Below are 57,671 nucleotides of genomic sequence, written 5' to 3'. Positions count from 1 at the left end.
GTCTGGACCAAGGCAATCCAGACCTCTTCTACGAGGGGGGCTCGATGGCGGCCCTTGCCGGTCAACTACTCAAGGTGGTCGAAAGCGAAGGGCCTGTGTCGCAGGCTGCAGTTTTTAAGCGCGTGACGCGCGCGTGGGGGCTGTCGCGAATTGGAAGTCGCATCGAGGCACACCTGAGCGCATTGATGCCGAGCCAGGTAATCCGTACGACAGACAATGGGGTCACCTTCTATTGGCCTGCGCATGCCAATCCGAGCACCTGGGACAGTGTCCGGGTGCCGGGAAGCGACCCGGAAACGCGTCGCAGCATCGACGAGATTGGCCTTGAGGAATTGGGCAACGCAGCCGTGTATATCCTGATGCAGCAAGGTGGCACGTCGCAGGATGGATTGGCGAAGGCGGTCTGCCGGCTGCTGGGTGTTGCCCGGACAACTGCCGAGGCCGGAGCACGGATTTCTCGGGCGCTAACCCATGGACGAATTCAAATGATAGTGGTTGTCGAGGATGGTTCAGTCCGCTTAAGGAGATGAACTATGAAGGAGCGATGCAGGCCGTGCAGGTGTATCCCCCAAAGACGTCAATATACGGCCAGCCAAAAGGTGACGTACCTCGCACCACTCTAGAGCTAAAAAGGCCTCATCCTCTAAGAACGAGCAAGCCACTCCAGTAAATTCACCTTTAACAACTATCTAGAAAAAAACCCATAAGTTTCTCAACTTATGGGTCCGAGACTCTCAGGTTACTCGCCTAACAACAAGGCAACATCAAACGTCGATATTCCGCGCCACCAGCGCATTGCTCTCGATGAAGTTGCGGCGCGGTTCCACCTCGTCGCCCATCAGCGTGGTGAAGATCTGGTCGGCCGCGATGGCGTCTTCGATCTGCACCTTGAGCAGGCGGCGCTGAGTCACGTCCAGCGTGGTTTCGTAGAGCTGCTCGGGGTTCATCTCGCCCAGGCCCTTGTAGCGCTGGCGCGAGACGCCGCGTTCGGCTTCGGACAGCAGCCAGGTCATGGCGGCGTGGAAGTCGCCCACGGTCTGGTCGCGCTGCTTGTCGCCCTCGCCGCGGCGCACCTTGGTGCCGTCGGGGATCAGGCCCTGGAAGGTCTGGGCGGCCTTGGCCAGCGCGGCGTAGTCGGCGCCGTGGACGAAGTCGGCGTCCAGGTGCGACAGGCGCACGTTGCCGTGCTGGCGGCGCGCGATCATCAGGCGGTGCTTGTCGGTCTTCTCGTCGAACTGGGCGTAGACGTCGGCGGTGCCATCGTTGTTGACGGCGGCGCCGCTGAGCGTCTTGGCGTGCATCTCGGCGAGCTTGGCCTTGAGCGCCACGGCGGAGGCCTCGGCGGCGGCGGCGCTGTCGAGGTCGAGCGTGATGCCGTCGGCGATGGCGCGCAGCGCGTCGCTGTCGACGATGCGCGACAGGCGGCCGATCACGCCTTCGGCGAGCTGGTACTGGCGGGCCAGTTCACCCAGCGCTTCGCCGCTGATCTCGCTGCCGTCGGGGCGCGCCAGGGCGGCCTTCTCCAGCGCCAGGCGCAGCATGTAGGCGTTGAGCTCGGTGTCGTCCTTGATGTAGCGCTCTTCCTTGCCGTGCTTGACCTTGTACAGCGGCGGCTGCGCGATGTAGACGTAGCCGCGCTCGATGATGTCGGGCATCTGGCGGTAGAAGAAGGTCAGCAGCAGCGTGCGGATGTGCGAGCCGTCGACGTCCGCATCGGTCATGATGATGATGCGGTGGTAGCGCAGCTTGTCGAGGTTGTAGTCGTCCTTGCCGATGCCGGTGCCGAGCGCGGTGATCAGCGTCAGCACTTCCTGGCTCGACAGCATCTTGTCGAAGCGGGCGCGCTCGACGTTGAGGATCTTGCCCTTGAGCGGCAGGATGGCCTGGAACTTCCGGTCGCGGCCCTGCTTGGCGGAGCCGCCTGCGGAGTCACCCTCGACCAGGAACAGTTCGGACATGGCCGGGTCCTTCTCCTGGCAGTCGGCCAGCTTGCCGGGCAGGCCGATGCCGTCCAGCACGCCCTTGCGGCGCGTCATCTCGCGCGCCTTGCGCGCGGCTTCGCGCGCGCGCGCCGAGTCGACGATCTTGCTGCAGATGATCTTGGCGTCGGCCGGCGTTTCCAGCAGGAAGTCGGTCAGCGCCTTGGAGACCAGCTCTTCCACCGGCAGGCGCACTTCGGACGAGACCAGCTTGTCCTTGGTCTGCGAGCTGAACTTGGGCTCGGGCACCTTGACCGACAGCACGCAGGCCAGGCCTTCGCGCATGTCGTCGCCGGTGGTCTCGACCTTGGCCTTCTTGGCGATCTCGTTCTCTTCGATGTACTTGTTGATGACGCGCGTCATCGCCGCGCGCAGGCCGGTCAGGTGGGTGCCGCCATCGCGCTGCGGAATGTTGTTGGTGAAGCAGAGCACCTGCTCGTTGTAGCCGTCGTTCCACTGCATGGCCACTTCCACCGCGATGCCGTCCTTCTCGGCATTGGCGTAGAAGATGGTCGGGTGCAGCGTGGTCTTGGCGCGGTTGATGTACTCGACGAAGCCCTTGACCCCGCCCGAGAAGGCGAAGTCCTCTTCCTTGCCGGTGCGCTGGTCGGTCAGCCGGATGTGCACACCGTTGTTGAGGAAGGAGAGCTCGCGGATGCGCTTGGACAGCACCTCGTAGTGGAACTCGACGTTGGTGAAGATGGCCTCGTCGGCGAGGAAGTGCACCTCGGTGCCACGCTTGTCGGTGGCGCCGGTCACCTTCATCGGCGAGACTTCGACCGGCTGGCCGTCGGTGCCGGTGGCGCTCTCGACCAGGCGGTTCTGCACCGCGCCCTGGGCGAACTCGAGCAGGTGGACCTTGCCGTCGCGGCGCACGGTCAGGCGCAGCCACTTGGACAGCGCGTTGACGCAGGACACGCCCACGCCGTGCAGGCCGCCGGAGACCTTGTAGCTGTTCTGGTTGAACTTGCCGCCGGCGTGCAGCTCGGTCATGGCGATCTCGGCCGCGCTGCGCTTGGGCTCGTGCTTGTCGTCGAACTTGACGTCGGGCGGGATGCCGCGGCCGTTGTCGACGATCGAGATCGAGTTGTCGGTGTGGATGGTGACCTGGATCTCGGTGCAGTAGCCGGCCAGCGCCTCGTCGATGGAGTTGTCCAGCACCTCGAACACGAGGTGGTGCAGGCCGGTGCCGTCGGAGGTGTCGCCGATGTACATGCCGGGACGCTTGCGCACCGCCTCCAGGCCTTCCAGGATCTGGATCGAGGAGGCTCCGTAGCTGTTTTCCTGTTGCGGTTTCTGCTGTTCGGTCATGTTTTCCTACTCACGGCAATGGCGGGAACCGGGCCGGCGCCGGCGTCGTGGGCCGGGGCGGGCGTCGGTCGGTCCGCGTGCGGGTTACTTAAAAACGGCAAAAGGGGCGGATCCCGCGGATCCGGCCCCTGCTGCGGCGGCATGTCCGGCCCTGCGGGCCGGCTGCCGTGGCGTGCCGTTGGATGCTCCGGTGTGGCGAATCTCGTCGTTCCTTGTGTCGTCCAGGCTCGACTGCTGCCGTCGCATCAGATGCGCATCGGCATGACGACGTACTTGAAGTTGTCGTCATCCGGCACGGTGATCAGCGCGCTCGAATTCGAGTCGCCGAGGGAGACCTGCACCTGCTCGCTCTTGAGGTTGCCGAGCACGTCGAGCAGGTAGGTCACGTTGAAGCCGATATCCAGGGCGTCGCCCGAATAGTCGAGTTCGAGTTCTTCCTGGGCTTCTTCCTGGTCCGCGTTGGTGGAGCTGATCTTCAGCGTGTGGGTGCTGAGGATGCAGCGCACACCCTTGAACTTGTCGGTGGTCAGGATGGCGGTGCGCTGCAGCGCCTGCTGCAGCTGCACGCGGTCGATCGCGAAGGCGTTCTTGTAGCCCTTCGGGATCACGCGCTGGAAATCGGGGAACTTGCCCTCCACCAGCTTGGAGATCAGCTCCACGTTGGCGAAGGTGAACTTGATCTGGTTGGCGGCGAGCTGGACCTGCACGGGATCGTCGGTGTCCTCGAGCAGGCGCTGCAGTTCCAGGATGGTCTTGCGCGGGATGATGACTTCCTGGCGCGCGCCGGCGCCCGCCGCTTCCTGATCCAGCTCCACGCCGCAGTAGGCCAGGCGGTGGCCGTCGGTGGCCACGGCCATGACCTTCTTGCCGTCCACCACCAGCAGCATGCCGTTCAGGTAGTAGCGGATGTCCTGCTGGGCCATGGCGAAGTGGACCATGGCGAGCAGGTGCTTGAAGGTCTTCTGCGGCAGCGTGACGGTGGCGTTGAACTCGCTCGCCTCGGCCACGGTGGGAAATTCCTCGGCGGCCAGCGTCTGCAGCGCGAAGCGGCTCTTGCCGGACTGCACGGTCATGCGCTTGTCGTTGAGCGACAGGGCGACGTCGCCGTCGGGCATGGCGCGCAGGATGTCGAGCAGCTTGCGCGCGGCCACGGTGGTGGCCACGCTGTCACTGCCCACGCCGCACTCGGCATGGGTGGTGATCTGGATCTCGATATCGGTCGAGAGGAAGGAAACGTTGGCCCCCGACTTGCGGATCAGCAGGTTGGCCAGGATCGGGAGGGTGTGGCGGCGCTCCACGATGCCGCTCACGATTTGCAGCGGTCGCAGCAGGTTGTCTCGCGAGGTTTTGACCAATTGCATTGAGTTTATCCTTCGTCGTTTGTCGTCGGCGACCGCAGGGCCATTGGCTCCGTGATTCACATCGATCCAAATTTACTTTGGAATCAAGGAGTTAATGTGCCATTGTACCAAAGGATAAGCCGCTGCGGTGAAGCGGGGCGACGCTCGCCGGGCCGTGCGCCGGGCACATGCCGCAGGCGATATGTGCTCCGTACATCACGATTTTCCACGAACAAAATGCCCCATGAGGCATTTATTGGTGGATTTCCCGGCAGTTCGTCCCGACTCACCGCAAAGCCTTAGCTCTGGCGACCATGGCACCCGTGCCGGCGGTGCTTCTGGTTGATTCCGCGTACTGCTATCCCATTCGGGGCAGCCGGCCCGCAAGGCCGGCGCGCACCCTACAGTATGCCAGCCCCGCATGGCGGTTCAGGCAAATTCGCACCCTCGCTCCCGGGGGGAGCCGGGGGTGCAGATTCTTTGCATCCCATGCACATTCCATGCACATGGTCCGTGCCCGGTGCTCAGCCCTTCAGCGTCTGCTCCAGCACGTGCAGCTCGTGGTTGAGCTGCGCGTCCTTGCTGCGCTCGTCGGCGATCTTGCGCACCGCGTGCAGCACGGTGGTGTGATCGCGCCCGCCGAACAGCTCGCCGATCTCGGGCAGGCTCTTCTGCGTCAGTTCCTTGGCCAGGTACATGGCGATCTGGCGCGGCCGCGCGATATTGGCGGGCCGCTTCTTGCTGTACATGTCCGCGACCTTGATGTTGTAGAAGTCCGCGCAGGTCTTCTGGATGTTCTCCACCGAGATCTGGCGGTTCTGCACCGTCAGCAGGTCCTTGAGCGCCTCGCGCGTGACCTCGATGGTGATGTCCTTGCCATGGAAGTTGGAGAAGGCCAGGATCTTGCGCAGCGCGCCTTCCAGCTCGCGCACGTTGGAGCGCAGGTGCTTGGCGACGAAGAAGGCGACCTCCTCCGGCACGCTGACGTTCTCGGCGGCGGCCTTCTTCATCAGGATCGCCACGCGCATCTCCAGCTCGGGCGGCTCGATGGCCACGGTCAGCCCGGAGTCGAAGCGCGAGATCAGGCGATCGTCGATGCCGGTGATCTCCTTGGGATAGGTATCGCTGGTGATGATCACCTGCGCCCGGTTGGCGATCAGGGCCTCGAAGGCGTAGAAGAACTCTTCCTGCGTGCGGTTCTTGCCCGAGAAGAACTGGATATCGTCGATCAGCAGCAGGTCGAGCGAGTGGTAGTAGCGCTTGAACTCGTCGAAGGCCTTGCGCTGGTAGGCCTTGACCACGTCGGAGACGTACTGCTCGGCGTGGATGTAGCGGATGCGCGCGCGCGGGTTCTCCATCAGCATGAAGTTGCCGATGGCGTGGATCAGGTGGGTCTTGCCCAGGCCCACGCCGCCATAGAGATACAGCGGGTTGTAGGACTTGCCCGGGTTGTTGGCCACCTGGATGGCAGCGGCGCGCGCGAGCTGGTTGGCCTTACCGGTGACGAAGTTGTCGAAGGTCAGGATGGGATTCAGGCGCGAGCGCTCGTGCACGGTGTCCGACGGCTGCTGGGCGCCGCCCATGCCGGCGCCACCGGGCCCCATGCCGCCCATGCCCGCGCCGCCCGGCTGGGCCGGCACGCGGTAGGAACGCGCGGCGGCCTCCGCCGGGTCCATCTGGGCCACGTCGATATCGGCCATGGCCGCACCGCCCATGCCGCCCATGCCGCCCATCGGGTTCATGGCGCCATGGCCGACCGCCCCGCCCATGCCGGCGGGGTAGGCGCCGCCGCCGAAGCCGGCTGCGCCGGCCGGATGGCCACCCTGGCCGCCCTGGCCGAACGGCTGCGCGCCCGGGGCGAAGCCGGGGCCGCCTGCCGGGTACTGGCCGCCCGGCATGCCCGCCTGCATCTGGCCGGGCTGGACCGGCGCCGCGCCCGGATAGCCACCGCCCGGCACGCCCGCCGGCGGTACCAGGTGCGTGCCGGCCAGGCCGTTCGCCTGCGCGTACGCCGCCGCCCGCCCCGAGGCCGTGGGGTCGAGCACGAAGTGCACGCTCACATCCGCCTCCCAGTACTCGCAGGCGAGTGCCGTGATGCGGCTGGCGAACTGGCTCTTGACCCAATCCAGCTTGAAGCGGTTGGGCGCGGCGATGCGCAGCGTGTGCGCCTCCTCGTCGAAGGCGACCGGCGCCAGCGGCTTGATCCAGGTCTTGAATTGTTGCGGCGTCAGTTCGCGCTCGAGTTGCGCGGCTGCCGCCTGCCAGAAATCTTGCATTGTTTTGTTTTGCGATCCCGACGACCGATGCGGCTCACGCCTGCGCTTCCCGTCCGGGACCTTGCATGGTGACCTTCGCCGCCGGCAGATGGGAAATAGGAAATGGCGGGGCGACCGGACCGTAAACCACACGTATACAACTTCGTATACGGGTATACGGGCGATCACCTCGCCACCTCTCCCAATGCTGGCGCGCCATGCGCGGACCCGGGCTGCGCGTGAGCCACGCCACCCCGTCTGATGTTTGGACCCGGATTGTACCCCTCGCTCCAAGTTATCCACAAAGGATAAGTCTGTGGACAAGTTGTGTAGAAGCAGTGGATCGTTGTGCACAACCCTTGATTTGACGCGACCTGGCGGTGCGCGCAAGGTCCCGTAAACAAATGGAAAGACTGCTTTTTCTCCTGTGGACAGGCCTGTGGAGCGCGGCCCGCGACGTGCTCACTTACCCACCGGGCATTGTGGACAATGACACACGCAACGCGTTTACCTGACGCCACGCCAGGCGACGTATACGTCGTATACTCAGCTCCTCGCCTTGACACTTCCGGCAAAAATCGTTTAAATGGCGGGTTCTGCGATGCGGCAGGGGATCACGTATGCGCATCGCCGGGTCTGACCTGATCCGTACCGTCCGCGCCCGCGGGCCGGATGGCCGGGACGGACAGCAGGCCGAAGCAGCCTGACCAGGAAGAGACAGCAAGGCCGGCACGCCGGCTCGATCCCGACAGGTCAGCAGCGTCGCAAGACGCACGGCCGGCAGCAAAAGACAACCGCAGACGTCGGCAAGTCCGCCTACGCGGCAGCCCCAAGCGAACCATATGCGGCGGCCATGGCGCCCCGGCCACCGGCCGGTGCCCGGGCGAGCCCGGATCAACCAGAGAGTGCAACATGAAACGTACCTACCAACCTTCCGTTACCCGCCGCAAGCGTACCCATGGTTTCCGTGTGCGCATGAAGACCCGTGGCGGCCGTGCCGTCATCAACGCGCGTCGCGCCAAGGGCCGCAAGCGCCTGGCAGTCTAAGGGCCGGGCGACCGGCCGGAGCGGCGCAGCCTGCGCCGCGTCCGGCCGCCGCCTCGCCTGCAGGACGGCCGGGAGCACTGCAGCCAAGCGCAGCAATCCGCTAGCTTTGCCCAGCGTGCCCGCCCATGCCTTTCCCAAAGCCGTAAGGCTGACAAAGACGGATGAGTTTTCATCCGTTTTTGCTTTGCGGCCCCGTCGCCGCAGCCAGCACTTCGTGCTCTACGTGCGCCCCAACGGGCTCCCGCAGGCACGACTGGGGCTGGTGACGGGCAAGAAATTCGCCCCGCGCGCGGCCGAGCGCAACCTGGTCAAGCGCATGGCGAGGGAACTGTTCCGCCTGCGGCAGGACCAACTTGCCGGCCGCGACGTACTGCTGCGCCTGCAGGCCAAGTTCCCACGCGCGGACTTTTCCAGCCGCGCCGCCATCCGCCGGGCCTGCCTGGCCGAGATCGGCGCGCTGCTGGATGTGGCCGCGCGGCCGCTGCCGCCACCGGTGCAGCCCGCCCCCGCGGGCGCGCACCCGCCGGCCGCGGCGCCGACCGCCTAGCCGCCGCCCGAACGAGCCGTCATCATGAAGCGACTCCTGCTAGCCCTGCTGCGCGTCTACAAGATCGCCCTGAGCCCGTTTTTCGGCTCGCAGTGCCGCTTCCTGCCGACCTGTTCCGACTACGCCCGCGAGGCGATCGAACGCCACGGCGCCGGCCGCGGCAGCTGGATGGCTGCCCGCCGGCTCTGCCGTTGTCATCCGTTCGCACAGGGCGGGTATGATCCCGTGCCTGGCGTCATGCCCGAAGCGAGCGCCTCCGAGCCGGCGGCGCGCATCACCGTCCGGCTGCCCCGACCCTGAATCCCCCTGACCACTGCGAGACATGGATATCAAACGCACCATACTGTGGGTCATCTTCGCGATGTCCCTCGTGCTGCTCTACGACAACTGGCAGCGCGCCACGGGTCATCCGTCGATGTTCTTCCCGAGCGCCAACCAGCAGCAGGCAGCCGCTTCGGGCCAGGCCGCCAACGCGGCCACCCAGGGCGACGTGCCCAAGGCCGCCGGCGCCTCCGCGGCGGCCGCGCCCGCTGCCGCGCCGCAGGCCGCGGCCCAGCCCGCCGGCGAGCAGATCGTGGTGACCACCGATGAGGTGCGTGCCACCATCGACACCGCGGGCGGCATCCTGTCGCGCCTGGAACTGCTGAACCAGTATGAGAAGGACGGCAAGCCGGTGGTGCTGTTCGAACGCGACAGCGCGCGCACCTACGTGGCCCGCTCGGGCCTGATCGGCGGCGACCTGCCGAACCACACCACGGTGTTCACGGCCGCTCCCGGCCCGCGCACCCTCGGCAGCGCGGACACGCTGGAAGTGGCGCTGACGGCCGACAAGGGCGGCATCAAGCTGGTCAAGACGTACATCTTCCGCAAGGGCAGCTACGTCGTCGACACGCGCTTCGCGGTGACCAACGACGGCACCCAGGCGATCTCGCCGACGCTGTACCTGGAACTGGTGCGCGACGGCAGCAAGATCGAGCAGTCGCAGTTCTACAGCACCTTCACCGGTCCGGCGGTCTACAGCGACGCGAACAAGTACCACAAGATCAAGTTCGAGGACATCGCCAAGGGCAAGGCCGACGTGCCGGCCGCGGCCGACAACGGCTGGGTGGCGATGGTGCAGCACTACTTCGCCTCGGCCTGGATCCCGCAGACCGGCAAGCAGCACAGCTTCTACGTGGAAGCGATCGACGCCAACCTGTTCCGCGTGGGCATCCAGCAGCCGCTGGGCCAGATCGCGCCGGGCGCCACGGTGACCACCGATGCGCGCCTGTTCGCCGGCCCGCAGGAAGAGCGCATGCTGGAGAAGATCACCCCGGGCCTGGAGCTGGTGAAGGACTACGGCTGGCTGACCGTGCTGGCCAAGCCGATCTTCTGGCTGCTGGAGAAGCTGCATGGCTTCCTCGGCAACTGGGGCTGGTCGATCATCCTGCTGACGGTGCTGATCAAGCTGGTGTTCTTCCCGCTGTCGGCCGCGAGCTACCGCTCGATGGGCAAGATGAAGGACCTGCAGCCGCGCATGACGGCCATCCGCGAGCGCCACAAGGGCGATCCGCAGAAGATGAACCAGGAGATGATGGCGCTGTACCGCACCGAGAAGGTCAACCCGCTCGGCGGCTGCCTGCCCATCGTGATCCAGATCCCGGTGTTCATCGCGCTGTACTGGGTGCTGCTGTCGTCGGTGGAAATGCGCGGCGCGCCGTGGCTGGGCTGGATCCATGACCTGTCGGTGCCGGATCCGTTCTACATCCTGCCGATCGTGATGGCCGTGTCGATGTTCGTGCAGACCAAGCTGAACCCGACCCCGCCGGACCCCGTGCAGGCCAAGGTCATGATGGTCATGCCGCTGGTGTTCTCCTTCATGTTCTTCTTCTTCCCGGCCGGCCTGGTGCTGTACTGGGTGGTGAACAACGTGCTGTCGATCGCCCAGCAGTGGCAGATCAACCGCATGCTCGGCAAGGGCAGGGCCGCGGCGGCAGCCAAGAGCTGAGCGCGCCTCCCCTGACGTGCAAAAAAGCCCGGCTCGTGCCGGGCTTTTTCTTTGCGCGCCGGGCGGCGGGCGTTGCGTGCCGCGCCGGGCGGCACCGCCATCACGCCATCACGCCATCACGCCATCACGCCATCACGCCGATCGCGTCGGTCGCCTCAGGCCAGGGTCAGCGTCACGTCGATATTGCCGCGCGTGGCGTTGGAGTAGGGGCACACGGTGTGCGCCTTGTCGACCAGGCCCTGGGCCACCGCGCGGTCGATGCCCGGCAGCGAGATCTGTAGTTCCACCTCGATGCCGAAGCCGCTGGAGATGGCACCGATGCCGACCTTGCCGGTGATCGACGTCTCGGCCGGCAAGGCGATCTTCTGCTGCGCGGCCACGTACTTCAGCGCGCCGATGAAGCAGGCCGAGTAACCCGCGGCGAACAGCTGCTCGGGATTGGTGCCGTCGCCGCCGGCGCCGCCGAGTTCGCGCGGGGTGGTCAGCTTGACGTCAAGCACGCCGTCGGACGAGACGGCGCGGCCGTCGCGGCCGCCGGTTGCCTGGGCCTGGGCGCGGTAGAGGACTTTTTCGATCGACATGGTGGACTCCTTGGTTGGCTAGAGTGGGTCTGGGTTTTTGTTGCTGATTGCTGATTGCTGATTGCTGATTGCTGCTGATTGCTGCCGAGGTCACGGGAGTCGCCGCCATCGCCGGGGAGGCACCGCACCCGCTTTGAATTGCTAGCGATTGAATCGCGCACTACATATGATCTGCCAGCCAACGGCAGCCTGGGCCGCCGCCGGCCTTGCCGCGCCTAAGGTTGCATCGCCTCCTTGGCGAAGCGTTCACGCAGCGTGTCCAGCTCCCGCTTCAGCGTGACCAGCTCATCGATGCTGCAGGCCGAGGCGCACAGCAGCGATTCCGGTACCTGCCGCGCCGGCGCCTTCATCGCCCGGCCCGCTTCGGTCAGGCTGACGATCACCTGCCGTTCGTCGGCCGCGGCGCGTGCCCGTTTCAGCAAGCCCTGCGCTTCGAGCCGCTTGAGCAGGGGCGTCAGGGTGGCCGAATCGAGGTTCAGGCGGGCGCCGATATCGGAGACCGTCACCTCGTCCTGCTCCCACAACACCAGCATCACAAGGTATTGCGGGTAAGTCAGTCCTAACGGACGCAGCAGCTTGCGATACAGCTTGTTCAAGGCGAGCGAGGTGGCGTACACCGAGAAGCAGAACTGGTGGTCCAGCAGTTGCGCCGTCGCCGGCAGCTTGAGCGGGGTGTCTTGCGTATCCATGGGCAAAATATAGGTCGCGCGCGATCTACTTGCAAGCAATGTGTTGACCGGCCCGCCACGCGGGGGGCGACACGACTCAGCGGGGCGTCTGGACCGTGCCCGCTTGCGCCGCCGCCAACTCCCGCACCAGCTCCCGCAGCCGCGCCAGCGCAGGCGACGGATTGCCCCGCCGCAGCGCCAGGTGCAGCGGGGCGGACAGCGCGGGGCAGTCCAGGTCGCGGTAGACGATGTCCTCCCCGCCCAGCCGGCGCATCGAAGCGGGCACTACCGACACCCCGAGCCCGGCGGCCACCAGGCTGAGCGTGGCCGGCAGGCGCGGCGCTTCCTGCGCCACCAGCGGGCTGAAGCCGGCCGCGCGGCAGGCGGCGAGGATGCTGTCGTAGAGGCCGGGGCCGGTCGGGCGCCGGTACAGGATGAAGGGCTCGCGCTCCAACGCGGTCAGCGGCAGCGGCGCGGCCGCACTGCCGGCATCGGCCGCCAGCGGGTGATGGGCGGGCAAGGCGGCCAGCATGGGCTCGTCGAGCACCGGATCGAGCAGCAGGTCGGGCAGGCCGCCCGCCGGGGAGCGCACGAAGGCGGCATCGAGCCGCTCGTGCAGCACCGCGTCGGCCAGCTCGACGGTGCCGGCCTCCTCCAGCGCCACCGCCACGCCCGGCATGCGCGCGCGGAAGGCGCGCAGCACCGCCGGCACGAAGGGGTGGAAGCTGGCCGAGCTGGTGAAGCCCAGCGCCAGCCGCCCCAGTTCGCCGCGCGGCGCGCTGCACCACGCCGGGCAGGGCCTCGGCGCGCGCCAGCAGCACGCGCGCCTCCTCCAGCAGCGCCTGGCCGGCCTCGGTCGGCCGCACGCCGCGCGGCAAGCGCTGCATCAGGCGCGTGCCCAGCTCGGCCTCCAGTCCGCGCAGCAGCCGCGTCAGCGGCGGCTGCTGCATGTCCAGCCGCTCGGCGGCACGCGTGATATTGCCTTCTTCGGCGAGCGCCACGAAGGCGCGCAGGCGGCGCAGATCGATCATCCAGCCATCTCCCGCAGGACCTGGTTCACCATCCTGCTTTATCCATACCATCAGGGTATGGATATTGTGCTCGGGATGAGCTGGAAATCATAGATGAGCGCGCCTATGCTTGCGCCATCCCTTGCCGGGGCCTGACACGGCCGGCAAGGCCCGCAGCGCCCGCAACGCCCCAGAAGCCATTGCCGGGCGGCAGCCTCCGCAGGAAATCCGCTAGAAGAGGAAGCAAGATGAGCTGGTCTGCCAGACAATACGTGGCGTTCGAGGATGAACGCACCCGCCCGGTACGGGATCTGCTGGCGGCAGTGCCGACGCAGGACGTGCGGCGCGCCGTCGACCTGGGCTGCGGCCCCGGCAATTCCACCGAGGTGCTGATGCAGCGCTTTCCCGGCGCGGAGGTCGCCGGTGTGGATAACTCCGACGACATGATCGCGGCGGCGCGCCAGCGCCTGCCCCAGGTACCGTTCACCCTGGCCGGCATCGAGGACTGGCAGCCGGCTGCGCCGGTCGACGTGATCCTGGCCAACGCCGTGCTGCAGTGGGTGCCGGACCATCGCAAGGTGCTGCCGGAACTGATCGGCAAGCTCGCCCCAGGCGGCAGCCTGGCGGTGCAGATGCCCGACTCGCTCGACGAACCCGCCCACCGGCTGATGCGCGAGGTGGCCGCCGCCGGCCCCTGGGCGGCCAAGCTGGCGGATGCCGCCAATGCCCGCACCGGCCTGTTCACGCCGACCGAGTACTACGCCATGCTGCGTCCGCATGCGGCGCGCGTGGACGTGTGGCTGACGGTCTACCACCACCCGCTGGCGGCGGGGCCTGCGGCCATCGTGGAATGGTTCAAGGGCAGCGGCCTGCGCCCCTTCGTGCAGGCCCTCGACGAGGCCGAGCGCGCCGACTACCTGGCGCGCTACCAGGACGCCGTGGCGCAGGCCTACCCGACGCTGCCCGACGGCTCGGTGCTGCTGCCCTTCCCGCGCCTGTTCATCGTCGCGACCCGCTGAGCGTCGCCCGGCCTCGCCCAGGCCGCCTCGGCTGCCCCGGCCGCCGTACCCGTTGATGCGCGCGCGATGGCCGGCGCCACAGGCCCGCGCCTCAGGCCGGCAGGTGGCAGACCGCCTCGATATTGTGGCCGTCCGGGTCCAGCACGAAGGCGCCGTAGTAGTCTGGGTGGTAGTGCGCGCGGATGCCCGGCGCGCCGTTGTCGCGGCCACCGGCGGCCAGCGCCGCGCGATAGAAGGCATCGACCGCCGCCCGGCTGTCGACGCGGAAGGCCACATGCACCGGCGGCCGGTTGGGCGTGCCGGCGCTGATCCAGAACTCGGGCTTGTCCGGCGGCCCGAAACCCGCCATGTCGGTATGGCCGGTGACGCTGGCCGGCAACTCCATGTTCTTGAGGAAGCCGATGGCGCCCAGCGCCTCGGTGTAGAACGCGCGGCTGCGGGCGAAATCGCCGACGAGCACGCCGGTATGGTCGATCATCTTCGCTGTCTCCTTGCCTTCCGGGGCGATGGCGGCCATTGCAACCGCGCGCGGGCGCGCTGTCAATCGCCGTCAATCGCCGTCAACCGGCGCGCCACCGCCGCCTGGCAGCGCCGCCGCCGTCCAGGGTGCCGCACCCCACACTGCCGGCTGTGCCCCATCGTCTACACTGGATAACGTTGGTACCCATTGGTGCCTTCCAGCGCCGCACTCCGCCGCCGCAATCAGCCGCCGTATCTCCGCCACCCATGCGCACCCGCTCCGATCCGCTCCGGCTTGACCGCAAGATGCGCCCGCACGCCGCCTTCGCCGACCTGGCCGAGGCGGACCTCGCCGCCATCGGCGAGTGCCTGGAGGTGCTTGCCAGCCGCAACGCGGTGGAAGACGTGCACGCGCTGCGCGTGGCCACCCGCCACCTGCGCGCGCTGGCCTGGACCTTCGCGCCCGCGCTGCCGGCCGGCATGGCGCGGCGCTGGCGCCAGCTGGTCGGCGAGCTGGCCGATGCCGCCGGCCCGGTACGCGACTGGGACGTGTTCGCGCTGGAAACGCTCAAACCCGCGCTCGACCGCCAGCCCGGCGACCCGGTGCTGCTGGCGGTACTGGACACCGCCGCCGCGCGCCGCGCCGAGGCGCACGGGGAGATGCGGGCACGGCTGGCCCAATGCCGCCACTGGCCGCTGCCGGCACTGCAGCGCGACCTGGTCCACCTGCGCGGCGGCGTGGGACCGCACCTGCCGGCGGCGCCCGCGCTGGGCCCCTTCGCCCGCCGGCGCGTGGCGAGCACGCGCAAGCGGCTGCGCCAGCTGAAGCGCGCCGCACATGAGAACGACACCGCCAGGCTGCACAAGCTGCGCATCCGCGGCAAGCTGCTGCGCTACACCCTGGAAGCGCTGGCCGAGGTGCTGCCGGCGCGCCGCACCGCAGCCCTCCACGCGAAGCTGGTCAAGCGCCAGACCCGGCTCGGCCGCGTCATCGACGCAGCCGTGGCGCGCCGCCTGCTGTGCGAATGCCTGGGCCAGGCGCCCGCGCCGGGCCAGCCGGCCTGACAGCACCAGGCCCACGCCCTGCCCCGCCCTGCCCGCCGCCACCGGCGCACCGGCGGCCAGGCGCCGCCCGCCACACCTTCTGCGACAATACGCCCATGACTGCCTCCCAGCCTCCCATCGCCGCCATCGCCACCGCGCCCGGACGCGGCGGCATCGGCGTGGTGCGCGTCTCGGGCCCCGACGTGGCCCCCATCGCGCGCGCCCTCTGCGGCCAGACGCTCAAGCCGCGCCACGCCACCTACCTGCCCTTCCTCGACGCCACCGGCGACGTCATCGACCACGGCATCGCGCTGTACTTCCCCGCGCCGAACTCCTACACCGGCGAAGACGTGCTCGAACTGCAGGGCCACGGCGGCCCGGTGGTGATGCAGATGCTGCTGGCGCGCTGCCTGGAAGCCGGCCGCGGCATCGGCCTGCGGCTGGCCGAGCCCGGCGAGTTCACGCGCCGCGCCTTCCTCAACGACAAGCTCGACCTGGCCCAGGCCGAAGCCGTGGCCGACCTGATCGAAGCCAGCACCGAAGCCGCCGCGCGCTCGGCCGCGCGCTCGATGGAAGGCGTCTTCTCCAAGGCCATCCACGAACTGGTCGACAAGGTCATCCACCTGCGCATGCTGGTGGAAGCCACGCTCGACTTCCCCGAGGAAGAACTCGACTTCCTCGAAGCCTCCGACGCGCGCGGCCAGCTCGCCGTGATCCGCGCCAACCTCGCCGGCGTGCTGGCACAGGCGCGCCAGGGCGCGCTGCTGCGCGAAGGCCTGTCGGTGGTGCTGGCCGGCCAGCCCAACGTCGGCAAGTCCTCGCTGCTCAACGCGCTGGCCGGCGCCGAGCTGGCCATCGTCACGCCCATCCCCGGCACCACGCGCGACCGCGTGCGCGAGACCATCCAGATCGAAGGCATCCCGCTGCATATCATCGACACCGCCGGCCTGCGCGACGACACCGACGACGAAGTCGAGCGCATCGGCATCCAACGCACCTGGGACGCCGTCGGCCGCGCCGACATCGTGCTGCACCTGGTCGACGCCACCGACTACGTGCGCAACGGCCTGTCCCCCATCGACGACCAGATCGACGACCGCCTCAGCGGCGTGCTGCCGCCGGGCTCGCCCATCCTGCGCGTGGTCAACAAGATCGACCTCGCCCCCGCCGCCGGCGACGCGCACTTCAGCAGCAACCGCCCGCACGTGGTCGCCGCCAACGGCCCCAATCCCAGCGAAGTCTGGATCTCCGCGCGCAGCGGCGCCGGCATCGAACTGCTGCGCGCCCACCTGCTGCGCCTGGTCGGCTGGCAATCGTCCGGCAACGAAGGCACCTTCCTCGCCCGCGAACGCCACCTGACGGCGCTGCGCAACGCCCAGTCCCACCTCGACATGGCCGCCGAACAGGCCGACCAGCAGGCCCAGGCACTCGACCTCTTCGCCGAGGAACTGCGGCTGGCGCAGGACCACCTGAACAGCATTACCGGGGAATTCACCAGCGATGACCTGCTGGGGACGATTTTTACGCGGTTTTGTATCGGCAAGTGAGGGGTGGCGGGCCGGGTGTGCGGCCCGCGCACCACAGGCACGGGAGCGGCGCATCGCATTTGACGATGCACCGGACCATCGCTCTCGAGCGATGAAACACTTTGCGTTCCGTGCGCCTGGCGCCGTTGCCGGCGCGGCGCAGCGTGCTATTCTCCATTCGCCCCTGAAACAACAGGGGCCAGGTTTGGCGACCTGAACAACGTTGGCGGACAGCCGCATCGGTGCGGCATCTTCCGTCTTCCTGTGCCAACGTTGGAGGCCGCCATGCGCAAGACCCACGCACATCCTGAGCACCCAGACACCGGATTGTCTTCGCGCAGGCGAAGCCTCTTCGAGCATCGCGACAATGCGTTCGCCGAACACATTGAGCGTGCCGCCTATCTGGGCCAACTGTCGAACACCGGCCCACTCGTCGAATGCCTGAACCGCGCCGTGCGGGTCGCCAGAGGCTTGGACATGCTCTTCACGCTTGCGCGCAACAACGCCGTCGAACAGCATGAGGATGAACAAGCCGACGATGGCAATAGGGCGCTCTGCCCGCTCAGTCCGGCCACCATGGATGTGCTGTTCGATTTGGGGCAGACGGCTGCGGAATTGCTGGCGCGGGACATCGGGGTTGTCGCCGCCTGGACGGAGGAGAATGGATTGGTTGAGGACGGCCGCTAGGGCGTGGTCCGCTTCGTCCTCCAGAATTGGAGGGGGGCCCAACCGCTCAGGCCAAGTTCGGTGATGACCGCTCCATCCCATCATTGAGCAGACCACTTGTCACCCAGAGGATTTGGGCCAGCCTCAATCCAGTCTTCGGTGCTGCTGGTGAACCGGTGGCTCTTGCCCGACAGCCAGCCCTGGTTGTCGTAGGCCAGTTCAGTACGCGTACTGTTCCCCAGTTTCGCCCGCGTTCGGCGGTTGAGCCGGTCATAGCTGTACTTCGCCAGGCTCGCGGTGCCGTTTTCCAGCAACTGCAACGGGCGGCCAGCCTTGTCGTATATGGTCGACACATGGAAACCCGTCCGGCAGGCGATGTCGGTCACGTTGCCAGCGGCGTCATAGCTGTAACGCAGCGTCCGGCCGCCGGCACTGGTCTGCGGCAGTTGCCCCAGCGCGTCGTAGACGTTGGTGATCGTGCGGCTGCCGTTCGAGACGTATGCGTAAAGACTACCTGCGAGAAGGCCTTCCTCGCCAGATCAAGGAGCTTTCGATCGCTCCCTCTCGATAAATTCAAAATGCTCCTCCATGGTATCGATCGCCTTATCAACGTCTGCCCCGATAAGTCCGATCACCTCCAAGAACCACGAGAGTTGATCACCAAGGTTCCAAGGCCCTTGTTGAGCCGAAGACAAAAGGCATATCGCCAGGCGGGCAATAAGCGCCTCCTTATCTTCGAAATTTCGAACACCATGTTCTTCAGCAATGGCCCACCAACTAGCCAATGCGGCACGCCTATTTTCATCAGAAAGCCTTCCAGAAATCAATCCCTTGACAATAGATGCTGGCTTACAAGGATGATTACCGAATGAGATGCCAAGCTGCCCAACGACCTTAACCATATAGGTCGACAACAGCCGCCTGGATTCATCAGCATTATCCGGCCATGCGATCGAACCAATTGACTTGCTCAATATTTCACCCCAAAAACAGGTCACCCTTGTACCCGATCGGATCCGTCTGCAGGAAGCGGCCCAACGTCGGCGAATACATCCGCACCCACTTGGCTGCTGGTAGTCGCTCCGATGCTGTTTGCCAGCGCTACGATGCTGCCTTGCTGGTTCGCATACAGCCAGCTCTTGGACGCCGTGCCCGGGCCTTCGTACTGCACCAGCGGCTCGTCGATGCCCGGGCCAAACACATAGCGGCGGGCTAGCGCGCTGGCGGCGTTGTACTCCGCGGCCAGTTCCTGCCCGTTTTACTGCAGCGTCGTCGCCGTGCCGTTGATCGTGGTGCGGATCATCCGACCTTCCGGGTCGTAGTCCAGTGTGGCACTCAGCTCTGCTGCAGACCCGGGCACATGGCTTTGCGGGCAGCAAGAGGAAATGATATGCAGGTTGACCAGCTATGCTTCGACGAAAAGCGCTCGCGCGGGGGCGAGCGTCTCTCCTTACTGAGCTAATGTGGAAGGCGGCCGGAAACCGAATCCCATATCCCCCTCCATCGTGAAGCATAGGCACCACGAGGAATCTGGGCCAACCAGATAGTGATGCTGCGGAATTGCAAGAAGCTCGGGGAACATCTCCCTTAGGCACTCCAGCGAACCGGACAGTGCAAAATCAGTCGCGCTATCACCCAGATAAACAGCATCTCCGCACAGGCCGAATGTCCGAACGACCTCATCGAAGAACTTGACAAACTGCTCCGCTTGCAGAGATTCATCCTCCTCAACGCGCTCAATTGAGTTAGGCACTAACGCCCAGTCAACTCTCGAGCCAAGGGCTGGATAGGCCTTTGCAAGCTGCGCAAAGAAGGGCGACGAATCCCCAAGCTCGGTGATGCGATGGGATTCAATTTCCTTGCGCAGAATCTGGCGCAGCTCCGCATCGTGGAAACTCTCTTTCATTTCTTCAGGTCTCAAACTGCGTCAGTCTGCGTCGGGCATCCCTGCCTGTCGTAGGCGCTGATGATCGTATGGCTTCCGTTGCTGGGAGCGAATGTCGCCGTGCTTGATGGTTTGGCACGCGCACTCGTCGCCCCCCTCCAGCACGCTCGACGGCCGGCACGTCTGCGGCTGCAGGGTTGCGCATAGGAGCCACAATGCCCGCGCAAGGCGGAGGCTATCGTCATCGAGTGATTCTCTGCTCTGGTTTTCGGTGATCCTCCAACGCCATCGCGTCTGCGTGTATTCGAATCTGGACTTCCGTGTGATCGCCCACGGCATCGACCGCATCCACGCTCATCAGAATAAGATACTTTGCCGGATCGCCCACGAGTGGCTCGGCTCGGATACCGTTGATGCTGTCGTTCGGAACCACCCCACTAGGTTCGAAGGCCACGCTCTTCACGCCCAGGAAAACGATGAAGCCGTCAGGTAGATCTTCGGCCGTGTAGTGATCCCATGCAGCGGATCGAACGCGAGAGATACACGTTGCCTGAACTTTGACTTCAGAGTTCCAGCCGTCGATCAACACCGACTTGCAGCCACGATCGCCAACGTAGATGGTCTTCAAGAATTCGATAACGTCCATAGCGGTCGGTTGATATGGCAAGCGGCGGGGTTGTCGGGGGTTGTTCCACGGAACGGCTTTCCCGCTAACGTCATGTGCCGGCCTTTGATCCTTCGTCCTGGGACCCGTGCCCGGCGCATGCCCACACTCGTATGCTGTCGGGTCGCACGCGTGGCGCTGCGGATTCAGGCGTTGGTAGTTTGAGGCATTGGGTTACGGCGTGTGGGTACCCAATCAGATCAGCCTGCAGGAAACGGCCCAACGTCGGCGAATACATCTGCGCCTTGTAATAGTACGACCCGAGCGGCGCCAGATACTGCTGCCCGGTATAGCCAAAGCGGGACACCGGTGCACCGTCCGTCTCCCCGAACGGCCCATACGCCTGGCTAATCGTCAGCGCAACGATACTGCCCTGTTGTCATGGCGTATCTAACTACTTGGACAGAGCCTCAATGATGGCACTGGCATGAGATTCATCCAGTGGAACCGTTAAAGCTGGATTAGCAAGCTCATACAAAACCTCATCAAGCTTCTCCTCCGATCTCTTTTCAAGGGCAATATCTTCTCGCCCCTCAATTAAATTAGCCCATCGCTCCACATCACTCACCGACAACTCTCGACTTAGGTACCGCCTGAGCACATCAATCAAATGTGCACGACTCAATTCGATTGCCTCCCCTTCAAAATCCCAATCAAATTCTCGAAGGCGGGATTCAATCTCATCCAATGGAAATGAAAGCTCAACCAATGCTCTGACCGTATCCAAACGATTCTTGTTCATGGGTACACGCCTCCTGTGATTTTATCCTTCACATGGACAATTTTCCCTGCTGGGTCGTAAGTAGTTTTGGTGTACTGTGTAGTCACGCCAGCAGCATCGATCTGCTTCTCATATACCGCTGAAGATCCCGGCACTCGCCCCGGTGACATCGCTTGAGCAGCTACGCCGTCATTTGGGAGCGCCTTCAATGAAACGCTATCCTTAGCATTAGAAGGCAGCTTACTTGTAAAGCGGTCAACGTTCTTAGCCTGCGCAGCGTTGAGCTTGAGTACGTTTGCCGTAGCCCCAATCCCCTTGCCGATCCCCCCGCCAATCATCGGCACGTCGCTTGTCGCTATATCAGTCGCGATCAACCCCGCAGCGAGAAGCGGCACCAGTGGCAGAGCAGCAACCAGCGTACGAGGACCGTCAGCGACCGGCTTGAACGACAACCCCTGCGAGAAATCCCCCGAGGCTGCCGCCAGCCCCATCGGATCGGCAAAGTTGATCGGGTTGTTCCCCACATACGCATACCAATTCAGGTCATCCTTGTACCCGATCGGATCCGTCTGCAGGAAGCGCCCCAGCACCGGCGAATACATCCGCGCCTTGTAATAGTACAACCCGAGCGGCGCCAGGTACTGCTGCCCCGTATAGCCAAAGCGGGACGCCGGCATGCCCTCGGTCTCCCCGAACGGCCCGTACGCCTGGCTGCTCGTCGTCGCGCCGCTGCGGTTCGTCTGCGCGACGATGCTGCCCTGGTGGTCGGCGTACAGCCAGCATTTGGACGCCGTGCCCGGGCCTTCGTACTGCACCAGCGGCTCGTCGATGCCCGGGCCGAACACATAGCGGCGGGCCACCGCGCCGGCGGCGTCGTATTCCGCGGCCAGTTCCCGCCCGTTGTATAGCAGCGTCGTCGCCGTGCCGTTGATCGTGGTCCGGAGCATCCGGCCTTCCGGGTCGTAGTCCAGCGTGGCGCTCGTGCCCGCGCGCGTGGCCGTCCGTATGCGGTTGCCCAGGTCGTACTTTCGTGAGCTGGCCCAGGCCGTCTAGCTTCCAGCCGCCGCTCCAACACGGAGCGGCGGCTTGGCCTTCTCAGCTATGCGAATTCGCTGAATAGCGGCAGCAAGAAAACTCCGATATCAAGAGAACGCCTTAATGATCTCCCGGCAGGCTTCCAGAATATCCACTTGTGCCTCGGACAAGTAGCGTTGCATCTCATTGTCCATGCGACTCAGGTACTCGGGACTGCAGTTCGCACGCATTGCCCCTAATGGAAACGTATCGGTTTCCGAATCAATGCCACGAATCACCAAGAACACCTCGTTCTCTGGATCTTCAACTGCAAATCGCAGAGCACATATCTGGCGGACCCCTTCAATCAAATTCAATTCGCCCGCGAGCATTGAATTCGCAAGCACAATCAGCTCATGCCGTTTAGCTGATACCTGCTCGTTTTTCTCGTCCATTCGCCTCCCGGAAATTTCGCCTTGAACTCGACGCGTTGACCGGTCTTGGCGCTCGCCACCCAATGGGTCTCGAATATCACTCCACCTCTACGACATCGATCACGTTGCCAGCGGCGTCATAGCTGTAACGCGGAGTCCGGCCGCCAGCACTGGTCTGTGTCAGTTGCCCCTGCGCGAAGTGGAGGCAGAGCCCGGTAGTAACCGAGGATGATGTCGGTGACGATGATGGGAGCGCACAAGGCCGCATTGCCACTTGTCGGAGAACTGCCACGCACAGCCCCCAATCCCTTTGCCACGCTAGGCCAGTCTTAGAACTTTGCCTGAACCCACATCTTTGCCCTCCCAAAGAGTTACCGTCTTACCTACACTCAATCTCGGTAAAACGAGATCTCGATTCATAAATTTCACGGGCACTTCATACGCCGCCCCCAGCTCCAGTGTTTTCCCACCGATAAGCAATCTGCATTCGAATCCCTCTCCATCCACAAACAGCGGACATGCGTAATACGTTCCAGTTATTGAACTCGCCCTACCCCCTTCTTCTTTTGTTTTAAATCTGACCTCCAAAAATGCATCTGGCTTCATACTCTTACCCAGAGGTACCTTTCAACCATTGTTGTATCCACGGATGCTTAACCAGCCCCGGGGCTGTATCAGCAAAGAAACGCATAAAAACCTCCCTCACTGCCAGCAGCATTTCCTTGAGCTCTTCCCGGTCAACCTCTTCAGAAATTGAATTAGTCTGCCAGCATGTCGACATCGAGCTCTTGCATGCAGCCACATAAACGCCCCCCTCAAGCATCAGGGTAATCGACCTTTCTATACCTTGCTCGTAGAATTCTATTTCTGTCGGCATACCTTCACTAACAGCCATGATTGCCGAGGGAAGCTGTTCTAAGAAGACAGGAAGATCTGTCTGCACATCTACGGGCCAATGATCTTGCCCAAACCCGGAAACTAAGAATTCACCACGCTGCCCAATCGCCTGACAAACGTCCCACAAGATAGATCGAACATCGTCATCATTGGGATCGTAGGGACGAACAGAAAAATCTGATGATGAAGATTCCTTGATCCTTAATTCGATCCACATTATGTTCCTTCCTATGGCTTGATGATTGGATACGCGGTACGAAGCCCGTCGCTTCTAGGAACGACGGTAGCCCATTCGGTTCTCACGACCGTACCGTCTCGACGCGGCTTTCACGCCACCCAGGTCCGATCTGTACGTCGTCGATGCGGCTAAGGCACTCAGTCGCCTGCTCAATCAACGAGAACATACGGTGGTTAGCATCAACGCCGGTGCTGCCAAAGTCCCCTGCAATCCGATCACCGAGAGCGGCAAATAGTGTCGTCGCAGGTGGCTCTTCCGGGAGCCATTCGTCAAGAACTGCCTCGTCTGCAGCTTGTACACCACCAGAAATCGCAGCCAACAAGCCAATAAAGTCCTCACAGCTCTCTGTCACCCTCCGCCCAGAGCATTGCTCATATCTCTGATTACGTTTCCCGCTGCTGCTCGATCACCTGGCCGAGCAGCCGGATTCCACGCTCAAGTGACCAAATGCTGTCCGTGGCCTTTTGAGAGTGGAAGGCGCCGACCAGCGGCTGACCAGTCGCCAGCTCTTGCCAATGTCAGGTTGCCAATGCGACGCCGGCGGCTGATTTGGTGGCGATCTACCGACGCGGCCCATCGCCGCTCCTGCATAGGCAGAAAAAAGCCGGTCCGGATTTCTCGGCACCGGCTTGATGAGAGAAGACAAGAAGCGAAGCTTCCTCCTTGAATATGTCAATGCTTACAACACCCTAACGATGGCCGTACGCTTGAAGCCCTCATACAGTTCAAAAACACATCCTGGCTTCAACCGCTCAAACGGAGCTGTTGGCATGAGAAATCGGGCTGTAGCATTGAACGACACAGCATGCGCAATTTCCGGGGAATCGAACTCCAATACGACGCTCCACGCCTCGTTTGGCCATGTCGCTGCATCTTCAGGAAATTTCGCCACGGTCGAATAAGTATTGGATGAAGGCAGATTTACCATCTTTTCCGGCAACCACTGCACATGCACCTTAACAGACTCACGCATTGCACAAGCTCCTCGGCAACGATCAATAGCTACCATTTGATAGTCACTCCTTTCAACTGATCTAGCTCGCCGTAGCGCGCTGCGCCAATGCCGTCTAGCCGTTCTACCCGCATGAGCTGGTTAGCTTGGGTCGTTGGCATTTGTGCACGCACCACTGTCGAGTTACCGGGGCCGTTCATCACATTGCCCCATTGCTCCGCATGCTCTGAACTTTCAGCAAACCACTTACCACCCAGGGAATTCGGACCAGCCTCAAACTTGCCGGTCGCCTGAATTTGCTTCAATTCACCTTGCGTTACTGCTCGATAGAGAGTCGTAGTCTCTTTCCCGGCTGCCTTTGCCGCTGCCCCAATCCCCTTAACAACCCCCGCCCCAATCCCCGGCCCGACCACCCCCTGAGACAAGGCGTCGGACAAGTTGGCTGACTGCTGATGCGACCAGCTGTTCGTTATCGCAGCCGGCGTCGGGATCGGCTGGACCTTCGACTCCACACCCATCAGGTTGTTCGTCGAGCACAGCGCCGCTAACCCGCTCGGATCGGTGGCGTTGATGGGGTTGTTCCCCACATACGCATACCAATTCAGGTCATCCTTGTACCCGATCGGATCCGTCTGCAGGAAACGCCCCAGCACCGGCGAATACATCCGCGCCTTGTAATAGTACAACCCGAGCGGCGCCAGGTACTGCTGCCCCGTATAGCCAAACCGCGATGCCGGCGTGCCCTCCGTCTCCCCGAACGGCCCGTACGCCTGGCTGCTCGTCGTCGCGCCGCTGCTGTTTGCCAGCGCCACGATGCTGCCCTGCTGGTTTGCGTACAGCCAGCTCTTGGAGGCTGTGCCCGGGCCTTCGTACTGCACCAGCGGCTCGTCGATGCCCGGGCCGAACACATAGCGGCGGACCACCGCGCCGGCGGCGTTGTACTCCGCAGCCAGATCCTGCCCGTTGTACAGCAGCGTCGTCGCCGTGCCGTTGATCGTGGTGCGGATCATCCGGCCTTCCGGGTCGTAGTCCAGCGTGGCGCTCGTGCCCGCGCGCGTGGCCGTCCGCAGGCGGTTGTCCAGGTCGTACGCGTACGTCCAGGTGCCGTCGCCGGTCAGGTTGCCGTTGCGGTCATACGTCACCGCCTTGCCGCCGGCCGTGCGGTACTGGTTCAGTCCGTTGGCCGTGTAGGTGCTGGTTCCTGCCGATGGCTTCCAGCCGTACCGGTCGTTCGTTACGCTCAAGCGCGTGATGTCTCCCAGCTGGTTGCGCGTGAAGTTCGCGATCCAGTCTTCGGTGCGGCTGGTGAACCGGTGGTTCTTGGCTGACAGCCAGCCCTGGTTGTCGTAGGTCAGCTCAGTGCGCGTGCCGTTGCCCAGCTCTACTTGCGTTCGGCGGTTGAGCTGGTCGTAGCTGTACTTCGCCAGGCTCACCGTGCCGTTCTCCAGCAGCTGCGCCGGGCGGCCAATGTTGTCGTACGTGGTCGACACATGGAAGCCGTCCGGCCAGGCAACGTCGATCATGTTGCCGGTGGCGTCATAGCTGTAACGCAGCGTCCGCCCGCCGGCACTGGTCTGCGTCAGTTGCCCCAGCGCGTTGTAGGCGTTGGTGATCGTGTGGCTGCCGTTGCTGAACTGCGATGCGGTTTTCAGGCCACGCAGGTCGTAGCTGTATTGCACGTTGCCCGCGCCCCCCGGAAAGGCGCGCGAGCTCAGGCGGTTCAAGGCGTCGAAGGTCTGCGTTACGGTCTGGCCATCACGTTTGCGCAGTGCGATCAGGTTGCTGTTGGCATCCCAGGCGTACTGCTCGTAGTTGTTCACATCGCCAAAGCCCGGCGAGCCATCCAGCGGATAGTGCGTGCGATAGAGGCGGTCGTGTCCGTCGTACAGGTTGACGGTCGTATTGCCCTTCGCATCGGTCGTCAGCGCGACCGTGCCGTTCGGGTTGTAGACGTAGCTCACATAGTTCTGCTGCAGACCCGTGCCCACGGCCTTGCGCACGCTCTTGACGCTGTCGTCGGCGTTGTAGACGGTCTCCGTGACCCGATTGCCGCCATCGGCTGCGGGCAGGAACTGCGTGACGCGAACCGGCCGGTGGTGGTCGTCGTACGCCGTATCGGTGATCGGTGTCGGTGCGGCCTCGGCGGGACAATACAGCGTACCGGCAGGTGGCGGCGCCGGCCCCCAGGAGCGCACCACATCGCCCATCGCGTTGTAGCGCTTGCACGTCACCAGCGCACCGCCGTTGCCGTATGTAATGCGACGAACTTCTCGATTGCTCTCGTCGTAGATCATGGATTCCGTTGAACCAAGCAGATTGGCATTCGTGTTGATGACGTTGTCGCCACTGTCGTAGCGGTACGTGATCAGCGGCATGCCATCGCGTTGACTCGAAATCAGCCGGCCCTCGTTGTCAAAGGTGGTAACGGTCTTGATCTTCTGTCCATCCGCGTCCTGAGTCGTGACCGCAGGCGTTCCATCCGCTGCGTAGCTGATGGTGGTCGACACGCTGCGCGTGCCATCGATCTTCTCCGTCACGCGAATCGGGCGCAGATAGCTTCCTTTCCCTGCAGGGGTGACTTCTTCGTAGACCGTTTCCGTCACGGGAGCCATGCCGCCTACGGAAGGACGGGTGATCTTCGCCAACTGAATGCCGTAGCTCGGCACCCGGTATTCATACGATGTCGTCAGGCCTCGCGCATCGGTCGACGACAATGGCAGGCCAAAGCTCGGCTCATATGTGAATTTCTGCGTCAGCACCGGATCGCCAGAGCCGGCACGCGGGATGCGCGAGACCGTTGCCACGTTGTGCGTGCAGCTACCATTGGCGAGCGCGCAGCTTCGGTCGTCGTACGCGTACTCGGTGCGGTTTCCTTCCGGCCTGGTTTCGCGTACCACGCGGCTTTGCCCATCGTAGTCCTTCAGCGTCCAGTTGCCGACCGGATCTCCGATCTGCAGTTGATTCCCTTCGCCGTCGATATAGAAGGTGCGCGCCGTACCGCCGGGGCCGACTTCCTCCGTACGGGATCCGGCAAAGTAGTACTGGAACAGATTGCCTGCGGCACTGGTCTGGGTACGCACCCGCCCGAGGGTGTCGTAGACATTGGTCACGACCGGTACCGTCGGAAAACTCGGTTCGAAGAACTTTGTCATCCGGCCGGGCTTGTCATATTCGAAACGCGTGGAACCACCTGGGAGGGCCGCACTGATCAGGTTGTCGTTGCCATCGTACGCGTACTGCGTCATCTTCATGAAGCCGAAAACGTTCCCGAGGCGCCCGTTCGAGTTGTAATAGAACGTCAATTTCCGGCCGGCGCTGTTCTCGACACGGAAAAGCCGGTCTCCATTCCAGGTGAACGTGATGGTCTCGCCGCTGATATCGACGAATTGCCTGATCCTCCCGCTGCCCTTATCGAATACATGCGTCCCCGCCCCTTCCTTGGCGTAGGTCTTGAGGACCCATCCGTTGCTGTTCTCGAGCAGGTAGGCCGCCTTCCCGGGCGGAGAGCTATAGGCGCCGCCACCGGTCTGACCCGGCAGGCGCACGAACACGTCACTATTCAGGCCGCGCTTGACGATCTTCGTGTTGTCGACCAGCTGATCACCAAACCAGCGTTGCGCGATCACAGCAGCAAGGAACTTGTCCGCCGGTGACGCCGCATCGTTCAGCAGATCCAGCGACGCCCTGTGCTCCACGATCGTGCCGACCGCATCGAGCGCGAGCCGGTCGCCCATGCCGAGGAAGCCATCGGACGCTGTCCGGATGCTCATGTCGTAGTTGTGCGTCCACCCTCTGCCGAGCGGCCCTGTCTGCCCGCCCATCCCACTGCTGTAGAAGCGCTGGAATGTCAGCGTGCCGGTTCCGTCGCCATAGCCGGTCTTGAGATCCTGATGCTCGTACAGGAAACTCCCGTGCACCATATCGATGGGATCGCCGAGCGAACTCCCGGGTCCGAAATATTCGATCTGGTTGAGCGGCGCCTTCGAAGTGCTGATCGTGTTGAAGTTGTAGGTCGGCGCCGGCACTGGCTTGGTGAAGTACCCGCCCGAGTACCCGCCGGCGATCGTCGACCCCAGCAGCCGCGCTTTCCCCAAGCCGCGCACGAAGTAGCCCGCCCCTTTCCAGCGGTTCTCGGCCAACTGGCAGTTGGCGGGTATCAGCAGCTGAAAGCCCTGGTTCAGGTAACCCTGGAAATTGCCCAGATGCGCCTGGCAGTTCGCGAGCGAACGCTGAACGCTGGCGAAGTTCCCGCTGGTGGCCTTGTAGATCGTCTGTCCCTGGCTCATGGCCTGGTCCAGCAGCTTCACGGTCGAGACGGCCGGGACGCCCGAGGTCTGGTTGACCGCGGTCGATTCGAGGATCGACAAGTGCATCCCGTTGCTGTCGAACGCCGCTCGCTCGAGATTGGCATCACCGGTCATCTGCACCGGTGAGCTCATATTGCTCGGCAGGTCGACATAGGGGCCCTCGGTATAGCCCGCGATACCCACCTGGTGCTGTTGCACCGTGTAGGCATTGGCAAGGCGGTCCGTGATCGAGGCGCTGTTCGTCGTCTGCGAGATCCACTGTGAGCCCATCACGCCCAGGCTCGCACCGAGCATGGCCTCGCTCGTATCGGCATGGCCCGCCGCCCTGAGTTCTTCCAGGTTCTTCAGGTAGTACTGCGACAGTCCCCGTCCGGTCGGCCCCCAGCCGTTCACGATCAGATAGGTGCCGCCACCCTTGATGCGCTGTTCGAACGCATGGTCCGCGCGTTCGTTGGGATAGGCGTTGTGCCAGACGACGAAGGTCACGGTGCTGTCCGTGCCCGGCGCCACCGGGCTCCCGGGGGCGCCGATGGCCTGGCCATCGAGCCTGAGCACCGGTTGGTTCGAGGCGTTGTAAGTGATCGTCAGCCGCTTGCCGTAGATCGCATCGGAGGTGAAGGTCTGGTCGATGCCCTGGTACAGCACGCGCACCGTCGGCTTGAACGCCGCCGGGATCTCGGTCCATTCGTCCTGACTCCGGCTCGTATCGGCCAGCGGGTTCCGGGTCTGCCGCAGCGCGCCCGCATAGAACGGAACGATGGACTTGCCGCCGATGATGTCGCTCAGCGTCGCGGTCGGCTTGTTCTTGCGGATCCAGTCGGCCAGGTTCATCGACACGCGCGAGAGATCCGCGCGGATGTTGTCGCGATTCAGGCCGCGGACCAGGTCCGGCGTGATCGTTGCGCCGGACTTGGCGTTCTGCAGGAAGGCCGCCGCGTTGTAGCCCGCTGCCGCGTTCAGATCGATACCTTGCTTGACAACGTGCGGCTTGTAGCTTGGATCGAACGTGTACCACGTGCCGCCGATATTGGCCTTGACCCAGACGTGCTCGATCGAAATGCTGGTCAGCGGCGCATTCATTCCGGGGCAAGAACCTGTTTGCGTGGCGCTGATGTCGTAGATCGGAATCTGCGTCTGCGCCATCAGGCTCACGACCGCGCAGACATTGCCGGTCGGCACCCCGAACCAGTCCGCGAACTGCTGGGCGTTGAGCTTGATCGCACCGCGCACGATGCGCGTGTCGTAGCCGGAGATGCGCAGCAGCGACGCCATCAGCTGCGCCTGGTCGGCCGGGCTGCCGTAGTTGTCGAGCACCGCGCCCAGTGCACCCTTGTGGATGCCGCGCACCGGATCGAGCTCGATATTGTTGCGGACGTACTGGTAGATCAGATCCGGATGATTGCGGAGCGCGCGCGCGAGCTCATCGAGCGATGCCGGTCCGGCCGGCGCGATGTGGGCCACGACGTTGTCGTCGCTGGCCGCGCGGGTAACGACCGACCGCGTGCTGCGCCCTGTCTCCTTCGGCTCGGCGAAGTTCTGCAGGTTGACGTTGTCGCTGCCGCTTGCGGCGGCCCTGCTGCGTTTCAGGTTGAGCCTCGGCAACGTTTCGATTGCACCGCCCGCATTGAGGTTCGCCGGCAACGTCGCCGCGACCTTGGCATCGTGAGCGCTGGCCACCTCGGCGCTCACCGGCGGCAGCAGCGCCCTGAGCGTATTCGGCTGGGGCGCGAACTCCTGGCCCAGTATCAGCCGGCGCATCCCGCCTTGCGGGGACGCCTCGCGGCCACGGCGAATCGGTGCTTCCTGAGCGGCGCTCGCAGCGGTCGCAGGCGCCGGCTCCGCCACCGCGGGGAGCGTGGTGGAAAATTGGACGTTGCCGGCTTCGGCAGCGCCGAGATACAGCGTCAGCGCGCCGGCCAGCGCCGTCAGCACCTTTGCACAGCCGGATCGGGATGCGCGATCGGCACCGCCTTGCGGCACGGCCCGCTTGCCTCGGAGTACATCGTCAATCATCGAAGGTTCCTCGGAGATAGGGATGGGTCTTAAGCGATGTGAAAATCCGGCGCGCACGCTACCCCGCCCCTGTCGCGAAACGACAAGGGCGTTGGTCGACAAGGACCGCTCGATCAGACTGGGTGCGCGAGCCCGCCCGTCAATACGGATGGGCCGTCACGCGTGCTGCGAAGCGTTTCCGTGCGCGGCGAGTGCGGAAAAAATCGGTTACGGGCTGGTGCTGACGACGCTGGTCCGGTTGCCCGTCGCGTCGTAGCTATAGGTGACGGTCGTCTTCCTGGCCCCGTCGCTGTAGACGATCCTGGTCACGCGCCCCAGCGAGTCATACGTGTATTCGACCGTGCTGGCCGAATGGGCCAATGGCGAGAGAGCGAAGAGGGCAGCGCCGGCGGCGGCGCTCAATGCGAAGCGCAGACGGAAGCGTCTGGCTTGCGGCATGCCGACCTGAAATGCACCGGACTGCTTGATCGATTGGCCCCTCGATGATTCGACAAATCCCTGCATGGCAATACGTCCTTTTTCTTTTACTTCTTGCGTTGGATTGCTGCTCAGCCTGCAATTACCTTCGATTGCCTGCAGTCACCTACGATGACTGCTGTGATCCATACATTGCGACGCTGCGCGGAGGCTATCAAACGATCACCTGTCTTTCAATCCAGAAATCGGCGGCAGTTCAATGGTTTGTCTTTAATCTTATTTTTCCGCGCCACCCTTGGGAATTTGCTGATTCTAGTTACCGCACAATTCGTGGAACCATGCTTGCCGACATGTCGAGTGTGCCGACATTTTTTCTGGCGAGACATCATGCATGCGTCTCGAACACCATAGAAATCGCCAAAAGGGCTTTACATGATGCGCCGTGCGATACATGAACAAGCCTGTCGAACCTTGGCGACGACTGTCGGCCCCCTGACTGTCGGCCCCCTGTCAGCCATCCAACGCTTCCCGAAAGACAAAGCCGTGCCGATCGGGCGCCATGCCGGCTTTACCTTGCTCGAGCTTCTGGTGGTACTGGTCATCATCGGCCTGCTCGCGGGCATCGTCGGTCCGCGGCTCTTTGCCAATGTCGATAAATCCAAGGAAACAACGGCGAAGGCGCAGATCGATGTGCTGAGCAAGGCCGTGGACCAGCTCAGGCTCGACATCGGCCGTTACCCGACCACCCAGGAAGGGCTCGCCTTGCTGACCACGCCGCCGGCCGACGGCACGCCCGGCTGGAGCGGTCCCTACCTGAAGAAGGCCGTCCCGGATGATCCCTGGGGCAAGCCGTACCGCTACACCTTCCCTGGGGCACACGGTGGTGATTACGACATCGTGTCGGACGGTCCGGGCCGGAACGCACCGGCCTCGCCGCGGATCCGCAACTGAGTCCGCCGTTTTCTCCAGACGCTTGTCTCGACGGGGCGCCCTGCACTGTGCCGAAATTCGTATTGCTTGGTTTGAACGCACGTGGCCAATTGCAGCAGTTCGATCTGCAGGCTGCCAATCGACACGACGCGCAACAGGAGGCCGTGCGCCGCGCCGGTCAGGCCGGCGTGCAGATTGTCGACGTCAGCGCCGCGCGGTCCGGTGAAGCGGGCGCCGCGCTCTCGCGCACCTCCCTGCGTGACCTCTTGCGCGGCAAGCGCTTCGACCTGTCTCTGTTCGTCCATGAACTGCTGGCGCTGCTGCGCGCGGGGCTGTCCCTGACCGAAGCGCTGGAGACGCTGGATGAACGCTGGCGCCACCAGCACGCCTCGGCCGCGGAAGAACAGGGCCACTATGTGCTGCCCGACCTCGTGCGCCTGATGCAGGAGGGCAAGTCTTTTTCGACCGCCCTGGCCATGCATCCGGCGTGCTTTTCCCCGCTGTTCATTGCCATGATTGCCGCCAGCGAGCAGACGGGCAGCATGGCGGAGGCGCTGGAGCGCTACCTGCAGTACCACGCGCAGGTCAGCGTCGTCCGGCAGAAGCTGATTTCCGCCTCGCTCTATCCCGCGCTGCTGATGCTGACAGGCACCATCGTCGCCTTCTTCCTGGTCTGGTTTCTCGCGCCGCGCTTCGCCCATGTCTACGAAGGGATGACGCCGACCGATCTGCCTGTGCTCTCCGCGTGGCTGCTGAAGATCGGGCTCTTTGTCAGCGACCATACGCTCGCCTCCCTCGGCTGCCTGCTCGGCCTGCTCGTGGCGGCGGCGTCCTTGCTGGTACGCCCCGCCGTGCAACAACGATGCCTGGCGCTGTTCGCGCGGATCGGCTGGATCGGCGCGACGCTGACGCTCATGCAGCTTGCCCGCTTCTATCGTTCGCTCGGCATGCTGCAGCAGGGCGGTGTCGCCCTGCTGCCGTCGCTCGACATGACGCGGGAACTGCTGCCGCTGCCGCTTCAGGATGGATTGACGCGCGCGATGGCCCGCATCGCGCAGGGCAGGAAGGTGAGTGAAAGCCTGGCGCAGGAACAGCTGATGACCACTGTTGCGCTGCGCCTGCTGCGCGCAGGTGAGCGCAACGGCCAGATCGCCGGCATGCTCGAACAGGCCGCGATGTTCCATGAACGGGAGATCACGCAGTGGATCGAGCGATTCGCCCGGCTGGTGGAGCCGCTCCTGATGCTGGTGATGGGGTTGGGAATCGGCACGATTGTTGTGCTGCTCTATCTGCCGGTGTTCGACCTGGCGGGGAACCTGCAATGAGCCGCGCGCGAAGGCCAGCGACGCCAATGACGCCAATGACGCCAACGCCCCCGACACCAACCGCCGCCCTGCTCGCCCAGGCCCGGTCGCTGGCCCGCACGGAGGGCGAGCCTTTGCTGTGCGCGCTCGAGAAGGTCGGCGGCCTGCCGGCCGACGACATGCTGGCGCTGGTCGCCGGCGAAAGCCGCATGGCCGTGCTGCGGCTCGCGCAGATGGAAGCCATGACGCCGGACTTTTCCGGCTTCAGCTACGCCGAGTGCCTTCAGCAGAATTGCGCGGTGCTGCACGATGGCGATCGTGCTGCTGATGATGATGATGGTAATGGCGAAAGCCATCGCATCCTGGTCTGCGACGATCCGTGGAATACCGCCCTGGTCTCGCTGGCAAGCTACCGGCTGTCCGGCTATTTCGATCTGGCCTTTGCGCATCCGCTCGAGCTGAAGGCATTGCTGGCCCGTTTCGGCAGCGACCAGGAGACGCTCTCCCAGTTGATCCGGCTGGACCATGCCGCCGACGGTGCGAACGGCGCGCAGGAGATCTCCCTTGCCTCGATCGCCAGCGACGACAGCCAGGTCGTGCGCCTGGTGAACTCGACGCTGTACGACGCGCACCGCAACCGGGTGTCCGATATTCATTTCGAGAACTCGCTGCGCGGGCTGTCGATCCGCTATCGCATCGATGGCGTCATTTCGACCGCTCGCGTGCTGAGCGATGCCGACGTGGCCGAACAGGTCATCTCGCGCCTGAAGGTCATGGCCGAACTGGACATCGGCGAGCAGCGCATTCCGCAGGACGGCCGGTTTTCCGTGTCGATCCACTCGCGCGAGGTCGATTTCCGCGTCTCGATCATGCCGGGCCTGTTCGGCGAAGACGCGGTCTTGCGCATTCTCGACCGCCAATCGCTGACGACGGATATGGCGCAGTTGAATCTGGACCTGCTCGGGATCGACACGCCCACGCGCGAGGTGATGCGCCGCCTCGCCAATCATCCATACGGGATGTTGCTCGTCACCGGCCCCACCGGCTCCGGCAAGACGACCACGCTGTATGCCACGCTCTCCGAGATCAAGCGTGGCGACGACAAGATCATCACGATCGAGGATCCCGTCGAGTACCAGCTCGACGACATCCTGCAGATTCCGGTCAACGAAAAGAAGGGCCTGACGTTCGCGCGCGGACTGCGCTCTATCCTGCGGCACGACCCGGACCGGATCCTGGTCGGCGAGATCCGTGACCGCGAAACGGCGGAGATCGCCATTCAGGCGGCGCTGACCGGGCACGTGGTCTACACCACCGTCCATGCCAACAACGTGTTCGACGTGCTGAGCCGCTTCCGGCATATGCAGATCGATCCGTACAGCTTCGTGACGGCCCTGAACGGAATCGTGGCCCAGCGCCTGGTCCGCTTGATCTGCACGCACTGCGCGGCGCCCTTCGTGCCGGACGAGGCATCGTTGCACGATTCGCGCGTCACGCGCGAACAACTGGCGGACGGCCGGCTGCTGAAGGGGTCCGGCTGTGCGAATTGCCGCGGCAGCGGCTATCGTGGCCGCCGCGCGCTGGCCGAAGTGCTGGTGCTCGATGACGATCTGCGCGAAGCCATCCTGCAGCAGGCGCCGACCGGCCAGCTGAAGGAGATGGCGCGCCGGCGCGGCCTGCGCGCGATGCGCGAGCAGGCCATCGAAGCCGTGAAGCAGGGGCAGACCACCTTGGAAGAGATCAATCGTGTCACGTTTGCCGATTAAGCCGGCGGCACGGCGGATCGCCCGGCTCGGTCATTCGATCGGCTATTCGATCGGCCACGCGATTGGCAACCAGGCGGCCAGCGCGGCGCGGCCGCAGCGCTTGCGCGTCTATCTCGGACACGGCGCGCTGGCCGTGTGCCGGAGCGCGGGCCGCTTCCATTCGTCGGTGCAGGACAAGGCGATCCTGAGCGGGGGCACCGGCGTGTCCGATCTGCCGAACCAGCTGGCAGCGCTGGAAAGCTGGCTGGAAGCGCATCCGGCACGCGCGGACATCGAGTGGATCATCGGCATCGAGCACGTGCGCTACCTGCTCCTGCCCTGGGACCCGCGGCTGGCGAGCGATGCGTTCTGCCGATCGCTGGCCGGCGCGCTCTTTGCCCAGCAGGGTGCCGGCGGCACGCCGTTTGCCGGCTACCAGCTCCGCTATTCGCCCCTCGCGTTCGGGCAGCCTTGCCTGGCCGCGCTGCTGACCAACGACGTCATCCGCGAGCTGACTGCCTTTGCCCGGCGCCGGGGTTGCCGGACCACGCGGATCGAGCCCGCCCTGAGTGTCGTGTGGAACCGCTTCCGTGCGCGCTGGAAACACGACACAGGCGTACTCGCGCTCGTCGAGGGACCGCGCCTGCTGCGCATCGGCTTCGCGCACGGCCACATCACAAGCTTCTCGCTTCAGCCCTGTTCCGACACGCGGCCACCGGCAACGCCGGAGGAGACGACCTGGGTATTCCCGGCGCGCCACCCGGCCGCCCCCGGCGGCGACGTGCTGGTGCTCGACGGCTTCGCGCCGGACGACGATCCGCGCCTGGCCTACGCGCTCTGCGGAGTGTGAATGGGGCGTCTGCACTGGAATTTCGCCGATCGATCGCGCTGGAGCGGGCCATGGCTTGCCGTGGGCGTCATCGCGCTCGCTGGCTGCCTCCACGCGCTATGGTGGCGCGACGCCTTGCTCACGCAGCGCCAAGACATGGTCGAACGCGCCGCCCGCCTGGCACGCCGCGCCGCAATGCAGCAGCGCCCGGCGGCACCCGCCGTCCCGGCGGCGCTCGAAACCGTCTTTGCCGAGATGCACTACCCGTGGATGGACATGCTGGACAGCCTGCGTGCCGCCACGCCGGCGGGCGTCGATCTGCTCACGCTGGAGCCAGATAGCGGTGCGATCCGCCGTGTGCATATCCGCGGCGTCGCCGATCAGACGCAAAGCGTGTTCGAGCTGGTCACGGCCTTGCATCAGGATCCCGCCTGGTCTTCGGTGCAGTTGGTCAGCCAGGCCCGGAACGGCGATGCGAGCCCGCCTCCCGGCCAGCATTCCATTGCGCCCCTGCCGGGCGGGCCGGGATCGTCCGGTGCGCTGCCGCCGACCCTGTCTTTTTCGCTGCTTGCGGAATGGAGGGGGCTGTGAACCGTCGACACGTGCTGCACGTGGTGTCCTGGCGCGGTAACTGGGTGTGGGGCCGGATCGGGCCGCACCATCTGGTCATCGCGGGCCTGCTGACGCTTTGGGTGTCATTGATCCTCGCGATCGACTATCCCTTGCTCCGTGAAACAAGACAGTTGGCAAAGCAACTGGCTTCGGTGCCAGAACCCGGACGGGAACGGCCGAGCACCGCGAAGGCCGCGCAGGCCGGACCGCGCCAGATCGCCAAGGAATATGCAGCCACCTTGCCGGCATTCGACGCGTACCCGGGCCAGTTGCGCGCATTGAACCTCCTCGCGGACCAGCACGGCGTGGTCGTCGCCCGTGTCGATTACCGCTATGAGCCGTTGACGGGCTTGCCGATCCAGCGCCTCGTCCTGCGCATGGACGCCCAAGGGCAAGACCTGCCACTGCGCAGCTTCCTGCAGGCCATGCTCAACGCGTTTCCGAATCTGTCGATCGCCCGCCTCGCCTATGCAAAAGCCACGGATGGATCGCTGAAGGTCGATCAAGCGCTGGAGATCCACCTGTACTACCGCTGGCAGGCGGAGTGAGGGTGGCCGCATGAAGCTGACCATCTCCAGACCCGTGCAGCTTGCGCTGGCCATCACACTGGTCGGCACGGCCGTCGCCCTGCTGCGGCCGCCCCCGGTCGAACTCCCGATCCTGACAGCATGGACCGGCAGCCCGGCCGGCGGCATCCGCCTGCCCACGCCGGTACAGCCAGCCCAATCCGACCCGCCCTGGCTTCGACCCCAACTGCCCGAGCCCGTCGCGCCCCCGGCGCCGCCAGCCGAATCCGGGCCATCCGCACCGCCGCCGTTGGCTCCGGCCGGTCCGGACGATGCGCCGCCGCTGCCAGCGGCTCCGCTTGCATCCGAACCCGCTGCGCCGGACATCGTGTATCTCGGCCGCATCATCCGGGACGGCAAGACACAGGTCTTTCTTGCGTCCGGCGGCGGCGAACCGCTCGTGCTGAAGGCCGGTGACCTGCTGCATGGCAGTTGGGCGATCCAGGCGATTTCGTCCGCGCACATCACGCTCAAGCATGTGCATTCCGGCGAAACCCAGGTGATCGCGATGGGAGGCAACGCAAGCGGCGCTCCATCCGGCAGCCCGCACGGCGGCGCATCTGGTCAAGTCGGCCAACGCTTTCTTGGCAGCAGTCCGGCAGACATCCACATTCAACCCGTCCATTGACAGGCACAAGCATGATCCTGCTGCGTTTTGAGTTCCGAGCGGCTCCCGTCCGCGGCGCGCTTCGACGATCGCCGCGGCGGTGGGGTCTCGCCATGCTGGTGGCCTGTCTCGGCGGCTGTGCCGGCTATACCGACTGGCGCCAGGGCAACAAGCTGCTCGACGATGGCCAGATCGGCCAGGGGCTGGAGCAGATGCAGCAGGCCTCCAAGGAGAATCCGCAGCGCTACCGGATGAAATTCATCGCCGAGCGCGACCGCCAGGTGCGTCAGCTGATTCAGAAGGCCACCACGGCGCGCGCGAACGACCGCATCGACGAGGCGCTCGCCGCGTATCAGCAGGTGCTTCGCTACGATCCCCAGCATAGCGAGGCACTGCGCGGCATCCGCCTGATCGCGCGCGAACAGCGCGAACGCATCGAGCTGGACGAAGCCCGTACCGCACTCGGCAAAGGCGATGCTGCCACCGCCCGGCAGTTGCTGGGCACCATCCTGGCGGAAAACCCTGGGCATCGGCAGGCCGGCGCGATGCTGCAGCAGATCGAGGCGCAATCCGTGCGCGCCGCGATGGTGCTGCCCGCGCTCAATCAATCGCTGCAGAAGCCGGTCACGCTAGAACTGAAGGATGTCGACATCCGCTCGGTGCTGGCGATCCTGACCCATACCTCCGGCATCGGCTTCGTGCTGGACAAGGACGTCAGTCCAGAGCTGCGCACCACGATCTATGCGCGCGACACATCGGTGATCGATGCGCTGAACCTGGTCCTGCAGACCTCGCAGCTCGACAAGAAGGTGTTGAACGACACCACGCTGTTGATCTATCCGGCGACCGACGAGAAACGGAAGCGCTACGACGATCTGGTGGTCCGCTCCTATTACCTGAACAGCGCCGACCCGCAGAAGGTCCAGGAAATGCTGCGCACCATCGTGGCGCCGAAGTCGATGTACGTGGACGGCCGCCTGAAGATGCTGGTGGTGCGCGACAGCGAGACCGTGCAGGACACCGTCGCCCGCTTGCTGAACCTGTACGACATCGCCAGTCCGGAGGTCATTCTCGATGTCGAGGTGCTGGAGATCAACGCCAACGATCTGCTCAATCTCGGCATCCAGTTTCCGGACCGCGTCAGCGCAAGCATGGTCGGGCCGGCAGGCGTGCCCGGCAGCATGACCATCGGCGACCTGAGGCATCTGAACCGGGATAGTTTCCCGTTGACGTTCCCGGATCCGCTGGCGGTGCTGAACCTGCGCCAGACCAGCGGCAGCACGCGGACGCTGGCCAATCCGCGCATCCGCGTCATCAGTCGCGAGAAGGCCAGCGTGATGATCGGCGACAAGGTGCCGGTCATCACCTCGACCGTCAACCAGACCTCCAGCGCCATCACCGAGTCGGTCAACTACCTGGATGTCGGCCTGAAGCTCGATGTCGAGCCGGAAATCCACGTCGACAACGACGTGACGATCAAGGTGGCACTGGAAGTCAGCAGTATCGTCAAGGAGGTCCGCTCGTCGGCCACGGGCCTGCTGGCTTACCAGATCGGCACGCGCAATGCGAACACCGTGCTGCGGCTGCACGAAGGGGAAACCCAGGTGCTGGCCGGCCTGATCCAGAACAGCACGCAGGAATCCGGCACGCACATTCCCGGGCTGGGGAAGATCCCGCTGCTGGGGCGGCTGTTCTCGAACAGCAACGACACCACCACGCGCACGGAGATCGTGCTGCTCATCACGCCGCATATCGCCCGCTCGCTGGCAATGCCGAACGCCTATGCGCAGGCGTTCCCGAGCGGCACGGCCGAGCAGGTGTCGACCCGGCCGCTACGCTTGACGCCGGCGGCGCGGTACAGCGATTCGGACAGCCTGCCCGCGCCCGGCCCAGTCGAAGCTGCCGTCGACTCCGCGCCCTCGCCTTCCGCATCGGGGGCTGGGACCGGGGCGGGGACGGGCGCGGGGACGGGCGCGGCCGTCGCCTCGTCCCCGGCTGCACTGGCGCTCGGTGCGCGGCAGGCGGGCGGCCCATCCCGCGCCGGGCAGCCCGACGGCGTCCGCTTCGATCTGGCCATGCCGTCGCAAGTCGCGCCGGACACCCCCTTCACGATCAACCTGCTCGCCATGGGACCGGGTTTCGACACCGCACAGGTCGACCTCGTGCCGGACCAGCCGGGCATCCAGCTGCTGAAGGTCGAACCGCGCGCCGGGGTGACGCTGGATGCGCGCCAGGAGCACGGCGTCATCCACATTACGGTCGGCGCGGCCACGCCCGACGGCTCGCTCGGCATGCTGACGTTCCAGGCCAGGCAGGCCTCGAAGGACCCGGTCAACCTGTCGCTGCAGAACCTGAAGGTCCAGCGCGACAACGCGCAACTGGCCGGGACCGTCGCCCTGCCCAAACCGCTGACGATATCCGACTGAGAGATGAAGCGATCCCACCATTCCGGCTTCACGCTGATCGAGATGATCGTGACGGTCGCCCTGGTCGCCATCATTGCATCGGTCGCGACTCCGCTCTTCAAGATGCAGCAGCAGCGCGAGAAGGAACGCGAGCTCAAGACGGCGTTGCGTGACATCCGTGCCGCGATCGACGCCTACAAACGGGCGGGCGACGAGGGACGGATCGCACGCTCGCTCGATTCGACCGGCTATCCGGCCTCGCTCGACCAGCTGGTCAGCGGAGCCGTCGACCAGCGCGATCCGAAGGGCCGCAAGATCTATTTCCTGCGGCGCGTTCCGCGCGATCCGATGACCCGGTCCCCCGCCGTGACCGCCGCGGACAGCTGGGGCACGCGCAGTTACGCCAGCGAAGCCGACGATCCGCAACCCGGCGCCGACGTGTACGACGTGTTCTCCTTGAGCGGCAGGACCGGGAGCAATGGCATTCCGTACCGGGAGTGGTAATGGTGCGCGCGAAGATGAGCGGGAAGAGGAGCGGAAAATTGCCTGCGAAGCGCCTGCGCGGATTCACACTGATCGAGCTGCTGGTCGTGCTGGCCATCATCGCGACCTTGCTGTCGATCGTCGCACCACGCTATGTCCATCAGAGTGACCGCGCAAAAGAAGCCGCATTGAAGCAGAACCTGTCCGTGATGCGGCGGGCGCTGGACGAGTACTACAGCGACACCGGCAGGTACCCGGAGACATTGGGCGCGCTGACCGAACACCGCTACCTGCGCGCCCTGCCGCTCGACCCGGTCACCAATCGCCCCGACAGCTGGATACCGGTGATGGGTGACGGCGAGGACGACAAGTGCATCGTCGACGTGAAGAGCGGCGCGGCCGGTACCGCGCTGGATGGCAGCGCTTACCGCGCATGGTAGGCCGCCTCTCGCGCCCTCGTCGTCAACGCGGCGTGGCCTATTTCTGGGCGCTGCTGATGGTGCTGTGCATCACGCTCGGGCTCGGCAAACTGCTGGACAATGCCGCGATATCGGATCAGCGCGCGCGCGAAGGCGAGCTGTTGTACGTGGGCAATCTCTATCGTGACGCCATCCGGCAGTACTCGGAGAGTACGCCCGCCGGCGCCCGGCCCTACCCCGATAGACTTGACGATCTGCTGCGCGACCCGCGTTACCCGGTCGTGCGCCGGTACCTGCGCCGGCCTTATCCGGATCCGTTCACGGGCCGCGCGTTCGAGCCCGTTTCCGCTCCCGGGGGCGGCATCATGGGTGTTCGCAGCACGTCATCGAAACGGCCGCTCAAACTGGCGGGCTTCCGGGACGATCAGGCAGCCTTCGCCACCGCGTCGACCTATCGGCAATGGGAATTCAGCTATGTGCCGAAGGAAGCAAGATTGCCGGTCAAGTAGAAGAACAGCCCGACAGCGCGCTCCGCTCCAGGCGGGATTCCCCGTCCCCCACAGCGCAACGGCGCTGGCGGCGGACACCACGGCAGCGTGCCTCCCGGCCAACCTTTACACTATGCGCCATCCGCCATCCCAACCACCCTCGTGAGCCGATCCCCGTTCCAGCCGTTCCAGCCGTTCCAGCCATCCCTGCCCGACACCTCACCGCACAGCCGCCTCCCCTGGCCGCTGCGCACGCTGCTGGCCGCAGCCGTCGCTGCCGCCACCGCCTGGGGCGGGCTGGCGTTGTGGTTCCAGCTTCCCGCTGCCGGCGCGTTGCGCGTGCCGCCCGTGGCCGCGTGGACGCTGCTGGGCCTGGCCTGCCTGGGCACGCTCTGCCTGGGCCGCAGTGCGCGCGCCCGGCACTTGTGGCTGGCCGCCTTCGGCGCCGCGCTGCTGGCATTGCTGGGCTGGTGGCACACCATCAAGCCTTCGCACGAGCGCGTCTGGGCCGACGACGTGGCGCGCCTGCTGGAGGCGCGGGTCGAGGGCGACCGCGTGGTGCTGCGCAATGTGCGCAACTTCGACTGGCGCAGCGAGACCGACTACACGCCGCGCTGGGAGACCCGCGAGTATGACCTGTCGCAACTGCGCTCGGCCGACCTGATCCTGTCGTACTGGATGGGGCCGGCGATCGCGCACACGCTGGTTTCCTTCGACTTCGGCGCGGGCGGGCGCGTGGTGCTGTCGCTGGAGATCCGCAAGGAGCGGCACGAGAGTTTCTCGGCCATCGGCGGTTTCTTCCGCCGCTTCGAGTCGGTGATCATCGCCGCCGACGAGCGCGACATCGTGCGCACGCGCAGCAATGCGCGCGGCGAGGACGTCTACCTGTACCGGCTGGCGGCCTCGCCGCAGGCGCTGCGCCAGCTTTTCCTCGGCTATATGGCGCGCGCCGAGGCCTTGCGCCGCGCGCCGGCCTTCTACAACACCCTCACCAGTAACTGCACCACCATCGTGTTCGATCTCGCCCGCCAGATCGTGCCGGGGCTGCCGCTCGACTACCGCTTGCTGCTGTCCGGCTATTTCGCCGAGTATGCCTACGACCAGGGCGGCCTCGCACCCGGCTTCGATTACGCCACCCTGCACGCGCTGGGCCATATCAATGCGCGCGCGCTGCAGGCCGATGCGCATCCCGCGCTGCCGTTCTCGCAGGCGATCCGGCGCGGCGTGCCGGGCATCGCGCCGGCGGAGGCCGGGCTGTGAGGGGCGCCGCCATGACGTTCCCGGCCCGGGGCCGGCTGCGCCGTCCCGGCTGGCGCGGTGTCCTGCTGGTGTTGCTGGTGGCCGCCGCCGCGCTGCTCGACGGCTGCGCGATGGTCGAGGTGAAGTCGGTCAGCGCCAGCCAGTTCATCGCGCAGAAGCGCGGCGACATCCTCACGCGCGGGCGGCTCAGCGACGCCAGCGAGGAGACGCTGCGGGTGGCGGGGCTCGAGCAGGGGCCGTGCAGCAAGCCGTCGACCGCTTGCATCGACGCACTGGCGCGCACCACCGTCCTCGGCGACGAACGCCGCCTGGCGACCTTGTCGGAGCTGTGGCTGCAGCAGGCCATGACGCTGGCGAAGGCCGCGCCGGACGCCGCCGGCACCACGCAGGCGGCTGCCATCGACGCCTGGCTGGAGACCGCGCGCTTCGCCTACGCCTACCTGTTCTTCACCGCGCGCGGACCGGGCGAGCGTGCCTTCGAGGAACGCCAGACCCAGGTGCGCGACTACTACAACTATGCGGCACAGGAGGCCGCCATCGCGCTGTTCCGCGCCAGCACGACGCAGGGCACGGCCGAATCCACGGCGCCGATGCGCCACGGCGCCTGGACCATCCACAAGGACATCACCGGCCTGCGCCTGCCCGAGGGGGTGACCGTGCCGCGCGAGCTGATCCCGGCTGCCTCGCTGTCCTTTGCCGGCCTGCGCAGCACCTACCGGCGCGACGGCTTCGGCGCGGAGCTGGTGGCGGTGCTGGAGGACGACCCGGTGGCCTCGTCGGCCAGCCGCGGCGAGGCGCCCGACACCGCGAGCGAGGACGGCACGGCGGCGCGCGGCGCGCGCTGGCACCGCGACCGCACGCGCGATTTCAGCGAGATGCCGTCGCCGTCGCTGACGCTGCTGCTGCGCTTTCCCGGCGACGACCTCGAGGACGTGCTCACCACGCGCGACGTACTCATCAGCGCGCATGACCCCTACAAGGACGCCTTCTTCGCCCTGCACGGCCAGCAGGTGCCGCTGGCGGCCAACTACACCGCGGGCTACGGCCTGTGGCTGGCGCGTTCGGACTTCGCCGGGCAATCGCTGCGCACGCTGCTGGGCCTGCGGCGCGGCATCGACCGCCCGCACCTGTACATGATGCAGCCCTACGATCCGGACCGCCGTGTCATCGTGATGCTGCACGGCCTGGCCAGCAGCCCCGAGGCCTGGGTCAACGTGGCCAACGAAGTGCTGGGCGACGAGACGCTGCGCCAGCGCTTCCAGGTCTGGCAGGTCTACTACCCGACCAACCTGCCGCTGGCCATCAACCAGGCCACCATCCGCCACGCCATCACCGAAACGCTGGCGCACTTCGACCCGCAGGGCCGCGCCGCGGCCTCGCACGACATCGTGCTGATCGGCCACAGCATGGGCGGCGTGCTGTCGCGGCTGCTGGTGTCGTCGTCGGGCGGGCAGCTGTGGGACTGGTTCTCGACCCAGTACGAGATCGACGCCGACAGCGACAAGATGGCGGCGATCCGCGACCGCATCGAGCCGGCGTTGAGCTTCACGCCGCTGCCGGGCGTGGAGCGCGCCATCTTCATCGCCGCCCCGCACCGCGGCACCGACATCGCCGGCAACCGCATCGCGCGCTGGTTCTCCAGCCTGATCCGGCTGCCGCTGACCGTGCTGGAAGGCTTCGACGACGTGGCCCGCGCGCTGGCCGGCGCGCGCCCCGGCCGGCCCGACGGCGAGATGCCGCGCATCCCCAGCAGCATCGACAACCTCAACGCCGGCGATCCCTTCGTCAAGACCGCCGCCACGCTGCCGATCTCGCCGCGCGTCTGCTACCACTCCATCATCGCCCGGCGCGACCCCAAGGTGCCCCTGGCCGATTCCGACGACGGGGTGGTGCCCTACCGCAGCGCCCACCTGGACGGTGCGGCGTCGGAAAAGATCATCCCCTCGGGGCACAGCGTGCAGGAGACCGCCGCGGCCATCCTGGAGATCCGGCGCATCCTGCACGAGGACCTGGACTGGGGCTGCGCGGCGGGTGAGGCTGCGGGAAAGACCGCGGCGCGGAGCGCGCCCGCCGCGCGCTGAGCGCGGCCCGCGCGTCGCCGTGCGGGGGGCGAGTGGCGGCGCCGTCTTCTTCCCCGCCCCCGTGCGGCGTCAGCGCGCCGCGCTGCCGACGCGCGCCGGCCAGCTGCCGTCGGCGATCTGCGCGGCCACGATCTCGCCCAGCAGGTCCAGCACCGCCGAGGCCGCGATCGACAGCGGCATGGTGGCCGAGCGGCACAGGTAGACCGGCCGCGACACGGCCGGGTGGCTGATGCGGGCGGCCGACAGCCAGCCGTTGCGCACCTCGGCGTGGACCGAGGCATAGGACAGGATGGTGCAGCCGACGCCCGCCGCCGCCAGCGCGATCAGTTCGGGGATGGCATTCACTTCCGCCAGCACGTCCAGTTCCACCTCGTGGGTGCGCAGGTAGCCGTCGATCAGCGCGCGCAGGCCATGCTCGCCGGCCGGCAGGATCATCGGGTAACGCCGCAGGTCGCGCAGGCGCACGGTGCCCGCCAGGGGTTCGCCGGATGCACCGTGCGCACCATGCGCACCGGGTGCTGCACGCCCGCGGCCGGCGCCGAGGCGGCCCGGCGCCGCCACCAGCACCAGGTCCTCGTCGACCACGTGGTCGAACAGCAGGCCGGAGCCGCTGCCGGCCTGGAAGGTCAGGCCGATGTCGATATGCCCGCTCAGCAGGTGGCTGGGGATATAGCCGGTGCTCAGTTCGATCACCTGCAGCCGTACCTTGGGCCAGCGCCGGATGGTCTCGCGCACCAGCGGCACGGTCAGGATCTTGGCCATCGACTGCGGCAGGCCGATGGCGACGCGGCCCTCGGGGTCGGTGACCAGATCGCGCACGTCCTCGCAGGCCAGGTCGAGCCGCTTCAGGATCTCCCTGGCATGGCTCTCGAAGCGCTGGCCGGCGGCGGTCGGCACCACGCCCTTGTGGCTGCGCGTGAACAGCGCCACGCCCAGGGCCTCCTCCAGGTGCTTGATCTGCAGGCTCAGCGCCGGCTGCGCCAGGTGCAGCACCTCGGCCGCGCGCGAGATCGAGCCGGACGCGGCCACGGCAAGAAAGCAGCGCAGGCCGCGCACGTCCACGGGCATTCCCATCGTCGTCTCCTTGTGTCTCCGTGATCCCGTCCGCGCACCTTCGCCGCGCGCACCGTGCGGGCCGCTGCGGCCGGATGTGGGTATATCAATCCACGATACCCTGCATCAATAACCTATCTTGGACATATATGCCAGCGCACGCGATAGTGGCGGCAGCCCCGCGCCATGCACGCGGAGCCGGGCACAGACCCTCGCAGGAGACAAGATGGGACTCAACCGCCGTACCTTCCTGGCTGGCGCAGGCGCCGCCTTGCTCACGCCACCGCTGCTGGCCGATCAGTGGCCCGCGCGGCCGATCCGGCTGGTGGTGCCGTTCGCCGCGGGCGGGCCGGGCGATTTCGTCGCGCGCCTGATCGCGATCCCGCTGGCGCAGCGCCTCGGGCAGGCGGTGGTGGTGGAGAACAAGCCGGGCGCCGGCGGCAACCTGGGCACGCAGAGCGTGCTCGATGCCAATGCCGACGGCTATACCCTCCTGCTGAACACGGTCGGCATGCATGCGGTCAACCCGCTGATGTTCCCCGACCTGCGCTTCCAGCCGCAGCGCGACCTCACCGCCATCGGCGTGGTGGCGGCCGTGCCGAACGTGCTGGTGGTGCATCCGAGCAAGCTCGGCGTGCACAGCCTGGCCGAGCTGGTGCGGCTCGGCCGCCAGCGCCCGAACTACCTCAGCTACGCCACCTACGGCGCGGGCAGCTCGCCGCATATCTACGGCGCGCTGCTGCAGAAGGCCGCGGGCTTCACCGCGGTGGCGGTGCCGTACAAGGGCAGCGCGCCGGCCAGCAGCGATGTGATGGCGGGCAATGTGGATTTCCTCTTCGACAGCATGACCACCTGCATCGGCCAGATCCGCGGCGGCAAGCTCAAGGGGCTGGCCATCACCTCGGCCGCGCGCTCGCCGCTGCTGCCCGAGGTGCCGACGCTGAAGGAGGCCGGCTATCCCGCGCTCGACCTGAAGTTCTGGCTGTCGCTGCAGGTGTCGGCCAAGACCCCGCCGGCCATCGTCGAGGCCCTGCGGCAGGCGGTGGCGGCGTGCACGCGCGACGCCGGCTACGGCCAGTCGCTGGTGGCGCGCGGCGCCGAGCCCTTCCACCTCGCCCCGGCCGAGGTGCAGGCCTATGTGAACCGCGACGCCGCGCGCTGGACCGCGCTGGCGCGCTCGATCGACATCAAGCCCGAGTAGGCCTTCCGGCCCCGTCTCCGCCCCCTCCCTCTTTTCCCTCGACAGACATGATTGCATTGCAAGGAATCCGCGTGCTCGACCTGAGCAAGGTGCTGGCCGGCCCGCTGTGCGGCCAGTACCTCGGCGAACTGGGCGCCGAGGTCATCAAGGTCGAACCGGTCGGCCGCGGCGACGACACACGCGCCTGGCTGCCGCAGGACCGTGGCCAGTCCGCCACCTTCCTGGCCGTCAACCACAACAAGCGCAGCCTCGCCGTCGACCTCAAGACCGCCGAGGGCCGGCAGGTCGTGCAGGCGCTGGCGGCCAAGGCCGACGTGGTGCTGCAGGGCTTCGGCAGTGGCGCCGCCAGGCGGCTGGGGGTGGACTACGAGACGCTCTCTGCCACCAACCCTGGCCTGATCTACTGCGAGATCTCCGGCTATGGACGCAGCGGCCCGCTCGGCCAGGAGCCCGGCTACGACGTCATGCTGCAAGCCTTCAGCGGCATGATCAGCAGCATGGGCGAGCCGGGCGGCAGGCTGGCGCGCGCCAGCTTCTCGCCGGTCGATCTCGGCACCGGCATGCATGCCTTCAGCGGCATCCTGGCCGCGCTGCTGGAACGCCAGCGGAGCGGGCGCGGCATGCACCTGGAGGTCTCGCTGCTCGACACGGCGATGGGCTTCATGGGCTATCTCGCGCAGAACTACTGGTGCAGCGGCAAGCCGCCGCGCCCGATGGGCACCGCGCATCCCGCCATGGCGCCGTACCAGGTCTTCGAGGCGGCCGACGGCCCGGTCATGATCGGCGTCGGCAACGATGCCCAGTGGCAGCGCTTCTGCCCGGTGGCCGGCCTGCAGGAGGTGGCCGACTCGCCGCGCTTCGCCACCAATGCGGCGCGCGTCGCGCATTTCGACGAGACCGTGGCACTGGTGCAGGCCCGCATCGCCACGCAGCCGGTCGCCTACTGGCTGGAAGCGCTGCGGCGCGCCGGCGTGGCCTGCGCGCCCATCCACACGCTGGACCAGGCGCTGGCCCACCCGCAACTCGCCGCGCGCGGGCTGGTGGTGGAGTGCGAGCATCCGCTGCTGGGCAAGGTCCGCAACATCGGCCTGCCGGTGCGCTTCCGCGGCGAGGCGCGCCAGGCGCACCGCGCGCCGCCGCTGCTCGGCGAGCACACCGACGAGATCTTGCGCCAGGCCGGCTACGGCGCCGCGGCGATCGCCAGGCTGAAGGCCGGCGGCGTGGTGGCCTCGGCCGGCTGCTGCGGCGACGGCGACGGCGACGATGCCGGCCGCTCCGTTCCCGACCCTGCCGATCCCGACATCGATCCCAGCATCGATACCCCTATCGATACCGCCATGGCGCCGGCTGCACGGCCTGCCGCCGCCTGACACGAGGAAGCCTCCATGTCCACCGTCACCTACGAAGTCCGCGACCGGGTCGCCGAGATCCTGCTCGACAGCCCGCCCGTCAACGCACTCAATGAAGGCATGATCGATGCCCTGCTGCAGGCCCTGCGCCGCGCCGCGCAGGACGACGACGTGCGCGCGGTCATCCTCGGCAGCGCGGTGCCGCGCCGCTTCTGCGCCGGGCTGCAGCTCGACGCGCTGCACGGCGCGCCGCCGGCGCGCGCCTATGCGCTGGTCGACAAGCTGTACAACGGGCTGTGCGAGGCGCAGTTCCACCTGGGCAAGCCGTCCATCGCCGCGGTCGGCGGCACCGCGCGCGGCGGCGGCATGACGCTGGCTATCCACTGCGACCTGATCGTTGCCGCCGAGAGCGCCACCTTCGGCTATTCGGAGATCGACGTGGGGCTGACGCCCGCCATCCACTACACGCACCTGCCGCGCATCGTCGGCCGCCACCGTGCCTTCGACCTGCTCTTCACCGGACGCACCTTCGGCGCCGCCGAAGCGATGTCGCTCGGCCTGGTCAGCCGGGTGGTGCCCGACGCCGACGTCATGGAGCAGGCGCGCGCGCTGGCGCGCACGCTGTGCGCCAAGTCGCCGGTGGTGATGCGCATGGGACGCATGGCCTTCCACCGGGCCAACGACGCCGACTACCGGCGCGGCGTGGCAGGCGCCGTCGAGAGCTTCGGCAACGTTGCGGCCACCGATGACGCGCGCGAAGGCATCGCTGCTTTCGTCGAGAAGCGCAAGCCTTACTGGCAAGACTGAGGGCAAGACTGAGGGCCGGACTGAGGACAGGACCGAGCCCCGCGCGCAGGGCCGGCCGGAAGACGCCCGCCGCGCGCGGCGCCGCGTCGCAGCCTGCATCACGACACGCCCGCCAACTTGCGCTGAGGGGCCACGATGGCCCCGCCGAAACCAACGCATCGATGAGGAGACAAGTCATGCCGATTGCCGTGGACCATGACTCCGTCGGCTGCGCCGACAACGTGTTCCGCCAGGAAGTCCGTCGTTTTCTGCAGGAGGCGGTGCCGCCCGACATCCGTGCCGCCAAGCGCGCGCATTGCCTGATCACCCGCGAGCAGGCCGCGCGCTGGCACCGCATCCTGCATGCGCGCGGCTGGGCCGCGCCCGGCTGGCCCCGCGAGCATGGCGGCCCGGGCTGGTCGCTGGTGCAGCAGGCCATCTTCCGCGAGGAGCTGGCCGCCAGCGATGCGCCCAACGTCGAGAACCTCGGCATCGACACCATCGGGCCGACGCTGATCCGCCATGGCACGCCGGACCAGTGCCGTCGCTTCCTGCCCGGCATGCTGTCCTTCGACGACTTCTGGGCGCAGGGATACTCCGAGCCGGATGCCGGCTCCGACCTGGCCTCGATGCGCACCACGGCCCGCCGTGACGGCGATGCCTGGATCCTCAATGGCAGCAAGATCTGGCAAAGCCTGGGCCACTGGGCGAACCGGGCCCTGGTGCTGGCCCGCACCGATCCCGGCGCGCGGCGCAAGCAGGACGGCATCTCGGTGCTGCTGGTCGACCTGGGCCTGCCCGGCGTGACGGTACGGCCGATCCGCTACATGAACGGGGCGCACTTTCACGTGCAGATGTTCTTCGACGATGTGCGCGTGCCGGCCGGCGACGTGGTCGGCGAGGTCGACCAGGGCTGGGCCGTCGCCAAGGGCCTGCTGGTGATCGAGCGCCTCTTCGTCGCGCGGGTCGCCGAATGCAAGGCGGAGCTTGCCCACACCGCCGAGCTGGTCCACCTGCGGCGCCGGGAAGCGGATCCGGACAGCCGCGCCGAGGCCGGCGTGCTGGCGCGCCGGCACGGCGAACTGGACATCCGCATGCGCGCGCTCGAAGCCGCCTGGTGGCCGGCCGTGCGGCAGGCCGCCGAGGGCGGCAGCCCGGAACTGGAAGCCTCCCTGCTGAAGATCGAGGGCATCCAGCTGTTGCAGGACCTGCACCTGTTCCGCATGGACGCGCACGGGGCCGCCGCCCTGCCCTTCGATGCCGCCGCGGTGGAGGGCCGGCTCGACGGACCGTCCGGCGCCGACGGCGCGGCCGGCAACCATGCCCTCCATCTGTGGCGCTATCGCGGCAGCTCGCTGGCCGGCGGCTCGACGGAGATCCAGCGCGAGATCATCGCCAAGGCCATCTTCGGCGGCAGGACGGAACTGGAGGTTGCGCGCCACGGCCACCTCGGCGCGCAGCAGGCTATGATGGTCGATGCCATGCGCCGCTGGCTGGACAAGCACTACCGCTTCGAGCGCCGGCAGGAAATCCTCGGCGCGCGCGGCGGCTTCGACCCCTCGGTCTGGGCCGGCTTCGCGGCGCTCGGCCTGACCGGCCTGCTGGTGCCGGAGGCGGCAGGCGGCCTGGGCCACGCGGTGGCAGACCTGCTGCCGCTGCTCGAAACGGCGGGCGAAGCGCTGGTCCTGGAACCCCTGGTCTGGAGCGCGGCGCTGGCGACCCACGCCCTCCTTGCGGTACCGCAGGGAGCCGCGCGCGACGCGCTGCTGGCCGCGCTGGCGAGCGGCGAAGCACGCTGCGCGCTTGCCTGCGACGCCGGCACCGACTTCGCGCGTTCGCCTCGCCCGGCCTACACCGCGCGGCGTGCCGGCGAGGCGTGGCGGCTCGACGGCGCGTGCCCGCTGGTGATGGGCGGCGCCCAGGCCGACCACCTGCTGGTCGCGGCCGGGCTCGAACACGGCGGCCTCGGCCTGTTCGCCGTGCCGGCCGCTTGCGCGGGTGTCGTCACGCGCGCCTATCCGCTCCACGATGGACGCAGCGCCGCCGAGATCCGCCTCGATGACGTCCGCCTGCCCGCCTCCGCCCTGCTGTGCGGCCCGGAACACGCCACCGCCATCCTCGAGGAGGCCCTGGCCATCGCCACCCTGGCCCTGTGCGCGGACAGCATCGGCGCCGCCCGCCGCGCGCTCGGCATCACGGTCGACTACCTGCGCACACGCCGGCAGTTCGATCGCGCCCTGGCCGAGCAGCAGGTCCTGCGGCACCGCGTGGTCGACCACTATCGCGCATGGAACGGCGCGCGCCATCTGCTGGGGCACGTGCTGTCCGGCTGGCACACCGCCTGCGGCGCCGAACGCGCGCGCGGCGTCAGTGCCGCCAAGCATCTGTGCGGCACGGCCGGCCGCGCGATCGCGCTCGATGTCCTGCAATTGCACGGCGCCATCGGGCTGCAGGACGAAACGCCGATCAGCCACTACAGCAAGCGGCTGGTCGGCAACGACCTGCTGCTGGGCAACGCGTCGACCCACCTGGGCCGCTTCGTGGCGGCCACGGACACCGTCCACGGCAAGACGGACCGAGCCGACACGCGTTGAACGAGCCCCCTGGAGGAGACGACAGTCCATCGCGCGAAGCGCGCCACCCTGGCGCTGTGGTGCGCCCTCGCCCCGCTGGCCCCGCTGGCCGCCACCGGTGCCGCCGAACCCGCCTGGCCGGCGCGGCCGGTCACCATCATCGTTCCCGGTGCGGCTGGCGGCACCATCGATATCCCCATCCGCATGCTGGCGCAGAAGCTCGGCGCGCGCATCGGCCAACCCGTCGTCATCGACAACCGTCCCGGCAGCGGCGGCATCATCGGCACGCAGGTCTTCCTGCACGCTCCGGCCGACGGCTATACGCTGCTGGCCGGCAATGTCGGTCCGCAGGCCATCAACTACAGCGCCTACCAACGCCTCGCCTACCGTCCGTCCGACCTGCTGCCGATCACCGACGTGATCGCCTTTCCCAATGTGCTGGTGGTCAATGCGCAATCGCCCGTGCGCAGCGTCGCCGAGCTGGTCGCGCAGCTGAAGCAGCAGCCCGGGCGGCTCTCCTTCGGCTCGGCCGGCATCGGCCAGACCAGCCACCTGGCGGGCGAGCTGCTCAAGATGCGCACGGGCACCGATCCCATCCACGTGCCCTACAAGGGTTCGACGCCGGCCACCACGGCCTTGCTGGCAGGAGAGACCACCTTCCAGTTCGACAACCTGACGCAGGCGCTGCCGCATATCCGCGCCGGCAAGCTGCGCGCGCTGGCCGTCACGGCCGCGCAGCGCGTGCCCGCCTTGCCTGAGGTACCCACCATGGCGCAGGCCGGCTTCGACGATTTCCTGTCGACTGCCTGGGTCGGGATCTTCGTCGCCGCCAATACGCCGCCGGCCATCGTCTCGCAATGGAAGACGCTGCTGACCGGGACGATGCAGGATCCCGATCTGCAGGCACAGATCCGCAAGCTGGGGGGACTTCCCGGCGGCCAGTCGCCCGAGAACTTCGCCGCCTTCGTTGCCGCCGAGCGCGAACGCTGGGCCGCGGTCATCCGCAATGCGCACCTGAGCCTGGATTGACGGCGGGAGCGGCGGTCGCGCCCGGCCCTCGCCGCGGGTGGGCGCGCGTACTACGATGAAGGGTGCGGCCGGTGCTTCAGGTGCTTCAGGTGCTTCAGGTGCTTCAGGTGCTTCAGGTGCTTCAGGTGCCTCAGGCCGATGCGCGCGGCCGGCGGCGCCGCAGCGCCTGGATCCTGCCGGTTTCGCGCTGACGACCATGCATCTCGCCCTGCACACCACCCCCAGGCTCGCCCTGTTCAACGCGGCCGGCACGCTGGCCTATCTCGGCCTGGCCGTGCTGGGCGCCGGCGGACTCGCGGCCTTCCTGTCGCATCCCGCGGTGGTGGGCGCGGCGGCCTTCCTGCTGGCGCTCGCCGTCACCGCGCTGTTCAGCGAGGGCAATGTCAGCGCGGGCGAGCGCGAGGACCGCGCCAACCGCTGGGTGCTGCCGGTGTTCGGCGTGCTCGGCCTGCTGTCCGCCTGGCTGCCTGCCTGGTGCGACCACCACGAGCGCTGGGTCTTCGGCGGCGACGGCGTGCGCTGGCTCGGCCTGGCGCTGTTCGTCGCCGGCGGTGTGCTGCGCTTGTGGCCGGTGTTCGTGCTGGGCCGGCGCTTCAGCGGGCTGGTGGCGATCCAGCCCGGCCACACGCTGGTGACCGAGGGCCTCTACGGCACCATCCGCAATCCCAGCTATCTCGGCCTGCTGGTCAATGCGCTGGGCTGGGCGCTGGTGTTCCGCTCGCTGGCCGGCGTGGCGCTGGCGCTGCTGATGGTGCCGCCGCTGGTGGCGCGCATGCATGCGGAGGAAGCCCTGCTGGGCACGCACTTCGGCGACGAATACGCCGTCTACCGGGCGCGCACCTGGCGCCTGATTCCCTGGGTGTACTGACGGGCGCGGCAGGGCGGCACGGGCGCCCGCGCGCTGGCCGCGCTCATAGCGGGCCGCCCGCCGGCGTCGGCGTCAGTGGCGGCGCCGCCACGCGCAGCGGCCCCTCGCGGCACACCTGCCGCAGCGACTCGGCGAACAGCAGGTCGACCGGGCGCCCGGGCCGGTCGGCGCGCACGAACATGGCCACCGGCGGCAGGGTCCAGCCGAAGGAGTAGGGCACGATGGCGACGCCGGCGATGCGCACCAGTTCCTCGGCGATATCGGCCGGCACGATGGTCACCGCCGTCTCGCTGGCGGCGATCATCTCGGCGATCAGCTTGGACGAGTAGCTCTCGACGATGGGCGTGGGCGGCGCCACGCCGGCGCCGAGGAACAGGTCGGCGACCTGCTCGCGCATGGGGGTATTGGGCGCGCCCAGGATCCAGTCCAGCTCGGCCAGCCTGCCCCAGTCCAGCGCCGTGCGCGCCAGCCGCGCCGCCAGCCGCCGGTTGGCGATCAGGCGCGGCTGCTGGTGGTACAGCACTTCGAAACTGGCCTCGTCGCGCGGCACCGCCGAGGACGCGCGCGCCACCACGATGTCGAGCACGTGGTCGCGCAGCATGGGCAGCAGCTGGTCGCTGGTGCCTTCGTGCAGGGTCACGGTGAGGCGGCGCCCGCCCTCGGGGCGGGTGCGGCGGATGGCGGCCGACAGCATCTGCCCGGAGACGAAGGGAATCACGCCGATGTGCAGGTGGGCGGCATGGCCGGCCACCACCGCCTGCATGTCGCGCACCAGGTGGTCCAGGTCCTGCGTCATGGCGCGGGCCCGGTCCAGCACCACGCGGCCCAGCTCGGTGGGCGACATGCCGCGCGCGCCACGCGCGAACAGCGGCGCGCCGAACATGGACTCCAGCTCGGCCAGGGCATTGGTCACCGCCGGCTGGCTGCTGGCCATGGCCTCGGCCGCGCGCGTCAGCGAGCCGTGCCGCTCGATGGCCAGCAGCAGCTTGAGATGGCGCATCTTGAGGCGCCCGCCCAGGCGCCTGCCCACCTCATCCGCATCGAAATGCTCCCAAGCTTCCATCGCCCGCCACCCAGCCATCAGGTAAAGATGATGGAAGCATAGCAAATCAAAATGTTGTTCTTATGCCTGCTGCCTAGAATGATGGCAATCCGTGCAGCCGACCCCACGGAAAATCCCAAGAAAAGCCGGCTGCACCACTTTTCCGCCTGCGCCGCGCCGGCGGGACCGACCCGCGCCGCCACCCCGGCGCCCCCCCCCCCGACAGGAGACCAGACCATGTCCGATACGGATCGCCAGACCACTTTCCGCCAGGCCGCGCTCGACTATCACCAGTACCCCGTGCCGGGCAAAACCACGGTGGTCGCCAGCAAGCCGCTGGTGACCCAGACCGACCTGGCCCTGGCCTATTCGCCTGGCGTGGCCGCACCCTGCGAGGAAATCGTCGCCGATCCGATGAACGCCTTCCGCTACACCGGGCGCGGCAACCTGGTGGGCGTGATCAGCAACGGCACCGCGGTGCTGGGCCTGGGCAATATCGGCGCGCTGGCCTCCAAGCCGGTGATGGAAGGCAAGGCGGTGCTGTTCAAGAAATTCGCCGGCATCGACGTCTTCGACATCGAGATCAACGAGACCGACCCGGACAAGCTGGTCGACATCATCGCCGGCCTGGAAGCCACCTTCGGCGGCATCAACCTGGAAGACATCAAGGCGCCCGAGTGCTTCTACGTCGAGCAGAAGCTGCGCGAGCGCATGAAGATCCCCGTCTTCCACGATGACCAGCACGGCACCGCCATCACCGTCTCGGCCGCCTTCATCAACGGCCTGAAGGTGGTGGGCAAGGACATCCGCGAGATCAAGGTGGTCACCTCGGGCGCGGGCGCGGCGGCGCTGGCCTGCCTGGACCTGATGGTGGACCTGGGCCTGCCGCGCGAGAACATCTGGGTGACCGACCTGGCCGGCGTGGTCTACGAGGGCCGCACCGAGCTGATGGACCCGCACAAGGCCCGCTACGCGCAGAAGACCGAGGCACGCCGGCTGTCCGAAGTGATCGAAGGCGCCGACGTCTTCCTCGGCCTGTCGGCCGGCGGCGTGCTCAAGCAGGACATGGTGGTGAAGATGGCGGCGCGCCCGCTGATCCTGGCGCTGGCCAACCCGAATCCCGAGATCCTGCCCGCCGAGGTGCACGCGGTGCGCGACGACGCGGTGGTGGCCACGGGGCGTTCGGACTTCCCCAACCAGGTCAACAACGTGCTGTGCTTCCCCTACATCTTCCGCGGCGCGCTCGACGTGGGCGCGACCAGCATCACGCCGGAGATGGAACACGCCGCGGTGTACGCCATCGCCGCGCTGGCCGAGGAAGAGCAGAACGAGGTGGTGGCCGCGGCCTACGGCGGCTACGGCGTGGCCTTCGGCCCCGAGTACCTGATCCCGAAGCCGTTCGATCCGCGCCTGATCGTGCGCATCGCGCCGGCGGTAGCCAAGGCGGCCATGGAGAGCGGCGTGGCCACGCGCCCGATCGCCGACCTGGACGCCTACACCGAGCAGCTGCAGCAGTTCGTCTACCGTTCCGGCGCCTTCATGAAGCCGCTGTTCGCCGCCGCCAAGCAGATCGTGCGCGAGGGCGGCCGCGCCCGCATCGTCTTCACCGAAGGCGAGGACGAGCGCGTGCTGCGCGCGGTGCAGGTGCTGGTGGACGAAAAGCTGGCGCGCCCCATCCTGGTGGGCCGCCCCGAGGTGCTGCTGTCGCGCATCGAGAAGTACGGCCTGCGCCTGCGCCTGGGCCAGGACGTGGAAGTCACCAACCCCGAGTACGACGAGCGCTTCCACCAGTACTGGACCACCTACTGGGAACTGATGTGCCGCAAGGGCGTGACCAAGGAGATGGCGCGCGTGGAAATGCGCCGCCGGCTGACGCTGATCGGCGCGATGATGGTGCACCTGGGCGACGCCGACGGCATGATCTGCGGCACCGTGGGCGCCTACCACGACCACCTGCGCTTCATCGACCAGGTCATCGGCCACCAGCCGGGCGCGCGCACCTACGCGGCAATGAACATCCTGCTGCTGGACGACCGCACGCTGGCGCTGGTCGACACCCACGTCAACGACGACCCGAACGCGGAGCAGATCGCCGAGTTCACGGTCGCCGCCGCGCAGGAGATGGCGCGCATGAACCTGGCGCCCAAGGCGGCGCTGCTGTCGCGCTCCAACTTCGGTTCGGGCAGCTCGGCTTCCGGCTCGAAGATGCAGCAGGCGCTGGAGCTGATCCGGGCGCAGGCGCCGGAGCTGGAAGTGGACGGCGAGATGCACGGCGACTGCGCGCTCGACGAGGCGCTGCGCGCGCGCGTGCTGCCGATGTCCTCGCTCAAGGGCGCGGCCAACCTGCTGGTCTGCCCCAACGTGGACGCCGGCAACATCGCCTACAACCTGCTGAAGACCGCCGCCGGCAACAATGTCGCCGTCGGCCCCTTCCTGCTGGGCGCCAACGCGCCGGTCAACATCCTGACCAACAGCGCCACGGTGCGCCGCATCGTCAATATGGCGGCGCTGACGGTGATCAAGGCCAACCGCGGCGGCGTGCCGGCACAGGCGCGCTGAGACGGGCGGTGCGGCCTCGGCCGCACCCGCCGACGCATACCGGGGGCTGCGGCGACGCAGCCCTTTTTTTCCGCTTGTTCCGGCTCTCCGCTTTCCGCCTCTCTTCGCCGTTGCCGGCGCTTCAGACCGCCGGCGGCCGCCGGCAGCATGCCGGCGCAGGCCATCCGGCCCCTGTCTTATGCCGTTCTGTACACTTGCCATCGTTCCGGCGTCCGCGAGGTACGTCCCGTGCAGCACTTGCGGCCACGGAACATGCCGGCGGTGGCCAAGCCGGCGCGCATCGAAAGGAATTTGAAGCCAGCGCGCTTTAGTATCGGGGCTGACCCGCCGCGGCACCGGCCGGCGCCATGCCGGCGCCATGCCGGCGACCTGCAGGCGGCACCGGGTGGAACAGGGCAGGCGGGAGACCCGGGCAGTGGCACGGCGGCCGGCAGCGGCCGCGTGAAGACAAGGAGAAGGCGCGCCGCATGAAGCACGCCGGGAATCGAGACGAGACAGGAA

The 57,671-nt window shown here is 66.5% G+C and carries 50 protein-coding genes and 1 pseudogene (1 of these 51 running past the window's edge); 29 read left to right on the top strand and 22 right to left on the bottom strand.

What is annotated here, in order from left to right; genetic code table 11:
* Positions 1–530, top strand: the 3' end of a protein-coding gene (locus BKK80_RS01445) for a DUF3320 domain-containing protein (RefSeq protein ID WP_071068481.1). 5,398 nt of this gene lie to the left of the window's left edge; the window shows 530 of its 5,928 coding nt (coding positions 5,399–5,928); the start codon falls outside the window, past its left edge; the stop codon is at positions 528–530.
* Positions 531–764: 234 nt separating this feature from the next.
* Here the strand turns inward: BKK80_RS01445 and gyrB are convergent, their stop codons facing one another.
* The 3 genes from gyrB to dnaA all read right to left on the bottom strand — a co-directional run bounded on the left by gyrB (position 765) and on the right by dnaA (position 6,906).
* Entirely contained in the window at positions 765–3,290 is a 2,526-nt protein-coding gene (gene gyrB / locus BKK80_RS01440; RefSeq protein ID WP_071010543.1) for a DNA topoisomerase (ATP-hydrolyzing) subunit B, read from the bottom strand.
* Between the two features lie 245 nt (positions 3,291–3,535).
* Positions 3,536–4,651 carry a DNA polymerase III subunit beta gene (gene dnaN, locus BKK80_RS01435; protein WP_071010542.1) on the bottom strand — a complete coding sequence of 372 codons (1,116 nt, stop codon included), beginning with the start codon at positions 4,649–4,651 and terminating at the stop codon, positions 3,536–3,538.
* Between the two features lie 503 nt (positions 4,652–5,154).
* On the bottom strand, positions 5,155–6,906 hold the full coding sequence (gene dnaA, locus BKK80_RS01430; RefSeq protein WP_071068480.1) for a chromosomal replication initiator protein DnaA: 1,752 nt from the start codon (positions 6,904–6,906) through the stop codon (positions 5,155–5,157).
* A gap of 891 nt (positions 6,907–7,797) precedes the next feature.
* Here dnaA and rpmH point away from each other — a divergent pair.
* From rpmH to yidC, 4 genes are all read left to right on the top strand, one after another.
* Complete coding sequence (rpmH, locus tag BKK80_RS35295) at positions 7,798–7,932, top strand: 50S ribosomal protein L34 (RefSeq protein WP_006578231.1); 135 nt, start codon at positions 7,798–7,800, stop codon at positions 7,930–7,932.
* A gap of 115 nt (positions 7,933–8,047) precedes the next feature.
* Positions 8,048–8,479: a ribonuclease P protein component gene (rnpA, locus tag BKK80_RS01425; protein ID WP_156811334.1), complete on the top strand. Its 432-nt coding sequence runs from the start codon at positions 8,048–8,050 to the stop codon at positions 8,477–8,479.
* A gap of 24 nt (positions 8,480–8,503) precedes the next feature.
* Positions 8,504–8,779: a membrane protein insertion efficiency factor YidD gene (yidD, locus tag BKK80_RS01420; protein ID WP_071010539.1), complete on the top strand. Its 276-nt coding sequence runs from the start codon at positions 8,504–8,506 to the stop codon at positions 8,777–8,779.
* Positions 8,780–8,801: 22 nt separating this feature from the next.
* Entirely contained in the window at positions 8,802–10,466 is a 1,665-nt protein-coding gene (gene yidC, locus BKK80_RS01415; RefSeq protein ID WP_071068479.1) for a membrane protein insertase YidC, read from the top strand.
* Between the two features lie 155 nt (positions 10,467–10,621).
* Here the strand turns inward: yidC and BKK80_RS01410 are convergent, their stop codons facing one another.
* The 4 genes and pseudogenes from BKK80_RS01410 to BKK80_RS37285 all read right to left on the bottom strand — a co-directional run.
* Positions 10,622–11,047, bottom strand: a complete 426-nt coding sequence (locus BKK80_RS01410) for an organic hydroperoxide resistance protein (protein ID WP_071010537.1) — start codon at positions 11,045–11,047, stop codon at positions 10,622–10,624.
* Between the two features lie 215 nt (positions 11,048–11,262).
* Positions 11,263–11,736, bottom strand: a complete 474-nt coding sequence (locus tag BKK80_RS01405; protein ID WP_071010536.1) for a MarR family winged helix-turn-helix transcriptional regulator — start codon at positions 11,734–11,736, stop codon at positions 11,263–11,265.
* A 76-nt stretch (positions 11,737–11,812) separates the two neighbouring features.
* Complete coding sequence (locus tag BKK80_RS01400; protein WP_236903708.1) at positions 11,813–12,427, bottom strand: LysR substrate-binding domain-containing protein; 615 nt, start codon at positions 12,425–12,427, stop codon at positions 11,813–11,815.
* 190 nt (positions 12,428–12,617) lie between these two features.
* Positions 12,618–12,746 (bottom strand): annotated as a pseudogene (locus BKK80_RS37285) (helix-turn-helix domain-containing protein); the annotation flags it as partial.
* Between the two features lie 227 nt (positions 12,747–12,973).
* On the opposite strand from BKK80_RS37285, the gene tam reads away from it, so the two are divergent.
* Positions 12,974–13,744, top strand: a complete 771-nt coding sequence (gene tam / locus BKK80_RS01395) for a trans-aconitate 2-methyltransferase (protein ID WP_071010534.1) — start codon at positions 12,974–12,976, stop codon at positions 13,742–13,744.
* 91 nt (positions 13,745–13,835) lie between these two features.
* Here the strand turns inward: tam and BKK80_RS01390 are convergent, their stop codons facing one another.
* Positions 13,836–14,222: a VOC family protein gene (locus tag BKK80_RS01390; protein WP_071015911.1), complete on the bottom strand. Its 387-nt coding sequence runs from the start codon at positions 14,220–14,222 to the stop codon at positions 13,836–13,838.
* Between the two features lie 287 nt (positions 14,223–14,509).
* Here BKK80_RS01390 and BKK80_RS01385 point away from each other — a divergent pair, with 287 nt between their 5' ends.
* From BKK80_RS01385 to BKK80_RS01375, 3 genes are all read left to right on the top strand, one after another.
* Positions 14,510–15,268, top strand: a complete 759-nt coding sequence (locus BKK80_RS01385; protein ID WP_236903707.1) for a CHAD domain-containing protein — start codon at positions 14,510–14,512, stop codon at positions 15,266–15,268.
* Positions 15,269–15,363: 95 nt separating this feature from the next.
* Complete coding sequence (mnmE, locus tag BKK80_RS01380) at positions 15,364–16,794, top strand: tRNA uridine-5-carboxymethylaminomethyl(34) synthesis GTPase MnmE (RefSeq protein ID WP_071010532.1); 1,431 nt, start codon at positions 15,364–15,366, stop codon at positions 16,792–16,794.
* A gap of 264 nt (positions 16,795–17,058) precedes the next feature.
* Entirely contained in the window at positions 17,059–17,460 is a 402-nt protein-coding gene (locus BKK80_RS01375; RefSeq protein WP_071068477.1) for a hypothetical protein, read from the top strand.
* Positions 17,461–17,540: 80 nt separating this feature from the next.
* Here BKK80_RS01375 and BKK80_RS01370 read toward each other — a convergent pair whose 3' ends face one another.
* The 12 genes from BKK80_RS01370 to BKK80_RS01340 form a co-directional block, all read right to left on the bottom strand.
* Positions 17,541–17,825 carry a hypothetical protein gene (locus BKK80_RS01370; protein ID WP_071068476.1) on the bottom strand — a complete coding sequence of 95 codons (285 nt, stop codon included), beginning with the start codon at positions 17,823–17,825 and terminating at the stop codon, positions 17,541–17,543.
* 153 nt (positions 17,826–17,978) lie between these two features.
* Positions 17,979–18,413, bottom strand: coding sequence for a hypothetical protein (locus tag BKK80_RS36170; RefSeq protein WP_157903140.1), 435 nt, complete (start codon positions 18,411–18,413; stop codon positions 17,979–17,981).
* 476 nt (positions 18,414–18,889) lie between these two features.
* Positions 18,890–19,345: a hypothetical protein gene (locus BKK80_RS01365; protein ID WP_071068475.1), complete on the bottom strand. Its 456-nt coding sequence runs from the start codon at positions 19,343–19,345 to the stop codon at positions 18,890–18,892.
* A 220-nt stretch (positions 19,346–19,565) separates the two neighbouring features.
* Positions 19,566–19,970: a DUF6258 family protein gene (locus BKK80_RS01360; RefSeq protein ID WP_071068474.1), complete on the bottom strand. Its 405-nt coding sequence runs from the start codon at positions 19,968–19,970 to the stop codon at positions 19,566–19,568.
* A gap of 70 nt (positions 19,971–20,040) precedes the next feature.
* A complete protein-coding gene (locus BKK80_RS37940; protein ID WP_205683707.1) occupies positions 20,041–20,295 on the bottom strand; it encodes an RHS repeat-associated core domain-containing protein in 255 nt (84 codons plus the stop codon).
* 87 nt (positions 20,296–20,382) lie between these two features.
* Positions 20,383–20,730, bottom strand: a complete 348-nt coding sequence (locus BKK80_RS36165; protein WP_157903138.1) for a hypothetical protein — start codon at positions 20,728–20,730, stop codon at positions 20,383–20,385.
* The gene (locus tag BKK80_RS37165; RefSeq protein WP_071068473.1) at positions 20,727–21,656 is read right to left on the bottom strand and encodes an RHS repeat-associated core domain-containing protein; all 930 of its coding nucleotides are present in this window, start codon (positions 21,654–21,656) and stop codon (positions 20,727–20,729) included. Before BKK80_RS37165 ends, BKK80_RS36165 begins: the two co-directional genes overlap by 4 nt.
* Before the next feature lie 195 nt (positions 21,657–21,851).
* Complete coding sequence (locus BKK80_RS01350; protein WP_335582954.1) at positions 21,852–22,241, bottom strand: DUF2489 domain-containing protein; 390 nt, start codon at positions 22,239–22,241, stop codon at positions 21,852–21,854.
* A gap of 526 nt (positions 22,242–22,767) precedes the next feature.
* The gene (locus tag BKK80_RS36150) at positions 22,768–23,271 is read right to left on the bottom strand and encodes a hypothetical protein (protein WP_157903136.1); all 504 of its coding nucleotides are present in this window, start codon (positions 23,269–23,271) and stop codon (positions 22,768–22,770) included.
* A 700-nt stretch (positions 23,272–23,971) separates the two neighbouring features.
* Positions 23,972–24,265, bottom strand: coding sequence for a hypothetical protein (locus BKK80_RS36145; RefSeq protein ID WP_157903135.1), 294 nt, complete (start codon positions 24,263–24,265; stop codon positions 23,972–23,974).
* A gap of 29 nt (positions 24,266–24,294) precedes the next feature.
* The gene (locus BKK80_RS01345; RefSeq protein ID WP_084545442.1) at positions 24,295–30,564 is read right to left on the bottom strand and encodes an RHS repeat-associated core domain-containing protein; all 6,270 of its coding nucleotides are present in this window, start codon (positions 30,562–30,564) and stop codon (positions 24,295–24,297) included.
* 207 nt (positions 30,565–30,771) lie between these two features.
* Positions 30,772–31,068, bottom strand: coding sequence for an RHS repeat domain-containing protein (locus BKK80_RS01340; protein WP_205683706.1), 297 nt, complete (start codon positions 31,066–31,068; stop codon positions 30,772–30,774).
* A gap of 429 nt (positions 31,069–31,497) precedes the next feature.
* On the opposite strand from BKK80_RS01340, the gene gspG reads away from it, so the two are divergent.
* From gspG to BKK80_RS01275, 13 genes are all read left to right on the top strand, one after another.
* On the top strand, positions 31,498–31,932 hold the full coding sequence (gene gspG, locus BKK80_RS01335) for a type II secretion system major pseudopilin GspG (RefSeq protein ID WP_231908012.1): 435 nt from the start codon (positions 31,498–31,500) through the stop codon (positions 31,930–31,932).
* A gap of 89 nt (positions 31,933–32,021) precedes the next feature.
* On the top strand, positions 32,022–33,236 hold the full coding sequence (locus BKK80_RS01330; RefSeq protein WP_162287341.1) for a type II secretion system F family protein: 1,215 nt from the start codon (positions 32,022–32,024) through the stop codon (positions 33,234–33,236).
* Positions 33,233–34,981, top strand: coding sequence for a GspE/PulE family protein (locus tag BKK80_RS01325; RefSeq protein ID WP_236903706.1), 1,749 nt, complete (start codon positions 33,233–33,235; stop codon positions 34,979–34,981). The genes BKK80_RS01330 and BKK80_RS01325 overlap by 4 nt, the downstream gene beginning before the upstream one ends.
* A complete protein-coding gene (locus BKK80_RS01320; RefSeq protein ID WP_157903134.1) occupies positions 34,962–35,810 on the top strand; it encodes a hypothetical protein in 849 nt (282 codons plus the stop codon). The genes BKK80_RS01325 and BKK80_RS01320 overlap by 20 nt, the downstream gene beginning before the upstream one ends.
* Entirely contained in the window at positions 35,811–36,380 is a 570-nt protein-coding gene (locus BKK80_RS01315) for a PilN domain-containing protein (RefSeq protein WP_071068467.1), read from the top strand. It abuts the gene before it with no gap.
* On the top strand, positions 36,377–36,949 hold the full coding sequence (locus BKK80_RS01310) for a hypothetical protein (RefSeq protein WP_156811076.1): 573 nt from the start codon (positions 36,377–36,379) through the stop codon (positions 36,947–36,949). The genes BKK80_RS01315 and BKK80_RS01310 overlap by 4 nt, the downstream gene beginning before the upstream one ends.
* 10 nt (positions 36,950–36,959) lie before the next feature.
* Positions 36,960–37,595 carry a hypothetical protein gene (locus BKK80_RS01305; protein WP_071010521.1) on the top strand — a complete coding sequence of 212 codons (636 nt, stop codon included), beginning with the start codon at positions 36,960–36,962 and terminating at the stop codon, positions 37,593–37,595.
* Between the two features lie 92 nt (positions 37,596–37,687).
* Positions 37,688–40,000, top strand: a complete 2,313-nt coding sequence (locus BKK80_RS01300) for a tetratricopeptide repeat protein (RefSeq protein ID WP_071068466.1) — start codon at positions 37,688–37,690, stop codon at positions 39,998–40,000.
* A 3-nt stretch (positions 40,001–40,003) separates the two neighbouring features.
* Positions 40,004–40,483 (top strand): type II secretion system protein, encoded by a 480-nt coding sequence (locus BKK80_RS01295; RefSeq protein ID WP_071010519.1) that lies wholly within the window; start codon positions 40,004–40,006, stop codon positions 40,481–40,483.
* A gap of 38 nt (positions 40,484–40,521) precedes the next feature.
* Positions 40,522–40,902 carry a type II secretion system protein gene (locus tag BKK80_RS01290; protein WP_335582953.1) on the top strand — a complete coding sequence of 127 codons (381 nt, stop codon included), beginning with the start codon at positions 40,522–40,524 and terminating at the stop codon, positions 40,900–40,902.
* A gap of 32 nt (positions 40,903–40,934) precedes the next feature.
* On the top strand, positions 40,935–41,390 hold the full coding sequence (locus tag BKK80_RS01285) for a hypothetical protein (RefSeq protein ID WP_083383870.1): 456 nt from the start codon (positions 40,935–40,937) through the stop codon (positions 41,388–41,390).
* 234 nt (positions 41,391–41,624) lie between these two features.
* Positions 41,625–42,629 carry an Lnb N-terminal periplasmic domain-containing protein gene (locus BKK80_RS01280; protein ID WP_472321998.1) on the top strand — a complete coding sequence of 335 codons (1,005 nt, stop codon included), beginning with the start codon at positions 41,625–41,627 and terminating at the stop codon, positions 42,627–42,629.
* A gap of 11 nt (positions 42,630–42,640) precedes the next feature.
* On the top strand, positions 42,641–44,710 hold the full coding sequence (locus tag BKK80_RS01275; protein ID WP_157903133.1) for an esterase/lipase family protein: 2,070 nt from the start codon (positions 42,641–42,643) through the stop codon (positions 44,708–44,710).
* Positions 44,711–44,779: 69 nt separating this feature from the next.
* Here the strand turns inward: BKK80_RS01275 and BKK80_RS01270 are convergent, their stop codons facing one another.
* Positions 44,780–45,778: a LysR family transcriptional regulator gene (locus tag BKK80_RS01270; protein ID WP_071010517.1), complete on the bottom strand. Its 999-nt coding sequence runs from the start codon at positions 45,776–45,778 to the stop codon at positions 44,780–44,782.
* Positions 45,779–45,989: 211 nt separating this feature from the next.
* Between BKK80_RS01270 and BKK80_RS01265 the strand changes: the two genes are divergently transcribed.
* From BKK80_RS01265 to BKK80_RS01240, 6 genes are all read left to right on the top strand, one after another.
* Positions 45,990–46,964, top strand: a complete 975-nt coding sequence (locus BKK80_RS01265; protein ID WP_071037701.1) for a Bug family tripartite tricarboxylate transporter substrate binding protein — start codon at positions 45,990–45,992, stop codon at positions 46,962–46,964.
* Between the two features lie 47 nt (positions 46,965–47,011).
* Entirely contained in the window at positions 47,012–48,334 is a 1,323-nt protein-coding gene (locus tag BKK80_RS01260) for a CaiB/BaiF CoA transferase family protein (protein WP_084545440.1), read from the top strand.
* Positions 48,335–48,349: 15 nt separating this feature from the next.
* A complete protein-coding gene (locus BKK80_RS01255; RefSeq protein ID WP_071068464.1) occupies positions 48,350–49,120 on the top strand; it encodes an enoyl-CoA hydratase/isomerase family protein in 771 nt (256 codons plus the stop codon).
* A 176-nt stretch (positions 49,121–49,296) separates the two neighbouring features.
* Positions 49,297–51,693, top strand: coding sequence for an acyl-CoA dehydrogenase family protein (locus tag BKK80_RS01250; RefSeq protein ID WP_071068463.1), 2,397 nt, complete (start codon positions 49,297–49,299; stop codon positions 51,691–51,693).
* A 183-nt stretch (positions 51,694–51,876) separates the two neighbouring features.
* A complete protein-coding gene (locus BKK80_RS01245; protein WP_157903132.1) occupies positions 51,877–52,701 on the top strand; it encodes a tripartite tricarboxylate transporter substrate binding protein in 825 nt (274 codons plus the stop codon).
* Between the two features lie 208 nt (positions 52,702–52,909).
* Positions 52,910–53,569, top strand: coding sequence for a methyltransferase family protein (locus tag BKK80_RS01240; protein WP_197523958.1), 660 nt, complete (start codon positions 52,910–52,912; stop codon positions 53,567–53,569).
* Between the two features lie 43 nt (positions 53,570–53,612).
* On the opposite strand, the gene BKK80_RS01235 is transcribed toward BKK80_RS01240, so the two are convergent.
* Complete coding sequence (locus BKK80_RS01235) at positions 53,613–54,632, bottom strand: LysR substrate-binding domain-containing protein (RefSeq protein WP_071068461.1); 1,020 nt, start codon at positions 54,630–54,632, stop codon at positions 53,613–53,615.
* Between the two features lie 216 nt (positions 54,633–54,848).
* On the opposite strand from BKK80_RS01235, the gene BKK80_RS01225 reads away from it, so the two are divergent.
* The gene (locus BKK80_RS01225; protein WP_071010511.1) at positions 54,849–57,170 is read left to right on the top strand and encodes an NADP-dependent malic enzyme; all 2,322 of its coding nucleotides are present in this window, start codon (positions 54,849–54,851) and stop codon (positions 57,168–57,170) included.
* The last annotated feature ends 501 nt before the right edge of the window (positions 57,171–57,671 follow it).

Source organism: Cupriavidus malaysiensis (assembly GCF_001854325.1).
Taxonomy (GTDB): domain Bacteria; phylum Pseudomonadota; class Gammaproteobacteria; order Burkholderiales; family Burkholderiaceae; genus Cupriavidus; species Cupriavidus malaysiensis.
Note: the sequence above shows the minus strand (reverse complement) of the source record. Positions and strands in the feature narration are given on the sequence as shown.

Bases quoted from the DNA above. Each gene is read 5' to 3' on its own strand.
- mnmE (WP_071010532.1), top strand. From the start codon at position 15,364: ATGACTGCCTCCCAGCCTCCCATCGCCGCCATCGCCACCGCGCCCGGA.
- BKK80_RS01300 (WP_071068466.1), top strand. From the start codon at position 37,688: ATGCTGGTGGCCTGTCTCGGCGGCTGTGCCGGCTATACCGACTGGCGC.
- BKK80_RS01255 (WP_071068464.1), top strand. From the start codon at position 48,350: ATGTCCACCGTCACCTACGAAGTCCGCGACCGGGTCGCCGAGATCCTG.
- BKK80_RS01265 (WP_071037701.1), top strand. From the start codon at position 45,990: ATGGGACTCAACCGCCGTACCTTCCTGGCTGGCGCAGGCGCCGCCTTG.
- BKK80_RS01405 (WP_071010536.1), bottom strand. From the start codon at position 11,736: ATGGATACGCAAGACACCCCGCTCAAGCTGCCGGCGACGGCGCAACTG.
- BKK80_RS01345 (WP_084545442.1), bottom strand. From the start codon at position 30,564: ATGATTGACGATGTACTCCGAGGCAAGCGGGCCGTGCCGCAAGGCGGT.
- BKK80_RS01325 (WP_236903706.1), top strand. From the start codon at position 33,233: ATGAGCCGCGCGCGAAGGCCAGCGACGCCAATGACGCCAATGACGCCA.
- BKK80_RS01340 (WP_205683706.1), bottom strand. From the start codon at position 31,068: ATGCAGGGATTTGTCGAATCATCGAGGGGCCAATCGATCAAGCAGTCC.
- dnaN (WP_071010542.1), bottom strand. From the start codon at position 4,651: ATGCAATTGGTCAAAACCTCGCGAGACAACCTGCTGCGACCGCTGCAA.
- BKK80_RS37165 (WP_071068473.1), bottom strand. From the start codon at position 21,656: ATGCTCCGGACCACGATCAACGGCACGGCGACGACGCTGCTATACAAC.
- tam (WP_071010534.1), top strand. From the start codon at position 12,974: ATGAGCTGGTCTGCCAGACAATACGTGGCGTTCGAGGATGAACGCACC.
- dnaA (WP_071068480.1), bottom strand. From the start codon at position 6,906: ATGCAAGATTTCTGGCAGGCGGCAGCCGCGCAACTCGAGCGCGAACTG.
- BKK80_RS01390 (WP_071015911.1), bottom strand. From the start codon at position 14,222: ATGATCGACCATACCGGCGTGCTCGTCGGCGATTTCGCCCGCAGCCGC.
- BKK80_RS01360 (WP_071068474.1), bottom strand. From the start codon at position 19,970: ATGGACGTTATCGAATTCTTGAAGACCATCTACGTTGGCGATCGTGGC.
- BKK80_RS01250 (WP_071068463.1), top strand. From the start codon at position 49,297: ATGCCGATTGCCGTGGACCATGACTCCGTCGGCTGCGCCGACAACGTG.
- yidC (WP_071068479.1), top strand. From the start codon at position 8,802: ATGGATATCAAACGCACCATACTGTGGGTCATCTTCGCGATGTCCCTC.
- BKK80_RS01270 (WP_071010517.1), bottom strand. From the start codon at position 45,778: ATGCCCGTGGACGTGCGCGGCCTGCGCTGCTTTCTTGCCGTGGCCGCG.
- BKK80_RS36150 (WP_157903136.1), bottom strand. From the start codon at position 23,271: ATGTGGATCGAATTAAGGATCAAGGAATCTTCATCATCAGATTTTTCT.
- BKK80_RS01410 (WP_071010537.1), bottom strand. From the start codon at position 11,047: ATGTCGATCGAAAAAGTCCTCTACCGCGCCCAGGCCCAGGCAACCGGC.
- rpmH (WP_006578231.1), top strand. From the start codon at position 7,798: ATGAAACGTACCTACCAACCTTCCGTTACCCGCCGCAAGCGTACCCAT.
- BKK80_RS01245 (WP_157903132.1), top strand. From the start codon at position 51,877: ATGCTGGCGCAGAAGCTCGGCGCGCGCATCGGCCAACCCGTCGTCATC.
- BKK80_RS01235 (WP_071068461.1), bottom strand. From the start codon at position 54,632: ATGGAAGCTTGGGAGCATTTCGATGCGGATGAGGTGGGCAGGCGCCTG.
- BKK80_RS36165 (WP_157903138.1), bottom strand. From the start codon at position 20,730: ATGAACAAGAATCGTTTGGATACGGTCAGAGCATTGGTTGAGCTTTCA.
- BKK80_RS01385 (WP_236903707.1), top strand. From the start codon at position 14,510: ATGCGCCCGCACGCCGCCTTCGCCGACCTGGCCGAGGCGGACCTCGCC.
- BKK80_RS01225 (WP_071010511.1), top strand. From the start codon at position 54,849: ATGTCCGATACGGATCGCCAGACCACTTTCCGCCAGGCCGCGCTCGAC.
- BKK80_RS01375 (WP_071068477.1), top strand. From the start codon at position 17,059: ATGCGCAAGACCCACGCACATCCTGAGCACCCAGACACCGGATTGTCT.
- BKK80_RS01365 (WP_071068475.1), bottom strand. From the start codon at position 19,345: ATGAAAGAGAGTTTCCACGATGCGGAGCTGCGCCAGATTCTGCGCAAG.
- BKK80_RS36145 (WP_157903135.1), bottom strand. From the start codon at position 24,265: ATGCGTGAGTCTGTTAAGGTGCATGTGCAGTGGTTGCCGGAAAAGATG.
- gyrB (WP_071010543.1), bottom strand. From the start codon at position 3,290: ATGACCGAACAGCAGAAACCGCAACAGGAAAACAGCTACGGAGCCTCC.
- BKK80_RS01260 (WP_084545440.1), top strand. From the start codon at position 47,012: ATGATTGCATTGCAAGGAATCCGCGTGCTCGACCTGAGCAAGGTGCTG.
- yidD (WP_071010539.1), top strand. From the start codon at position 8,504: ATGAAGCGACTCCTGCTAGCCCTGCTGCGCGTCTACAAGATCGCCCTG.
- BKK80_RS01315 (WP_071068467.1), top strand. From the start codon at position 35,811: ATGGGGCGTCTGCACTGGAATTTCGCCGATCGATCGCGCTGGAGCGGG.
- BKK80_RS01295 (WP_071010519.1), top strand. From the start codon at position 40,004: ATGAAGCGATCCCACCATTCCGGCTTCACGCTGATCGAGATGATCGTG.
- BKK80_RS01305 (WP_071010521.1), top strand. From the start codon at position 36,960: ATGAAGCTGACCATCTCCAGACCCGTGCAGCTTGCGCTGGCCATCACA.
- BKK80_RS01275 (WP_157903133.1), top strand. From the start codon at position 42,641: ATGACGTTCCCGGCCCGGGGCCGGCTGCGCCGTCCCGGCTGGCGCGGT.